53 protein-coding genes, 1 pseudogene and 1 riboswitch (1 of these 55 running past the window's edge) are annotated in these 57,671 nt (G+C 38.1%); of the genes and pseudogenes, 47 read left to right on the top strand and 7 right to left on the bottom strand.

Annotated features, from left to right (window positions below):
• A protein-coding gene (locus KFO35_RS02190; RefSeq protein WP_002291694.1) for a pyruvate, water dikinase regulatory protein crosses the window boundary here: on the bottom strand, positions 1-461 show its 5' portion. 400 nt of this gene lie to the left of the window's left edge; 461 of the gene's 861 nt are visible here — the first part of the coding sequence; its start codon is at positions 459-461; the stop codon falls past the left edge of the window.
• Positions 462-552: 91 nt separating this feature from the next.
• Here KFO35_RS02190 and KFO35_RS02185 point away from each other — a divergent pair, with 91 nt between their 5' ends.
• The 3 genes from KFO35_RS02185 to KFO35_RS02175 all read left to right on the top strand — a co-directional run bounded on the left by KFO35_RS02185 (position 553) and on the right by KFO35_RS02175 (position 1,792).
• A complete protein-coding gene (locus KFO35_RS02185) occupies positions 553-981 on the top strand; it encodes a Fur family transcriptional regulator (RefSeq protein ID WP_002287322.1) in 429 nt (142 codons plus the stop codon).
• 161 nt (positions 982-1,142) lie between these two features.
• On the top strand, positions 1,143-1,319 hold the full coding sequence (rpsU, locus tag KFO35_RS02180) for a 30S ribosomal protein S21 (RefSeq protein ID WP_002287321.1): 177 nt from the start codon (positions 1,143-1,145) through the stop codon (positions 1,317-1,319).
• A gap of 26 nt (positions 1,320-1,345) precedes the next feature.
• Complete coding sequence (locus KFO35_RS02175) at positions 1,346-1,792, top strand: GatB/YqeY domain-containing protein (protein WP_002291695.1); 447 nt, start codon at positions 1,346-1,348, stop codon at positions 1,790-1,792.
• Positions 1,793-1,947: 155 nt separating this feature from the next.
• Here KFO35_RS02175 and brnQ read toward each other — a convergent pair whose 3' ends face one another.
• Complete coding sequence (gene brnQ, locus KFO35_RS02170) at positions 1,948-3,327, bottom strand: branched-chain amino acid transport system II carrier protein (RefSeq protein WP_002291696.1); 1,380 nt, start codon at positions 3,325-3,327, stop codon at positions 1,948-1,950.
• Positions 3,328-4,034: 707 nt separating this feature from the next.
• On the opposite strand from brnQ, the gene KFO35_RS02165 reads away from it, so the two are divergent.
• From KFO35_RS02165 to KFO35_RS02060, 22 genes are all read left to right on the top strand, one after another.
• Positions 4,035-5,006 carry a PhoH family protein gene (locus tag KFO35_RS02165; protein ID WP_002291698.1) on the top strand — a complete coding sequence of 324 codons (972 nt, stop codon included), beginning with the start codon at positions 4,035-4,037 and terminating at the stop codon, positions 5,004-5,006.
• A 23-nt stretch (positions 5,007-5,029) separates the two neighbouring features.
• On the top strand, positions 5,030-7,222 hold the full coding sequence (locus KFO35_RS02160) for an HD family phosphohydrolase (RefSeq protein ID WP_002291699.1): 2,193 nt from the start codon (positions 5,030-5,032) through the stop codon (positions 7,220-7,222).
• A 28-nt stretch (positions 7,223-7,250) separates the two neighbouring features.
• Positions 7,251-7,727 (top strand): rRNA maturation RNase YbeY, encoded by a 477-nt coding sequence (gene ybeY, locus KFO35_RS02155; RefSeq protein ID WP_002291700.1) that lies wholly within the window; start codon positions 7,251-7,253, stop codon positions 7,725-7,727.
• Entirely contained in the window at positions 7,711-8,106 is a 396-nt protein-coding gene (locus KFO35_RS02150) for a diacylglycerol kinase family protein (RefSeq protein WP_002316408.1), read from the top strand. The genes ybeY and KFO35_RS02150 overlap by 17 nt, the downstream gene beginning before the upstream one ends.
• Before the next feature lie 14 nt (positions 8,107-8,120).
• Positions 8,121-9,020 carry a GTPase Era gene (gene era, locus KFO35_RS02145; RefSeq protein ID WP_156272077.1) on the top strand — a complete coding sequence of 300 codons (900 nt, stop codon included), beginning with the start codon at positions 8,121-8,123 and terminating at the stop codon, positions 9,018-9,020.
• Between the two features lie 142 nt (positions 9,021-9,162).
• Positions 9,163-9,975 (top strand): DNA repair protein RecO, encoded by an 813-nt coding sequence (gene recO, locus KFO35_RS02140; RefSeq protein WP_002314698.1) that lies wholly within the window; start codon positions 9,163-9,165, stop codon positions 9,973-9,975.
• Between the two features lie 385 nt (positions 9,976-10,360).
• A complete protein-coding gene (glyQ, locus tag KFO35_RS02135) occupies positions 10,361-11,278 on the top strand; it encodes a glycine--tRNA ligase subunit alpha (RefSeq protein ID WP_002305598.1) in 918 nt (305 codons plus the stop codon).
• 1 nt (position 11,279) lies between these two features.
• Positions 11,280-13,355, top strand: coding sequence for a glycine--tRNA ligase subunit beta (glyS, locus tag KFO35_RS02130; RefSeq protein ID WP_070873105.1), 2,076 nt, complete (start codon positions 11,280-11,282; stop codon positions 13,353-13,355).
• A gap of 384 nt (positions 13,356-13,739) precedes the next feature.
• Positions 13,740-14,519, top strand: a complete 780-nt coding sequence (locus KFO35_RS02125) for a hypothetical protein (RefSeq protein ID WP_002377416.1) — start codon at positions 13,740-13,742, stop codon at positions 14,517-14,519.
• 45 nt (positions 14,520-14,564) lie between these two features.
• Complete coding sequence (locus KFO35_RS02120; protein ID WP_070873102.1) at positions 14,565-15,509, top strand: LCP family glycopolymer transferase; 945 nt, start codon at positions 14,565-14,567, stop codon at positions 15,507-15,509.
• Positions 15,510-15,524: 15 nt separating this feature from the next.
• Positions 15,525-16,304, top strand: coding sequence for a YveK family protein (locus KFO35_RS02115; protein ID WP_002308654.1), 780 nt, complete (start codon positions 15,525-15,527; stop codon positions 16,302-16,304).
• 12 nt (positions 16,305-16,316) lie between these two features.
• Positions 16,317-17,015, top strand: coding sequence for a CpsD/CapB family tyrosine-protein kinase (locus KFO35_RS02110; protein WP_002337316.1), 699 nt, complete (start codon positions 16,317-16,319; stop codon positions 17,013-17,015).
• 27 nt (positions 17,016-17,042) lie between these two features.
• The gene (locus tag KFO35_RS02105; RefSeq protein ID WP_002337445.1) at positions 17,043-17,807 is read left to right on the top strand and encodes a tyrosine-protein phosphatase; all 765 of its coding nucleotides are present in this window, start codon (positions 17,043-17,045) and stop codon (positions 17,805-17,807) included.
• A gap of 13 nt (positions 17,808-17,820) precedes the next feature.
• Complete coding sequence (locus KFO35_RS02100; protein ID WP_002337446.1) at positions 17,821-19,638, top strand: polysaccharide biosynthesis protein; 1,818 nt, start codon at positions 17,821-17,823, stop codon at positions 19,636-19,638.
• Between the two features lie 10 nt (positions 19,639-19,648).
• Positions 19,649-20,281 (top strand): acetyltransferase, encoded by a 633-nt coding sequence (locus KFO35_RS02095; RefSeq protein ID WP_002334847.1) that lies wholly within the window; start codon positions 19,649-19,651, stop codon positions 20,279-20,281.
• A 1-nt stretch (position 20,282) separates the two neighbouring features.
• On the top strand, positions 20,283-21,401 hold the full coding sequence (locus KFO35_RS02090) for a DegT/DnrJ/EryC1/StrS family aminotransferase (protein ID WP_002334148.1): 1,119 nt from the start codon (positions 20,283-20,285) through the stop codon (positions 21,399-21,401).
• Complete coding sequence (locus KFO35_RS02085; RefSeq protein WP_002334845.1) at positions 21,391-22,017, top strand: sugar transferase; 627 nt, start codon at positions 21,391-21,393, stop codon at positions 22,015-22,017. Before KFO35_RS02090 ends, KFO35_RS02085 begins: the two co-directional genes overlap by 11 nt.
• A gap of 12 nt (positions 22,018-22,029) precedes the next feature.
• Positions 22,030-23,181 (top strand): glycosyltransferase, encoded by a 1,152-nt coding sequence (locus tag KFO35_RS02080; protein ID WP_002337447.1) that lies wholly within the window; start codon positions 22,030-22,032, stop codon positions 23,179-23,181.
• 4 nt (positions 23,182-23,185) lie between these two features.
• On the top strand, positions 23,186-24,385 hold the full coding sequence (locus KFO35_RS02075) for an O-antigen ligase family protein (RefSeq protein ID WP_002334841.1): 1,200 nt from the start codon (positions 23,186-23,188) through the stop codon (positions 24,383-24,385).
• Positions 24,382-25,542, top strand: a complete 1,161-nt coding sequence (locus tag KFO35_RS02070; protein ID WP_002334840.1) for a lipopolysaccharide biosynthesis protein — start codon at positions 24,382-24,384, stop codon at positions 25,540-25,542. The genes KFO35_RS02075 and KFO35_RS02070 overlap by 4 nt, the downstream gene beginning before the upstream one ends.
• 24 nt (positions 25,543-25,566) lie before the next feature.
• Complete coding sequence (locus KFO35_RS02065; protein WP_002334839.1) at positions 25,567-26,727, top strand: glycosyltransferase family 4 protein; 1,161 nt, start codon at positions 25,567-25,569, stop codon at positions 26,725-26,727.
• 45 nt (positions 26,728-26,772) lie between these two features.
• A complete protein-coding gene (locus KFO35_RS02060) occupies positions 26,773-27,939 on the top strand; it encodes a nucleotide sugar dehydrogenase (protein ID WP_156272080.1) in 1,167 nt (388 codons plus the stop codon).
• 66 nt (positions 27,940-28,005) lie between these two features.
• On the opposite strand, the gene yidC is transcribed toward KFO35_RS02060, so the two are convergent.
• Positions 28,006-28,956 carry a membrane protein insertase YidC gene (yidC, locus tag KFO35_RS02055; protein WP_002291748.1) on the bottom strand — a complete coding sequence of 317 codons (951 nt, stop codon included), beginning with the start codon at positions 28,954-28,956 and terminating at the stop codon, positions 28,006-28,008.
• A 543-nt stretch (positions 28,957-29,499) separates the two neighbouring features.
• Entirely contained in the window at positions 29,500-29,775 is a 276-nt protein-coding gene (locus KFO35_RS02050) for an acylphosphatase (protein WP_002289551.1), read from the bottom strand.
• Between the two features lie 107 nt (positions 29,776-29,882).
• On the opposite strand from KFO35_RS02050, the gene KFO35_RS02045 reads away from it, so the two are divergent.
• The 4 genes from KFO35_RS02045 (at position 29,883) to KFO35_RS02030 (ending at position 33,761) form a co-directional block, all read left to right on the top strand.
• Positions 29,883-30,647, top strand: coding sequence for a TrmH family RNA methyltransferase (locus KFO35_RS02045; RefSeq protein ID WP_002294889.1), 765 nt, complete (start codon positions 29,883-29,885; stop codon positions 30,645-30,647).
• A 122-nt stretch (positions 30,648-30,769) separates the two neighbouring features.
• On the top strand, positions 30,770-31,273 hold the full coding sequence (locus tag KFO35_RS02040; RefSeq protein ID WP_002296302.1) for an HD domain-containing protein: 504 nt from the start codon (positions 30,770-30,772) through the stop codon (positions 31,271-31,273).
• Positions 31,274-31,681: 408 nt separating this feature from the next.
• Positions 31,682-32,329, top strand: coding sequence for a FusB/FusC family EF-G-binding protein (locus KFO35_RS02035; protein ID WP_002336521.1), 648 nt, complete (start codon positions 31,682-31,684; stop codon positions 32,327-32,329).
• A 41-nt stretch (positions 32,330-32,370) separates the two neighbouring features.
• Positions 32,371-32,437, top strand: a riboswitch (Fluoride riboswitch).
• A gap of 55 nt (positions 32,438-32,492) precedes the next feature.
• Entirely contained in the window at positions 32,493-33,761 is a 1,269-nt protein-coding gene (locus tag KFO35_RS02030) for a voltage-gated chloride channel family protein (protein WP_025478139.1), read from the top strand.
• Positions 33,762-33,787: 26 nt separating this feature from the next.
• Here KFO35_RS02030 and KFO35_RS02025 read toward each other — a convergent pair whose 3' ends face one another.
• From KFO35_RS02025 to KFO35_RS14330, 3 genes are all read right to left on the bottom strand, one after another.
• Positions 33,788-34,987: a YdcF family protein gene (locus KFO35_RS02025; protein WP_002336519.1), complete on the bottom strand. Its 1,200-nt coding sequence runs from the start codon at positions 34,985-34,987 to the stop codon at positions 33,788-33,790.
• Between the two features lie 120 nt (positions 34,988-35,107).
• Positions 35,108-36,415: a serine hydrolase gene (locus KFO35_RS02020; RefSeq protein ID WP_156272084.1), complete on the bottom strand. Its 1,308-nt coding sequence runs from the start codon at positions 36,413-36,415 to the stop codon at positions 35,108-35,110.
• A 117-nt stretch (positions 36,416-36,532) separates the two neighbouring features.
• Complete coding sequence (locus KFO35_RS14330; RefSeq protein WP_002294875.1) at positions 36,533-36,655, bottom strand: hypothetical protein; 123 nt, start codon at positions 36,653-36,655, stop codon at positions 36,533-36,535.
• Between the two features lie 232 nt (positions 36,656-36,887).
• Here KFO35_RS14330 and KFO35_RS02015 point away from each other — a divergent pair, with 232 nt between their 5' ends.
• The 18 genes and pseudogenes from KFO35_RS02015 (at position 36,888) to copB (ending at position 57,518) form a co-directional block, all read left to right on the top strand.
• Positions 36,888-38,006 carry a baeRF6 domain-containing protein gene (locus KFO35_RS02015; protein WP_070873094.1) on the top strand — a complete coding sequence of 373 codons (1,119 nt, stop codon included), beginning with the start codon at positions 36,888-36,890 and terminating at the stop codon, positions 38,004-38,006.
• 289 nt (positions 38,007-38,295) lie between these two features.
• Positions 38,296-38,616 (top strand): hypothetical protein, encoded by a 321-nt coding sequence (locus KFO35_RS02010; RefSeq protein ID WP_002291761.1) that lies wholly within the window; start codon positions 38,296-38,298, stop codon positions 38,614-38,616.
• Between the two features lie 451 nt (positions 38,617-39,067).
• Positions 39,068-39,268 carry a cold-shock protein gene (locus tag KFO35_RS02005; RefSeq protein WP_002294871.1) on the top strand — a complete coding sequence of 67 codons (201 nt, stop codon included), beginning with the start codon at positions 39,068-39,070 and terminating at the stop codon, positions 39,266-39,268.
• A gap of 146 nt (positions 39,269-39,414) precedes the next feature.
• Positions 39,415-42,204 carry a helicase C-terminal domain-containing protein gene (locus KFO35_RS02000; protein ID WP_070873092.1) on the top strand — a complete coding sequence of 930 codons (2,790 nt, stop codon included), beginning with the start codon at positions 39,415-39,417 and terminating at the stop codon, positions 42,202-42,204.
• 46 nt (positions 42,205-42,250) lie between these two features.
• Positions 42,251-42,778, top strand: coding sequence for a cell wall elongation regulator TseB-like domain-containing protein (locus tag KFO35_RS01995; RefSeq protein WP_002316397.1), 528 nt, complete (start codon positions 42,251-42,253; stop codon positions 42,776-42,778).
• Between the two features lie 20 nt (positions 42,779-42,798).
• On the top strand, positions 42,799-43,989 hold the full coding sequence (locus tag KFO35_RS01990) for a pyridoxal phosphate-dependent aminotransferase (RefSeq protein ID WP_070873090.1): 1,191 nt from the start codon (positions 42,799-42,801) through the stop codon (positions 43,987-43,989).
• Positions 43,990-44,028: 39 nt separating this feature from the next.
• Positions 44,029-45,327 (top strand): asparagine--tRNA ligase, encoded by a 1,299-nt coding sequence (asnS, locus tag KFO35_RS01985; RefSeq protein WP_070873088.1) that lies wholly within the window; start codon positions 44,029-44,031, stop codon positions 45,325-45,327.
• 404 nt (positions 45,328-45,731) lie between these two features.
• Positions 45,732-46,118, top strand: a pseudogene (locus KFO35_RS01980) (iron-sulfur cluster biosynthesis family protein).
• A 168-nt stretch (positions 46,119-46,286) separates the two neighbouring features.
• Positions 46,287-46,961 (top strand): SGNH/GDSL hydrolase family protein, encoded by a 675-nt coding sequence (locus tag KFO35_RS01975; RefSeq protein WP_070873086.1) that lies wholly within the window; start codon positions 46,287-46,289, stop codon positions 46,959-46,961.
• Positions 46,958-47,299, top strand: a complete 342-nt coding sequence (locus tag KFO35_RS01970; protein WP_070873084.1) for a GNAT family N-acetyltransferase — start codon at positions 46,958-46,960, stop codon at positions 47,297-47,299. Before KFO35_RS01975 ends, KFO35_RS01970 begins: the two co-directional genes overlap by 4 nt.
• Positions 47,300-47,334: 35 nt before the next feature.
• Complete coding sequence (locus tag KFO35_RS01965) at positions 47,335-47,694, top strand: YccF domain-containing protein (RefSeq protein WP_002291778.1); 360 nt, start codon at positions 47,335-47,337, stop codon at positions 47,692-47,694.
• Positions 47,695-47,897: 203 nt separating this feature from the next.
• The gene (locus tag KFO35_RS01960) at positions 47,898-49,979 is read left to right on the top strand and encodes a heavy metal translocating P-type ATPase (protein ID WP_070873082.1); all 2,082 of its coding nucleotides are present in this window, start codon (positions 47,898-47,900) and stop codon (positions 49,977-49,979) included.
• A gap of 310 nt (positions 49,980-50,289) precedes the next feature.
• Positions 50,290-51,756: an APC family permease gene (locus tag KFO35_RS01955; protein ID WP_002291780.1), complete on the top strand. Its 1,467-nt coding sequence runs from the start codon at positions 50,290-50,292 to the stop codon at positions 51,754-51,756.
• Between the two features lie 109 nt (positions 51,757-51,865).
• Positions 51,866-52,405, top strand: coding sequence for a P-loop NTPase family protein (locus KFO35_RS01950; protein WP_002340851.1), 540 nt, complete (start codon positions 51,866-51,868; stop codon positions 52,403-52,405).
• A 73-nt stretch (positions 52,406-52,478) separates the two neighbouring features.
• Positions 52,479-52,919 carry a CopY/TcrY family copper transport repressor gene (locus tag KFO35_RS01945; protein ID WP_070873080.1) on the top strand — a complete coding sequence of 147 codons (441 nt, stop codon included), beginning with the start codon at positions 52,479-52,481 and terminating at the stop codon, positions 52,917-52,919.
• A 12-nt stretch (positions 52,920-52,931) separates the two neighbouring features.
• Positions 52,932-53,141, top strand: a complete 210-nt coding sequence (gene copZ / locus KFO35_RS01940) for a copper chaperone CopZ (protein ID WP_002291786.1) — start codon at positions 52,932-52,934, stop codon at positions 53,139-53,141.
• Entirely contained in the window at positions 53,141-55,327 is a 2,187-nt protein-coding gene (locus KFO35_RS01935) for a heavy metal translocating P-type ATPase (protein WP_070873078.1), read from the top strand. Before copZ ends, KFO35_RS01935 begins: the two co-directional genes overlap by 1 nt.
• A gap of 19 nt (positions 55,328-55,346) precedes the next feature.
• Positions 55,347-57,518 (top strand): copper/silver-translocating P-type ATPase CopB, encoded by a 2,172-nt coding sequence (copB, locus tag KFO35_RS01930; protein ID WP_070873076.1) that lies wholly within the window; start codon positions 55,347-55,349, stop codon positions 57,516-57,518.
• The last annotated feature ends 153 nt before the right edge of the window (positions 57,519-57,671 follow it).

Below are 57,671 nucleotides of genomic sequence, written 5' to 3'. Positions count from 1 at the left end.
CCTAGCAAAACGACATCTGCTTCTAGAAACCCACGAGGATCTTTCCCGTCATCGTATTTTACAGCAAATTCCATTGCTTTGATCCGTTTGAAATAGTTCTCATTCAATAAATGAAGGGCGCCAGGTTGCCGAATGGGCTTGATACCAGTTAAGCGCTCGATTTCTGATATCGGCGGAGTCATCACATCAAAACTAAATAATTGATGTTCTTCACAAAAAGAACGCGTCATCTCGATCAATTCTTGATTGATCAATGTGTGCAGGACAAGAGCTTTTTCTTCTAGTGCATCTTGCAGTGCCTGCATCAATGTTTTCTCATCTGTCACAAATGTTCTGCGGAATAAATTGAACTCAACGCTAGGATATTGGGCCATAGTGGCTTGCGCTAATTTTGTCGCAGTTTCTCCAGCAGAGTCGGAGATGACAAAAAAAGTAACGATTTCTGTAGAATCGGAAGACATGGATAAAACCTCACTTGCATTTTTTTTATGTTTATTATACCATACTCTAGAATGTGTACTTCGTAATCATTTTGATTTGGAGGAATAAGTCATGAAAAAACAGACATTGATCGAACAATCACTAGAAACATTGAAAAATAACGGTTTTAAATATACTAAAAAAAGAGAAGCATTGTTAACTTATTTAGTGAAGCGCAATCGCTACGTATCAGCTAAAGAAGTTTTTGACTATATGAATCAGGAATTCAAAGGAGTAAGTTACGATACGATTTATCGAAATCTCCATGATTTTGCAGAAATCGATTTACTGGAAGAAACCGATTTAAATGGAGAGATGAAGTTTCGTTTTCATTGCTGTCAAGGGGAAATCGGCCATCACCATCACTTTATCTGTACGGTGTGCGGAACAACGAAAGAAATCCATATGTGTCCAATGAATTATTTCGAAGAACAGCTCGGTGGATGTACGATCGAAGGGCATAGATTCGAGATTTTCGGAAGATGTGAAAATTGTCAATAAGGATTTAAATAAAATAACATTTGATAATTTTAAAAAAAAGCAAGATTTCCTTGACGGTCAAAACAGCATTAGATATAATATTTACAGGACAGTCTTGTTTTTTGAGATATATTTCAATAACAATTACGGTTACTTTTTAAGCTCGGAGGGAGGGAATTAACATGTCAAAAACAGTCGTTCGCAAAAACGAATCACTTGACGATGCTCTTCGTCGCTTCAAACGTTCCGTGTCAAAAGCGGGTACTTTACAAGAATCTCGTAAACGTGAATTCTACGAAAAACCAAGTGTAAGACGCAAGAAAAAATCTGAAGCAGCTAGAAAACGCAAAAAATTCTAGTTCTGTGATGAATTGGAGTTGGTAGTGTGTCACTACTAAGTAGATTAAACGATGACATGAAAACAGCGATGAAAGCGAAAGATAAGGAATCTTTACAAGTCATCCGAATGATCAAGTCATCTATACAAAACGAGCAGATTAAAGAAGGTCACGACTTGACAGAAGAAGAAGAATTAACGGTGTTGTCTCGCGAAATGAAACAGCGACGTGATTCTTTGCATGAGTTTGAAGAAGCAGGACGTGACGATTTAGCTGAAAAAGTAAAAAGTGAAATTGTGATAGTCGAAAAATACATGCCGGAACAACTTTCCGACGAAGAAATTCGACAACTTGTTCAAGAAGCAATCACACAAACTGGTGCTTCATCAATGAAAGAATTTGGCAAAGTCATGGGTGCGATCATGCCTAAAGTCAAAGGAAAAGCAGATGGAAACCAAGTAAATGCCATTGTGAAAGAACTATTACAATCTTAATTTTATCATTTAAACTGCGGACAATCATTGTCCGCAGTTTTTTTGTGCTCGTAAAAAAGAAATCTAAAAAATAGCTAGACGAAAGAATAGGATTCTTTCATCTAGCTGGTTTTTTCCTGTTTAATATTTCTTATGTTAAATTGTGTTTGATCTGGTTATTCTTCTGGTAGTTCATTTGCTTCTTGTTTGTACCCTGATAGGCGATAGGCGTAATAGAAGAGTAAGCTGCCAGCGTAACCAAGTAACGTTGGGACCATCCAGCCAAGTCCTAATGCAGCAAAAGGAACGTGATGATGATAAAATTCGAGCATGCTTGCTACAACTCTTTGTTGACTCACTAAAGCAGGCGAATTTGCCAGCATATCCAATACGGCGGGAACAGCAGCAAACAACATCGTTACTTGATAGACAAATGGTGTCTTTTGGAAAAATTTTGCTGTTAAGGAAAGCAAGATCAACGCAAGCGACAATGGATACAAAAGCATCAATACTGGTAAAGACCATTGGATGATATTGTCCAAACCAGCATTTGCAACGACAAAAGAGACGAAAGTCGTTAACCGCAGCCATGTCATATAACTGACTTTAGGGAACAGTTTATGGAAATCTTGTGCAAAAGAAACAACGAGTCCCATAGCGGTAGTGAAGACACCTAATGTGACCATCACTCCTAAGAAGCTAGCGCCGAAGTTACCTAAATAAAAATTAGTGATCTGAGAAAGTGCAGTTCCGCCATTTTCTGATAAAGACATCTTATTCAAACTCATCGCACCGAGAAGAACAAGACCAAAATAGATCATGACTTCTAGCGCAACGCTCAGGCTACCAGCTTTTGCTGTTAATTCTGTGACTTTTTTATCTTTGAAACCAAGGTCACGGACTGCATGGACAAAAGTGACACTTAAGGCAAGCAAGGCTACTGCATCAACCGTGTTATAACCTTCTAGGACACCATTTGTTAAAGCGTTTGTTTGGTAAGTATCTGCAGCAGATTGATTTAGATTTCCCATTGGGTGGAATAAAGAAACGACAAAAATGATTGCTAATAATGCAAGAAACAAGGAGTTTAGATACTTTCCGACGTATTTGACCAACCGTGTGGGATGGACAGTAAGGAAATAAGCAAGTAAAAAGAAAAGAGCAGAGAATAAAAACATACCTAATGAATTATATTTTTCAGGCAAAAATGGTTTAGCAGCCATTTCAAAAGCAGTAGCAGCTGTCCGTGGTGTACCGAAAAATGGTCCGATCGTCAAATGAACAAGGATTAAGAACAAGGCAGCATACCATTTTCCGACAGGTTTAGCTAAGTCATACAGACCATCACTTTTTGTCACTACTACAGCTAAGATAGCTAGTAATGGGAAAAGAGCGCCTGAGATGGCAAATCCTACGCCAGCACTGACCCAGTTTGCGCCAGCCATTTGACCTAAGTGGACAGGAAAGATTAGATTACCTGACCCGAAGAACATCCCGAAGATAAGTGAACTGACCATCAATAGTTGTTTCCATGAATAAGTTTTTGTTTCTTCCATAAATTTTTCCTCCAATAATTATCATTTTGATTGACGATATAGACGTTGCAGCAATTAGTAATGCCACTAATATCAGATTCCATGAAAACCACCACCTTAAAATATAAAAAAAAGCCCTTTTCCACTTGGGAAAAGGGCTCTAGATTCTAGAACGGTACCACCTTTTTTCGCTTAAAAAAGCTTCTTCATTCACGGACGCTTTTTGATAAAGTTATCCGCTAGCCTGATAATGGAGGCAGCCACAATGATCTACGTTTTCGACATTGACTCGGAAATGATGTTCGTCTATTCGATTTATTGTCATTTCTCACTTACATGACTCACTGGGAATAAATCGTTGAATAGCCTACTGTTTTCCTCGACGCTTTGCTGTATGTTTATTTGTTGACGTAATAATACACCTGTTTTTTTTGAAATGCAAGAATATTTTAACTATTTTGTTTTCTTTTTTTGAAACAAGAAAAATACCTAGAGAATACCTGCTGAATGAAACGGAATATTTTGTTCTCCACTTTCATATAACTTACATTCTCAGATTCTTTTTATCAAAACGAGACCTTTAGCGAATGAAAAACGGCTATTTTTTAACGTTTCTTGGTACGTATGGTTAAGCGACTCTTTTACAACCTTTTCTTATTTGCTATATAGTTTCTTCTGAGTATGGTAAAATAGGAAAGAATGAATCGAAAAAAAGGGGATGTCTATTTTTGACGGAAGAGTCTAGTTCTTTAGAGATTAGATTGACAGCTGCTGATGATGTCAGCATGCTTTTAGGTGCACACGACAAGCATATAAAACTGATCGAGGAAACAACGGAAACAACCATCCATACACGTGGAGAAATCATTCAGATCATTGGTGAACAATCCCAGATTTCCTTGGCTGCCTCAGTCATTCGGACATTACAGGAATTGATCAAACGAGGAATCCACGTAAGTACACCAGATGTTGTGACGGCACTGAAAATGGGGCAAAAAGGTACATTAGATTATTTTGTTGAGATGTATGAGGAAGAGATCGTCAAAGACCGTAATGGAAAACCTATACGGGTAAAAAACAGCGGTCAAAAGAAATACGTTGAATCGGTAGCCAAACATGACATCGTATTTGGTGTAGGGCCAGCCGGAACAGGGAAAACGTTTCTTGCCGTAGTATTAGCAATTGCTGCCTTAAAAAAAGGCGAAGTGCAAAAAATCATTTTGACACGGCCCGCTGTGGAGGCAGGGGAAAACCTAGGCTTTCTACCCGGGGATCTGAAAGAAAAAGTGGATCCTTATCTGCGGCCTGTTTATGATGCTTTATACCAAATTTTTGGATTGGATCATACGAACCGATTGATGGAACGAGGCGTGATCGAAATCGCACCTTTAGCTTACATGCGGGGGCGGACATTGGATGATGCATTCGTTATCTTGGACGAAGCACAAAACACGACAGTCGCTCAGATGAAAATGTTCTTGACCCGTCTCGGTTATCAATCAAAAATGATTGTCAATGGGGATACAAGTCAGATAGACTTGCCTCGAGGGACGACAAGTGGTCTTGTTCATGCAGAACGAACACTAAAGCAAATCAAAAAAATCGATTTTGTTAATTTTGAAGCAAGTGACGTTGTTCGGCACCCTGTAGTTGCCGAAATCATCAAAGCTTATGAAAAGGCGGATCTTCATCAAGAATAAGCTTTGCTTAGGAGGATAAGCACATGTTGAATAAAACACTGCAGAAACTACAAGAAAAACTCGGAAAGGCAGCATTGCCTTTCCTTCTGTTCTTGTTTTTTATCATTGTCTGCGGCGTTACATTTAGTAGTGTCAAACAAAAGGCCAATGATTTTAGAGAAGGCCAAGTAGCAGAAGAGAGTATCCGTGCGAATAAAACGATCGAGAACACGGAAGAAACCGAACAAAGAAGAAAACTGGCAGCAGAAGCAGTGACTCCAGAATATACTTATCAAAAAGATCTGGCAGATGACCAGAACAATCGGATCAAGCAATTATTCGAATTGATCGATAAGACGAATGATACCATCAACAAATCTTATAATGACAAGGTAGATAAGGCGAAGGAAGATGAAAATATCCCGAAACCTACTACAGAAGAGCGGATTGCTACACTGAAGAAAAATTTTGAAAACGTGAATGCAGAAAACGTTGCGTTTTACCAAAAACTGCCGAACAATTTTTATTCGACGATATTTGAAATGACTGAAACGGAAATTCACACGGTTAGGGATGAAAGTTTGAAGCTCATTGACGAACAGATGAGTAAACAAGTTCGTGAAAGCGAATTGGAAGCTTTTAAACAAGAAGCAGAAGATCAGATTCAATATTTGAATGTCACAACAGAGCAGCAACAAATGATTCGCTACTTAGTGGATCAAGGCATTGTAGTCAATGATGTATTGAATGAGAAAAAGACAGAAGAATTAAAACAATCTGCACGAGAAGCTGTACAACCAGTGATGATCTTCCAAGGAGAAATCATTGTTCGCGAAGGAAATCAAATTGATGCTTCAGCGATGAAAAAATTGGAATTACTAGGATTGACGAATCAAACGACTTCGATTTTCCCACTCATTGCCATGGTTTTAGCTGTTTTGCTTCAAATCGGTGTACTGATTTATAATTCACTCCAATTTCAAAATGCAGGAGAAAGAACAAAATACGTACTTTTCTACGTGACAGCAATGTCAGTCAGCGTCGTACTAATGAAATTTTTCCAACTCTTCCAAACAGAACAAGCTGCTTATATTCCGCTGTTTTACCCCGCGGCTTTTGCTCCACTTGTTTTAAGCTTTTTCTTGAATCGAAGAGCAGGGATCATGGCTGGTATTTTCCAAGCAGTATCCGCACTTTTCATTTTTTATGATTCGATTGGCACGAACTTTCTGACAGTTATTTTGATGTCCTATGTATTTTCTGGTCTCATGGCAACGATCGTCAGACGCAAACGGATCTCAGAACAAGGGTTATCCGCTGCTATGTGGGTCATTATTTTTCCTGTGATGATGGATGTCATTTTGATTATCTACCAAGGAATGAGCTTTGGGGATGCAACGACTTGGTTAACGCTAGTCTGCGGATTCACAGGTGCATTGTTCTCATTCTTGCTGACGATAGGTCTGCACCCCTATATTGAATTGATGGTCAATGATGATAGTGTGATCGTATTAAATGAACTCAGCAATCCTAATCATCCTTTATTGAAACAGTTGCTGGAAGAAGCACCAGGTACGTATCACCATAGCATGATGGTAGCCAATCTAAGTGCTAATGCTGTAGCAGAAATCGGTGGACGTTCTTTACTAACTCGAGTAGCTTGCTATTATCATGATATCGGCAAGATCAAACACGCCAGCTTTTTCGTTGAGAACTTGCCTTCAGGAGCGGAAAATCCGCACAATTTCTTATTGCCAGAAGACAGTAAACATATTATCTTTGGACATGTGACAGATGGTGCCAAAATATTGGAAGATTATAATATGCCGCAAATGGTGATCGATATTTGCAGACAGCATCATGGAACCACGCTGATGCGTTATTTCTACGTTAAGGCAAAGGAACGCAACCCGGAAGTCACGGAAGAGCAATTCCGTTATCCTGGACCAAAACCTCAAAGCCGTGAAGCAGGAATCGTCAATATAGCTGACAGTTGTGAAGCGGCAGTACGGGCAATGGACCATCCAACGAGCGAAAAAATCGAAAGTTTTGTCCATAATCTTATAGAAGAGCGTATTTCCGATGGACAATTGGACGACAGTGGATTGACGTTAAAAGAAATCCGTAAAGTAGAAAAATCATTGATCAGCGGTTTAAGCAGTACCTTCCATTCTCGGATCAAATATCCTAAAATGAAATCGGAAGTTGAGAAGATAAAAGAAGAACAAGAAGAATAGCAAGAAGAATAGAAAGAAGCGATGTATAATGGATATTACTTTCATGGATGAAACAAACCAAGTATCAGAAGAGAAAATGAAAGAAATCGACGACTTGTTGCAATTTGCAGCATCATATTTAGAGTTGCCAGAAGAAACAGAAATGTCTGTTACTTTCATGGACAACGCAGCAATCCAAGTAATCAATCGTGATTACCGTGGAAAAGATGCACCGACAGACGTCATCAGTTTTGCCTTGGAAGAAGAGGGCGAAGACGAAATCCCAGTGATTTTTGAAGATGGAGAGAATCCATTACCTCGTGTACTGGGAGACATCATGATCTCTACTGAACGTGCTGCAGAGCAAGCAGAAGCTTACGGCCATTCGTATGATCGGGAACTTGGCTTTTTAGCGGTTCATGGATTCTTGCATATCAACGGGTATGACCATATGACACCAGAGGATGAGAAAGAAATGTTTGGTTTACAGAAAGAGATCTTAGATGCCTATGGACTTAAAAGATAAAAACGTAGAGAAAAACAAACATTTCCTGATGTCCGTGGAATTTGCCGTCCAAGGAGTCAAAACCGTTTTTGAGGAAGAACGCAACATGAGGAAACATGTTGCGTTCGGAATCCTCGCTTTGTTTATGGGCGTGATTTTCCAACTTGATCGGATAGAATGGTTATGGCTGCTTTTAGCTGTTTTTCTCGTATGGATAGTAGAGATCATCAATACTGTTTTTGAAAATGTCGTGGACATGTTTACGGATTTTCATTTTCATCCGATTGGGAAAAAAATCAAAGATATGGCAGCTGGAGCAGTTTTAGTGACCGCTTGTTTTGCCGTTATCGTTGGGTTGATTTTATTTGTCCCTAAAATATATCATTTGTTGTTTAATTAAAAAGGAGAACGTATATGCCAGAACATAAATCAGGGTTTGTCGCAATCGTCGGCCGCCCGAATGTAGGAAAATCCACTTTATTGAATCGAATCGTGGGTCAAAAAATTGCCATCATGAGTGATAAGGCACAGACAACTAGAAATAAAATCCAAGGAGTATATACTACACCAGAAGCTCAGTTGATTTTTATTGACACACCAGGAATCCATAAACCAAAGCATCGTTTAGGAGATTTTATGGTAGAAGCAGCTTACAGTGCGTTGAAAGAAGTGGACGCGGTCTTATTTATGATCAGCGCTGATCAAAAACGCGGTCGGGGAGACGATTTTATTATTGAACGTCTAAAAAACGTGCATTCTCCTGTTTATCTGATTATCAATAAAATCGATAAAATCCATCCAGACGAGTTGTTGGGAATCATTGAAGATTATTCAACGCAGATGCCCTTTGCACAAGTGATTCCAATCTCTGCTGCAGAAGGAAACAACGTCGAACGTTTGATGGATGTATTAGTCAGTGAAATGCCAGAGGGCCCACAATATTTTCCAGATGATCAAGTGACTGATCATCCTGAATACTTCATCGTTTCTGAATTGATCCGTGAGAAAGTCTTGTTTTTAACACGAGACGAAGTGCCTCATTCTGTCGCAGTCGTTGTTGATTCGATGAAGCGAAACGAGAATGATAAAATCCATATCCAGGCTACGATTATTGTCGAAAGAGATAGCCAAAAAGGAATCATTATCGGCAAAGGCGGAAAAATGCTGAAGCAAGTAGGAACGAAAGCAAGAAAGGATATCGAAAATCTTTTAGGAGACAAAGTCTTTCTAGAACTTTGGGTCAAAGTTCAAAAAGACTGGCGAGACAAAAAAGTCTATCTGCAAGACTTCGGCTACCGAAAAGACGAATACTGATATTCTGAGCTTCTTGTAAGTTAGGTATAGAAATAAACTGGATAAAAATCCGCGTGTTGAGAAAAGCTGCGGAAGATCGCAACATAAATGATCTGGATCGGCAGAATCTGCTTTTCCAGATTTATTTTTTAGGAGGGAGAATATGAGCCAGCTTGCAGAATCAAAAGGCTTGATTTTATCTAGCCGTAATTACAAAGAAAAAGATAAATTAGTCAAAATCTTTACAGAATCTTCTGGCAAAATGATGTTTTATATCAAAGGGATCCATCGGCAAAATCAGCCCTTAGCTCCGGCTTTGCTCCCTTTTACTGAAGCAGTTTATATCGGGAATTTTCGAAGTGAAGGTCTGTCATTTTTAAGCAGTGTCAAAGATGTCCATGCGTTTCGACACATCCAAGAAGACATCTTTTTGAGCGGCTATGGCACATATTTATTGAATCTAGTAGATGCGGCAATCGAAGATCATCAGTACGACCCGCATTTGTTCCAGTTTACGCAACAAGCACTGCAACGGATGGACCAAGGAGATGATGCAGAAATCATCACGAATATTTTTGAAGTCCAAATACTGCAACGCTTCGGAATTGCACCAATCTGGACACACTGCGTCGTATGTGGGGAAACAAAAGGAAAATTTGACTATTCTTCCAAATATGGTGGTGTGATATGCGAAAGACACTGGTCGATGGATGATCACCGTTATCATGCAGATCCTCGAGCTGTTTATTTCGTTCGGATGTTTTCAGCTATTTCTTATGATAAAATCAGTGGAATCCATCTGAAAGAAGAAACCAAACAAGCAATCCGTGAACTCATCGACCAGCTGTATGATGAATATGTCGGTATCCATTTGAAAAGCAAAAAGTTCATTGATCAAATGAAGTCTTGGGCACACGTATTAAAGACGCCAGAGAAAGACATGTCTGAAAAAGATCTACCTAAAAAAGAAGAATAGTAAATGAAACATACAACAAAAAATCAAAACCATTTGACAAACACAGGGAGTTCCGTCTATTATTAACCGTAGATCAAATAGATCGTTCACTGAGAGGATCTATTATAGAAACAAGAAAACTGCAAAATGAATACGTACATTGACCAAGATCAGTAAAAAACACGTGGTTTAGCGAGTTCGGGAGAGTGGGAGCCGGACCCAAACGATTTTTGAAGAGGCACTTGCGAGTACGATAAATGAAGCTGCCGAATCTTTATTCGGAAGTAGGGTGGAACCGCGAATTATTCGTCCCTATGTCTGTAATCAGACATAGGGATTTTTTGTCGTTTTCTTTCCTGTATTCTTATTTGACAGCAACTCTTTAAAATTGAAAGGGGCAAAACAGATGAGTAAAAAATTGACCGTCCAAGATATGATTTTAACATTACAAAAATTTTGGTCATCAAACGGCTGCATGCTGATGCAAGCGTATGACACAGAAAAAGGAGCAGGTACGATGAGCCCATATACCTTTTTACGGGCAATCGGACCAGAACCATGGAATGCTGCTTACGTAGAGCCATCTCGCCGACCAGCTGATGGACGTTATGGCGAAAACCCAAACCGTTTGTATCAGCATCATCAATTCCAAGTCGTGATGAAACCTTCACCTGAGAATATCCAAGAACTTTATTTAGAAAGCTTGCGACTTTTAGGAATCGATCCATTAGAACATGACATCCGTTTTGTTGAAGACAACTGGGAGAACCCATCCATGGGCTGTGCCGGTGTGGGTTGGGAAGTATGGCTTGACGGAATGGAAATCACACAATTCACGTACTTCCAACAAGTTGGTGGACTGCCTTGTAAACCAGTAACTTCTGAGATCACTTATGGACTAGAACGTCTTGCTTCTTATATCCAAGAAGTTGAAAGTGTCTATGATTTAGAATGGGCTGATGGCGTGAAATATGGCGAGATCTTCAAACAACCAGAATATGAACATTCCAAATATTCTTTTGAAGTAAGTGACCAAGACTTGTTACTAAGCAACTTTGATCGTTTTGAAAAAGAAGCTAAACGCTGTATCGATGAAAATCTTGTTCATCCAGCGTATGATTATATCTTGAAATGCAGCCATACATTCAATTTATTAGATGCTCGCGGTGCAGTATCCGTAACAGAGCGTGCCGGTTATCTTTCTCGCATCCGCAACATGGCTCGTGCTGTAGCCAAAATCTTTGTGGCAGAACGCGAAAAATTAGGATTCCCTTTGTTGAATAAAAACACAGCAAATCCAGAAACCGTGAAGGAGGCTGAATAAGATGGCAAAAGACTTATTACTTGAAATCGGGCTGGAAGAAATGCCTGCCCATGTTGTCACACCAAGCATGAAACAATTAGAAGAAAAAACAGCAAAATTTTTAGATGAAAACCAATTGACTTATGGTACGATCGAAACATTTTCCACACCGCGCCGTTTAGCAATCAAAGTAACAAACATTCCAGAACGTCAAGCGGACAGTGAAGAAGAAGTCAAAGGACCAGCCAAAAAAATTGCTTTGGATGCAGATGGAAACTGGACGAAAGCTGCGGAAGGATTTGTCCGCGGACAAGGTCTGACGACAGATGCTATTACTTTTAGAGAATTAAAAGGTGTAGAATATGTCTATGTAACGAAATACACTCATGGTAAGGAAGCAAAAGAAGTATTGACAGGTTTAGCAGATGTCATTAAAAGCCTGACTTTCCCTGTAACGATGCATTGGGCAGAATACGATTTTGAATATATCCGCCCTATTCACTGGATCGTGGCATTGTTAGATGACGAAGTAATCCCGTTTGAGATCTTAGATGTCAAAACAGGCAGAGCCTCTCGAGGTCATCGTTTCTTAGGCGAAGATGTGACATTTGCGCATGCAAAAGAATATGAAGAAAAATTGAATGAACAATTCGTTATTGCTTCACCGCAAAAAAGACAAGAAATGATCGTTACACAAGCCAATGAATTAGCCGAAAAAAATCATTGGGTTATTGATCTAGACGAAGATTTACTAGAAGAAGTCAACAATTTAGTCGAATATCCAACTGTCTTTTCTGGCGACTTCGAAGAAAAATATCTTTCTGTTCCTGAAGAAGTACTAGTCACTTCTATGAAAGAACATCAACGTTATTTCGAAGTACGGAACGATCAAGGTATGCTGCTTCCTCATTTTATTTCTGCTCGTAATGGCGATCGGGTAAAATTGGAAAATGTGGTTCGAGGCAATCAAAAAGTATTGACGGCTCGTTTAGAAGATGCGGAATTCTTTTATAATGAAGACAAGAAAGCTTCAATCGACCAATACGTTGAAAAACTAAAAACTGTTACTTTCCATGAAAAAATCGGTAGTATCTATGAGAAAATGCAGCGGGTACAAGTCATTGCCCATATCATTGGCGAACAAGTAGGACTATCTGAGGAAGAATTGATGGATCTGCAACGAGCTGCTGAAATCTATAAATTTGATCTAGTAACCAACATGGTAGGGGAATTTCCTGAACTACAAGGGATTATGGGCGAAAAATATGCTCTGCTGAAAGGCGAGAAACCTGCTGTAGCGACAGCGATTCGTGAGCATTACATGCCTATATCCAGTGAAGGAGAGCTACCTCAGTCTACAGTAGGTTCTGTTTTAGCGATTGCAGATAAATTAGATAGCATCTTTTCTTTCTTTGCAGTTGGGATGATTCCAAGCGGGTCAAACGATCCGTATGCCTTACGTCGCCAAGCATACGGTGTCGTTCGGATCATCGAGTCGAAAAAATGGGCCTTTCCTTTGTCTGTTCTGCAAGAAACGATTAGTGATGTTATCAGTAAAGATACGGATCGTTTCGGCATTGGTCTATCAGAAGGGCAACAACAAGTGATCGACTTTATCAAAGGGCGTCTACGCCAATTATTGACCACGAAGAACATCCGTCATGATGTCATTGATGCTGTTTTGAATGCGGAACAAAAAGATCTGACAAAAGTATTTGCAGCAGCACAACTGTTCAAACAACATCTTGCAGATGAAGACTTCAAACCGTCAATGGAAGCTTTGACACGTGTCGTGAATTTAGCGAAAAAAGCTCAACTTGAAAAACAATCAGAAGTAGACCCTAAGCTGTTCGAAAACGACGCAGAGAAAGAATTACACAAAGCAGTAGAAGCAATGAAAGCAAGTTTTGCTGACCAAACGATCCACGAAAACTACGACCAGCTTGTCGCTCTTCGTCCACTGATCGAAAATTATTTTGATCAAACGATGGTCATGGCTGATGAACCAGCAGTACGTAAGAACCGACTAACACAACTTAGTCAAATAGCTGCCATGGCTTTGTCATTAGCAAGTTTGGATCAAATCATCACAAAATAATCTTTTGTTTGAAAAACAGAGAGCATGCACGAAACGTGCTGTGTCTCTGTTTTTTTGTTATAAATATAAATAGCTGTTATTAATTCTATTTTAATAATTTTTGTTATTTTATTCTTTGTTCAAATTTTCAAAATGCTCATGAAAAGAGAGGAAATAAAAATAAAAACGATTAATCATAATCTTGTTACTGTTTTATTTACTTTTAAATTAGGAATTTCCCTAGTCAAGAAAACTGTTTGTGGTATGATTATATAGGGAAAACCTGTTTATAAATATTTCTATGAATATATTAGTTTAATTATGCTTTTAAAATAAAAAGCGGTCATTCTGATGTGAATGAATCACATCTTTATTTATCTATCATCAATATTTAGGAGTGAATCTATGGAAAAGCCGTTCGTCAAGTTATTGGCTACTGTGGCGGTAGGCACAGGCGCTATTGTGATTTGCTTGTTTGGATACCATTTCAATAATCAGCGGCAACATCATCAACGGATCAATTACGCAGAATCTGCCATCACCAATCAAAAAGACACCGTGACCTCTTTATCAAAAGAAGTAGATAAGCTGTACAGTACAAAAGAAAAAATTTTCCTAAATCCTGAAATAACAGAAGAAACAGTTTCAAATTTGTCACATAAACTATCTTCTATCAAACTTTCGGCAGATGATTATGACATCAAGGAATCAGAATTACCTAAAGAAGCTGCTGCGATCCAAGAAGAAAAGAAAGCAGTCTTAACACAGTTAGAGGATGCAGAATCAAAACTGAAGATCCAGACGGCTGTCAATAAATTATTTACTAAAAACGTATCAAACTGGCAGCAAGCTGTGGATGATGTCATCATCAAAGAAAAGTTGGCAAGTGCAGATGTCGCCCATGTACGTGAAAATATGAGCTTTTTTAAGGATAGTGCTTGGAAAACAGTCGTTATGCAATATCTAGGATTCGCTGATACCCAAATTGCACAAGTCACGCAACTAGATCAGCTATTCGATACGATGCTGAAAGATGGTCAAGTAACAGCTACTGCTACTTACGATCAATATTTGACCGCACTCAGTCTCATCGAACAGATCCGGAATGAAAAAATAAGAGCCGCATACGCGTCAAAAGCAGAAACAGTCGCTCAGCAAATGGGCTATAGCAATACGAGCTATTAATAGTAAAAGCGAGGATTCAAGCAAAGCTAGCAAACGGAGGAAACTATGGCAAAACGAAGAAGAAAATCAAGAGGGAAAAAGATATTTCTAATTATTTTAGCAATTCTTGTCGTATTAGTATTAGCAATCGTAGGAGTAGGAGCAAAATTATATCTAGATCTCTCACATTCTATTGAAAAAACTTACGAATCAGTGGAACGAACCCAAGGAGAACGAACAAAACCAGTTGATCTGGACAAACAAGAATCCTTCTCTGTCCTATTGATGGGGATCGATACGGGAGATTTAGGACGGGTCGATCAAGGACGATCAGATACGATGATGGTTGCCACAGTCAGTCCTGAAGATAAACAGACAACGATTGTCAGCATTCCTCGGGATACGTATGTCGACATCGTTGGACATGATACAAAAGACAAGATCAACCACGCTTACGCATTCGGTGGAGCTGCTATGGCAATGGATACCGTACAAAAATATGTGGACATCCCAATCGACCACTATGTTTCAATCAATATGAAAGGTCTAAAAGAACTCGTTGATGCAGTTGGTGGTATCGAAGTCAATAATGACCTCACCTTCTCACAAGATGGCTATGATTTTACGATCGGTAAAATCACATTGAACGGGGATCAGGCATTGTCTTATTCTCGTATGCGTTATGAAGATCCAAACGGTGACTACGGCAGACAAGAACGTCAAAGAAAGATCGTAGAAGGTGTAGTGAAAAAAGTATTGAGTCTGAACGGTGTAAGCAACTATCAATCTGTTTTGAATGCTCTAGAGTCGAATATGAAAACAGACATGAGCTTTGATGAAATGAAAAAGATTGCTTTAGATTATCGGGATGCATTTGGTACGATCAAGCAAGATCAGCTGCAAGGAGAGGGCTTCATGCAAGACAATATCTCATACCAAAAAGTCAGCGATCAAGAACTTGACCGTGTGAAAAAAGAATTAAAAGATCAAATGAATCTAGAGAATAAATAGGAAAGTGGAGAAAAAATGGAAGAGACAATCAGCTTGAAAGAAATTTTTGAAACATTACGCAAACACGTGATAACAATCCTCATCTCAATGTTTGCTGGCTTGGCCATCTCAGGCATCGTGACGTTTTTCATCTTGACGCCAAAATACAGCTCACAAGCCCAATTGATTGTGACACTGCCGCAATCAGATACTGCAAATGTCAATGATGTCAATACGAACCTGCAAATGATCAATACGTATAAGGATATGATTGTCAGTGATCTAGTACTAAATGAAGTCAAAGATCGTTTAGAAACAGAAGACAATGTGAAAATGACTGCTGGACAAATTAAAGATGCTATCTCCGTCAATCAGTCACAAAATTCACAAATGTTCTCGATCCAAGCAACAAGCACGAATGCAGTGACGGCTCAACAGATTGCTAATACAACGTCACAAGTATTCCAAGAGAACGCCAAAGATGTGATGAATGTCGATAAAATCTCGATCATCTCAGGTGCAGTTGCCAATACGACACCTGTTTCGCCAAATAATAAATTGAATCTAGTGATTGGCTTAGTGTTAGGAATGATGGTAGGCGTAGGTCTAGCTTTCTTATTTGAATTACTCGATCGGACAGTGAAAGATGAAAAATATGTGACGGATACATTAGGCTTCCCAATCTTAGGGACTGTACCAGAAATGTCAGCGAAAGAATTGAATGCTGGTATCCGTAAAAAAGGACCAGCTCCGACACAACCAAAAGCTACAAACGATAAAACAGCGCCATCACGCAGAAGCCGCTCAAGAGTCTAGGAGGAAAGAAAAATGGCACGAACACAGAAACAAAAAGCAACCCAAACTCATGCAGTCAGTTTGGTCACACTCACAAATCCCTCTTCACCAATCGCTGAACAATATCGTACGATTCGGACGAATATCCAGTTTGCCTCCGCAGCTGGTCAGCAAATCAAAACGATTGTTGTGACTTCATCAGGACCTGGAGAAGGGAAATCGACCACTGCAGCAAACATTGCCGTTGTTTTTGCCAAATCTGGTCAACGGGTGCTGCTAGTCGATGCAGACTTACGTAAGCCCGTCATCTATAAAACGTTCAAGTTGAACAACGCAAGCGGATTAAGTACTGTCCTTAGTTCATCAGGAAGTGTAGCAGATGAGATCCAACGAACACCAGTCGACAATTTGTCGATTCTGCCAAGTGGACCTAAACCACCAAATCCATCAGAGTTACTAAGCTCGCCAAGAATGGATCAAATTTTAGCAGAAGCAAGACAACTATTTGATGTAGTGATCTTCGACATGCCGCCAGTCGTTGCCGTAACAGATGCACAGATCATGTCTTCAAAAACGGATGGCACCTTATTGGTCGTACGTGAAAATACGTCACGAAAAGAATCATTGACTAAAGCAAAAGAACTGTTAGATATGGTACAAGCGCGAGTCCTTGGTGTTGTATACAATGGGGCAGAACACAGCAAAGATGCCGGCTATTACTACGGGAATTAAGAAATAAAAAGAGAGGAGACAAGAGAAATGATCGATCTACATTGCCATATCCTGCCAGGAATCGATGACGGAGCAGAAAACTTAGATGCCAGTATCGCCATGGCTGAAAAAGCGATTCAACAAGGGATCACACATATTTTATGCACACCCCATCACAATAATGGAAAATACAGCAATGAAAAATCACAAGTCATTTCTCTAGTCGCTTCGTTACAAGCAGAATTAGAGAAAAGACAATTGCCTTTGACGTTATTGGAAGGACAAGAAGTACGTATTACCGGAACACTGATTGAAGACATCCACCGAGATGAAATTTTATTTACAGATTTAGATGATACATATCTTCTAATCGAATTTCCGACACTGGAAGTGCCATTATATGCAGAACGGCTCTTTTTTGAGTTGTTACAACTAGGAAAGACACCAGTGATCGTCCATCCAGAACGCAACGCGCATTTTCGTAAAGACCCGAATCATTTGCTGCCATTCCTAGATATGGGATGCTTGGCCCAACTCACCGCACCAAGTTATGTCGGTGTATTTGGCAAAGAAATCCAGAAAACAGCCAAAACGATGGTCAAACATAACCTCGTGCAAATGGCTGCTTCCGATGCCCATGGTGTCTCTAAACGTACCTTTTACTTAAAAGAATGTTATGAGCAAATCGCCAAGGACTTTGGTAAGGAAAAAGTAGTACAGATGAAACAAGTCGCAAAGGACCTGATCAACGGGGATGAGATCAGTTATCCAGTCTATGAAGAGGTAAAAAAGAAGAAGTTTGGTTTATTTTAGGGGGAGTTAAAAAGTGTTTATATTAACAAGAAGAAGAAAAATTGCCACATTGGTTGTTGTGGACAGCTTGTTATTAATCGCTGCAAATATTGCAGCAGCTAAATTCATGAAGCCGTTTGTATCTATATCAATGGACCTTATTTTAATCTCTATCGGTTTGTCGATTGGTTTTTATTTATTTTATGGTAGTTTATTCAAAGTTTTCACTCGGATCAATCGCTATACAAATTTAAGAGAGATCATTGCAATTTTTAGTTCACTATCTGCAAGTGCTGCCTCAAGTATCCTCATACTGCTGTTCATTAATCGGCGATACAGTTTACGGTTAGTTATCTTTGCTTATCTGCTTTCGCTCTTATTGATCATCGGTAGCCGATTGATCTGGCGTATCTACATCGAAACAAAAAATATGAGATATGTATCAGCAGATTCTGCTAAAAATACCTTGATCGTTGGTGCTGGCGAAGGCGGGCGTATTTTATACAACAGCTTTCTTGGATCCAAAACAGCTCAAGATATCCACGTTGTCGGGTTTGTAGATGATGATCCGAATAAAAGAAATACGTATCTTTCAGGAAAAAAAGTATTAGGTGCATTAAAAGATATTCCGGAATTGATTGAAAAATATGACATTCAAATGGTAACGATCGCTATCCCTTCCTTATCAAGAAAAAAATTACGAAGAATCTTCGAGTTAGTCGAATCCGCTCATGTGAAAGTCAATACGATGCCTTCTATAGAAGAACTTGCTTCAGGGAAAATTAGCGTATCAAAATTAAAAACAATTGACGTAGTGGATTTACTGGGAAGAGATGAGGTAGAGTTGGATATTGAATCCATCAAAGATCAGATCACAGACAAAGTCATTCTTGTCACCGGCGCAGGAGGATCGATCGGTTCAGAAATCTGTCGGCAAATCATTCAATTCAATCCTGCAAAGCTATTGCTTTTAGGACATGGGGAGAACTCGATCTACTTGATTGACCGTGAGTTACGCACACATCATCAAAATTGTCCTACAGAAATTGTACCGATCATCGCAGATATCCAAGATCGCGAGAAAATCAATGAAATCATGGAACAATATCATCCAGATATCGTCTACCATGCAGCTGCTCATAAACATGTACCACTGATGGAATATAATCCAAAAGAAGCAGTCAAAAACAATATTTTCGGTACAAAAAATGTAGCAGAAGCAGCCAAAGCAGCAAAAGTGAAAAACTTCGTCATGGTATCGACAGATAAAGCTAACAATCCTCCAAATGTCATGGGTTCAACAAAACGAATCGCTGAAATGATTGTGACTGGATTGAATGAAGAAGGCTGTACGAAATTCTCAGCTGTCAGATTTGGGAATGTCCTTGGTTCTCGCGGTAGTGTGATTCCAGTATTCAGAGAACAAATTGCTCAAGGTGGTCCAATCACTGTAACAGACTTTCGTATGACCCGATACTTCATGACGATTCCTGAAGCGAGTCGTTTAGTTATTCAATCTGGCGCATTAGCAAAAGGTGGCGAAATTTTTATTCTAGATATGAGTGAACCAGTGAAGATTGTAGACCTAGCGAAAAACATGATCCGATTGAGCGGGTATAGCGAAGACGAAATCGAAATCATTGAAACAGGTATCCGTCCAGGGGAAAAACTATATGAAGAACTATTGTTGGATAAGGAAAGAAATGATGAAGCAGTTTATGAGAAAATCTTTGTGGGAAACATCAAAGGCTACTCAATACAAAAAGTGATGGATTTTGTTAAGAGCCTGCCGCAAGACGATGAACAATTGGCTAAAGACATTGTCACTTTTGCAAATGCTTCGAATAAATAGGGGGAGTAAAGTGAAAGCAATTATTGTAGGAGCTGGTGGATTTGGCAAAGAGATTGCTTTTCTATTACAAAGTGTCTCTAGATATGAATTGGCTGGTTTTGTCGATGATTCGTTAAAAATGCAAAATCAAGAATTATTGGAAAAACCTATATTAGGAACAATAGACTCGTTAATAGAATTAGATGAAGAAACTGCTATTTTTCTGGGAATTGCTTCGCCAGATATCAAAGAAAAAATATATCAAAAGATAAATAAAAATAATAAATTGATTTTCCCTAATTTAGTTGCACCAAGTGCACTAGTGGGCATAAATGTTCAGTTAGGAATTGGCAATATTTTGATGCCCTATACGACTTACACTGCTGACGTAGTTTTAGGAAATTTCAATATGATCAATATCGGCTCTACTATCGGACATGATACTCAAATCGGTAATTATAATTCAATTTTTCCAAGTGTAAATATTTCGGGACATGTTATATTAGGAGATAAAAATGAAATTGGAGTAGGTACTAAAATAATACAAAATCTAAGAATTGGAAATACGAACATCATAGGTGCAGGAAGTGTAGTAATAAAAAATATTAATAATAATACTAAAAATGTTGGCGTACCTACCAAAGTAATAGAAAGATGGGATTAAGTTGGAAAATAAACGAATATTATTAGCATCTCCTCATATGAGTGAGAAAGGATATGAACAAGAGTATGTAAAAGAAGCATTTGATACAAATTGGGTGGCTCCTTTAGGTGCGAATGTGAATGGATTTGAGAAAGAATTAGCAGAATACGTGGGAGCTAGTCATGCTGCCGCATTATCTTCTGGAACAGCAGCTATACATTTAGCTTTGAAAGCGGCTGGGGTCGGTAAAGATGACATAGTGATTTGTCAGTCCTTGACGTTCTCAGCTACTGCTAATCCAATTCTCTATCAAGGAGCTATACCTGTATTTGTTGATAGTGATTACGAAACTTGGAATATGAAACCTGAACATTTGCGAACAGCACTAGAAAAATATCCTAACACAAAGGCTGTATTAGTAGTACATTTGTACGGTTTATCAGCTAATTTAGACGAAATTACTAAAATATGCAAAGAATACGATGTTACTCTAATTGAAGATGCTGCAGAATCATTAGGAACAACATATAAAGGAAAATATACTGGTACATTTGGCGACTATGGAATTTATTCTTTTAATGGAAATAAGATAATCACAACTTCAGGTGGCGGAATGCTTGTATCCAATGACAAAGAAAAGGTGGAAAAAGTGAGATTTTGGGCTACGCAATCTCGTGAGAAGGCACGCCATTATCAACACAATGAAATTGGCTATAATTATCGAATGAGCAATATCGTTGCAGGTATCGGTCGAGGACAATTGAAAGTTTTAAATGAAAGAATTGAGAAAAAACGATATATTCATAGTTTTTATAAAGAAGAATTGTCTAAATTGTCAAATATACAATTCATGCCAGAAAATAATTGGAATGAACCGAATTATTGGTTAAGTGTCATAATAATAAAGGGAATAAATGCGAATCATCTTATTGATGAATTAGACAAAAATAATATAGAAGCCCGCCCAGTATGGAAACCTATGCATTTACAACCTGTTTTCAAAAATTATGATTATATTGGCGATGATGTAGCAGAAACTTTATTTGACTTAGGAGTATGTTTACCATCAGATACAAAGATGACAGATGAAGATTTAAAATATGTAGTATCTACGATTAAAAGAGTGATCAATGATGCGTAAAAAAACTTTCTATCAGCTTTTTGGGAAAAGAATTTTAGATATCCTATTGTCAGGCATTGCTCTCATCGTTTTATCGCCGATAATCTTAATTGTAGGTTTTTTAGTAAGAATTAAACTTGGTTCTCCAATTATCTTCAAACAAGAACGACCAGGAAAAAGTGAAAAAATTTTTTCCATGTATAAATTTCGTACAATGACTGACGAAAGAGACCACAATGGAGAATATTTACCTGATGAAATTCGACTAACTAAATTTGGGAAAATACTTAGAGCAACAAGTCTAGATGAGCTACCAGAACTTTGGAATATTTTGAAGGGTGATATGTCGATCGTAGGACCTCGTCCATTATTAGTGGAATATTTGCCACTATATAGTGAGAGGCAACGGAAAAGACACAACGTAAGACCAGGATTAACTGGACTAGCTCAGGTCAATGGAAGAAATGCGATTAGTTGGGAAGCGAAGTTTGAATACGATTATTTATATATAGAAGATTATTCTTTTACAAAAGACATCAACATAATTTGGCATACTATAAAAAAGGTGTTGAAGCACGATGGAATAACATCTAATTCCAGTGTAACAAATGAAAAGTTTACTGGTAATGAAGAATAAAGTGAGGGAACTATGAGAGTTTTATTTTATCTATTTTTAATATTAATTATTTATACAATGGTGGGCTATCCTATATTACTTGAGCTCTTGAATAAATTTATTCATAAAAAGCAAATCAAATTTGATAAGAGTTACCGTCCAAGTGTGTCTGTAATAGTTCCAGCACATAACGAAGATTCTATTATTGAAAAAAAAATATTGAATTTAATGAGTTTAGACTATGAGAAGGATAAATTAGAAATTATTATCGCTTCTGATAATAGCACAGATGAAACGAATGAAATAGTCAAACGATATGTAGCTGAATTCCCGAAAATAGTTAAACTACATGTTGTTAAAGAACGAAAAGGAAAAACAAATGCACAGGACGAAGCAGTAGAAGTAGCCTGTGGTGAGATCATAGTTTTTACCGATGCTAATTCTATGTTAGAAAAAAAATCAGTAAAAGAACTTGTTTTATCATTATCAAACTTAGAAATAGGTTATGTAGCAGGAAAATTAGTTTATACTAATAACAAAATAAATTCAACAAGTGAGTCAGAGTCCACCTATTGGGATCTTGATCTTAGAATGCGTAAAATAGAATCAGATTTAGCTTCTATAACAGCTGGTAATGGGAGTATATATGCTGTTAGAAAAAATGATTATATAAAAATTAATCCAATTTATAGTCATGACAGTATATATCCACCAAAATTTGTTAATTTAGGGAAAAAAGCTATTTACAATGAAAAAGCAATAGCATTTGAAAAAGCAGGAGAAACGGATAATGATGAATTTAAGAGAAAAATTCGAATGTCTCGTAAAATAATAATGATTAATTTTGTTGATTTTAGTAAATATAATTTTTTTAAGCATGGGTTATTTACTCTTTTTTATTTCTCACATAGAACACTTAGAAATAATCTATATCTAATGCATATAATTGTCTTTATAACAAACTTGATTTTAGCGTTTACCGATTCTAACTCAATATATGTCTTTTTGTTTATTGTACAGTTAATGATATATCTACTAGCATTAGTTGCTCGAAATTTAAATAATAAATATTTAAAATTTATTTCTTACTATGTAATGACAATATTAGCTCAACTAATTGGTGCTTACAGAGAGAGTACAGGAAAATCTAAACCATTTTGGGAAAAAGCAGAAAGTACGAGGTAATAACGTGAATGAATATAAAATGAGTAAAGTTAACACGAATAAATCAATGTTTAATTCAAAAATATGGTGTTTAATTATTTATATTCAGTATATGACGCTACCTCTAAAGCAAGTGAGTAGCCGCTTTGTTATTTTAGATTTTTTAGTTGTAGGAGCAGGGATTATTCTCTCACTACTAGTAAATGGAGTTTCAAAGAAATTTTTAAAATACTTATTGATAATCTTGATTGTTTATCTAATTGATTTTTTATTATTTAGAAATACTACTTCAATTTCATTTTTCTTAATTCCTATGATAAAGAGTAGTTTGCTCATGTTGTACTGTACATTATCTCTAGATAAACTTGATGATTTTGAAAGTGTATATTATAAGTACAGCTTAATGACGTTATGCTCAGTTTTAGTTTATCTTGCTATTTATATAACTACTGGAATTTCTGCGACTTCACATATGGGAATTGGTAACGTACTAACTTTTATATTTATAGCAATTTTGATAAATCAATATCGCTTCAATAAAAGACTAGATTTTGTTCTTTTGTTAGTTATAATTGCTCTAACTTTATTCTTTGCTAATAGGATGGCGATAATATCAGAATTATCTTGTTTTTTATTTGTAGTAAATTATAAAAAAAGTTTGAACTTAATTGTCAAGAGAGTATTTATCCTCATTGTGGCTGTTCCTTGCTTTGCCCTACTTATTACTAATCTCGATAAATTTTTTATGTTGATTTCTCCTCTAATAGATACAAATGGAGAAATGTACTATAGCTTAATGAAATTTCAAAGGATGTTTACTAATAGTGATGGGATATTCGCAGGATTGATACAATCATCATCAGGGAGAAATTTATTATATGACCAAGCTTTATTGCTTTTTAAGGAAAGTTCTTTTTTTCCAAGAGGGATAGCAGGATTTTATTATCAAGATGTATCGGGATATATTTTTAGATATCCCCACAATATATTTCTAGAGATGTTAACTACTTTTGGTTTTTTGGCACCACTTGTATTCGTAATGTTTATTGCATATAGCAGTATTAGAATATCAAAAATGAAAAACCAGCAAAAAATTTTAACTATAGTTTTCTTTATTTTCTCCATTACAAAATTACTTGCTAGTTCCTCGTTTTGGTTAGCTCCATCCTTTGGAATTTTAATTGGTCTCCTAGGATCAAATTTGAGAGAAAGTGATAAAGTATGAAAAAAAAATTCTTTATAGATTTGGTTGCGAACACAGCCTCGCATCTAGTATTACTATTTTTTGTACAATTGATTTTATTTCCAATTCTTAATTCTAGTATTGGTACCACAAATTTTGGATTATTGACAGCTATTTATGGTATCAGTATAGTTTTTATTTCTACATTTGGAGACTCATTAACTGATATGAGAATTATTCTCCAAGAATCAAAATCGAGCAAACTATTTGGTAATTTTTATCTCAATATTGGTTTATCAATTATTGGTAGTTTTGTAGTTAGCTTAATGTTCATAACTCAATTAGGTGTTGCTAATGTTGTGCTTTTTTCATTATCAGTTGGTTTAGGAGTTGTGAGGAGATTTTATAGTGCTCATTTCCGTGTGCTTTTAAGGTTTTATAAATTGTTAGTTTTAAATTTGATTATTTTAGTTGGATATGGTGTAGGACTTTTCATTTTTTATTTTACAGAGAACTGGGGCATAGTCTTTTTTATGGGGGAATTATTTGGTTGTATTTTTTTAATTCAATCAACAATTGTTTTAAAAGAAAAATCATTGGATAATTCAATTAAGGGAGAATACAGCTCTCTTCAATTTACTTATTTTTTCAATAGTACAAGTAGTTACTTAGATAGGTTCCTAATAGTTCCAATTCTTGGAGCAAAACAAATGGCATACTATTATGCTGCAAGCTCTGTATCGAAAATTTTTTCTCTATTAGTTTCTCAAGTAAATACAGTATTATTATCGTATATTATGAAAGTGAATAGATCCATCACTAAAAAAAATATTATATTTCTTTTTGTTCTTTCATGTATTGGTGTTCTCTGTTTATTTCCAATCTTATTAATTTTTACAAATATTGCTGTTCGATTTTTATATAGCTCATTGTATGATGAATCAAGTAAATTGATTATTTTTACAATTGGAGGAACATTAATAAGTTCACAATTAAATATTTTTAAATCACTATATCTAAAATATAATACAGCAAAAAAGATGTTGGTTATTCAAGTTGCAGGAACAATTTTCTATTTAATTATTGCATTGTTGTTAAGTTTTAAATTTGGAATTATGGGATTTGCTATGTCGGTCATTATAGCTAATTTATTTATGTTATTAGCGTATTTAATCTCAATGATAAAAAATATTAAATAGTACTTGTATAAAAAGGTGGATTTTATGAGGAAAATAGTTTTTGTATCGAAAGTTAGAGGCTTCTTGAAGCAATTAAATAGTATAAATTCAAATGAAATTAGTTTTGAATTTATTGATCAAGGGTATGAAATACCTTCTAAAAAGAAGCAAAGATTAAGTAAAATTTTGAGATCGAATCTTGTTAGTCATTTGGGATTAATTCAAGTGTTGAAATTTAATTTGCTTGATAATGATGAAAAAATAGTGGCTGCTAGTTTCAATCGCTTTATCAAAACCAATGTTCCCTATCTGGTCTATTTAGAAAATCCTACGGCTCTCTATCATTATACTTTGAATAGGAACAAGACCTTTCTTGGTAGAAAAAATTTTAAGGAGAATTTAAATGATAAGCACTTACAGACAATAATTTGTATGTCTAATGCTTGTAAAAATACCCTGGATACGTTATTTAATCCTAGTCAATATACTGGAACTGTTAGAACAATCTACCCTTTAGTTCGAAAAAATAAGTATATATCTGTAGAAAAAATAAGAGAAAAAGTGTTATCAAAAGAACTAAAATTGCTTTTTGTATGTCAAGGGGCAAGATTTATTTCTAAAGGTGGATTAGAATTAGTATATACTATGGAAAGGTTAGATAATTCAGATATTAAACTTACAATCATTAGTAACATTAATAATATTCCTCAATTTTTAAAAGAAAAGATAAAGAATAATGAAAATATAACCTTTTTAGAATTTGCTATGAGTTATGATGAAGTAGAAAAAACTTATTCAGAACATCATGTTTTAATTCACCCAACTAGTGATGAGAGTTTTGGATTGACTGTTTTAGAGTCAATAAAAGCAGGGTTACCTGTTATTTCAACAAAATTATATGCAATTCCTGAGCTAGTCGAGGATGGTGTGAATGGATATTTGACAGATCCAAAATGGTGGTTCTTTGATAAAAAAAACTTACCGAATCCATCTGTTTGGAATAATAGAAAAAAGACTCTTTTTTCGCTTGAAAATTCAATTGAAATGGAAAATTTTCTCATAGAAAAAATTCAGTTATACTTTAATAATAGAAGTTTGTTGTTTGAACATTCAAAGGCGTCCTTTATTAGGGGAAATAGTGAGCCGTTTAATGAAGAATTTATTGTAAAACAGTGGATTAGTGCCTATGATAGTATTGAAAAATAGATAAAATATTTTTAAAATATCATTTATCAGAAAGAGGTTTGTAAAATGAAAGTTTCAGTTTTCGGCTTAGGATATGTTGGTCTAGCCAACGCTTTATTACTTAGTCAGCACGAAAATGTTAAAGCATATGATATCGTTCAGGAAAAGATCGATATGCTAAGAAACAGACAATCACCTTTAGAGGATAAAGAAGTTCACGAGTTTCTCGAACGGGATGATTTAAATGTGAAATTTACTAAAGATTTCGAGGAAGCTGTACTTTTTGGTGATTACTTGATCATCGCTACACCGACAGATTACGACGAAAAGAAAAATTACTTTAATACTTCCACAGTTGAAGATGTTATTGAAAAAGCCCTGATCATTCGACCAGATGCAACCTTTATTATTAAGTCAACTATTCCTGTGGGATATACATTAGAATTAAAAGCAAAATTTAAAACAGAGAACATTATTTTCTCTCCAGAGTTTTTAAGAGAAGGGAAGGCATTGTATGATAACTTGCATCCTTCTCGAATTGTTGTAGGAGAGTGTTCTGATAGAGGGCAAGAAATAGCGGATATGTTTGAACGGAACGCTTTAGATAAAGATGTGCCAGTTCTTTTGACACATCCTACTGAAGCTGAAGCAATCAAATTGTTTTCAAACACTTATCTTGCTTTACGCGTAGCATATTTTAATGAGTTAGATACTTATGCCGAGTCTCGAGGATTGAACACAAAACAAATCATTGAGGGTGTAGGGTTAGATCCTCGAATTGGCTCTCACTACAATAATCCCTCATTTGGTTACGGAGGATATTGTTTACCTAAAGATACAAAGCAGCTAAGAGCAAACTATGAAAATGTTCCAAGCAATATCATCAGTGCAATTGTAGATGCAAATAGGACAAGAAAAGATTTTATTGCAGACCAAATTTTAGCGAAAAAACCTAAAACTGTAGGAATCTATCGGTTAACAATGAAGGCAAATTCTGACAACTTTCGGTATTCATCTATCCAAGGCGTAATGAAACGTATCAAAGCAAAAGGGATCGAAGTCGTAGTTTATGAACCAACACTAGATGAAGAAGCATTTTATCATTCACGAGTAATCAAAGATTTCGAAGAATTCAAGAATATGTCAGATGTGATTGTATCAAATCGTATGGAGCCAGGTTTAGCTGAAGTAAAAGAAAAAGTTTATACGAGAGACATATTTAGTAGGGACTGAGAAAGAAACCTCGCACCACTATCAATTGATAGTGGTGCGAGGTTTCTTTCTCCATTTGCTTCCCGCCTACTTCCGCTTCTGCTGCTTTCCTGCGTTGCGGCCTTTGTTGTTTGTACTGTTTTTGGGTTGCTTGATTTGTTTGGTTGCTTGTTTGCTGTCAGCTGGTTTAGCTGATTCTGTCACATCTTTTCTTGGAGTGACGACTTGTTTTGGTGGGTTTTGTTTCAACTCTTCTGCCACTTGTGCTTTCAAACGTGGTTTCATCATAACGTTTGTGATGAATGTTTGCAGACAGCTGAACACACCACCGACTACCCAGTAAAGTGTAACACCGGCTGGCGCACTGATCGACATGAAGACGATCATAGCAGGAGAGACGATCAGCATCGTACGCATCGTCTTTTTCTGTTCTTCAGGAATACCGATCGTTGAGATATATCCTTGAAGCAGATAAGCGACCCCTGCGATGGCCACAAGCACCATACTTGGTGAGCCTAAATCGATGCCGTAGAAAGATGATTCCCGGATCCCTTCTGTATAACGTGCCGTAAAGTACAAGGCAGAGAAAATCGGCATTTGGATCAATAGAGGCAGACAGCCGATTCCGCCGGTCATACTCAATCCGTTTTCGCGGTATACTTGCTGCATTTCTGCTTGTGCTGCCATTTGTTCTTCACGTGTTGTTGCAGCTTTCAATTTTTGTTGGGCTGCTTCAACTTGTGGTTTTAACGCTTGCATTTTTTCAGATTGGATCATTGTTTTTTTCGATTGACTAATACCTAGTGGCAAGATGATGATACGGACGATCACAGTCATTGCGATAACTGCCCAGCCATAAGACCAATTGAAATTCTCAACTAGATATGTAATCGCTTGGCCCATAGGATGGACGAGTACTCGATAAACGATTCCCGAAGTGTCAGGGTTTCCGTTTGAATCCATCCGCACACAGCCAGATAAAAAGAGCAGGATACTGACAAGTCCGGATCCCAATAACCAGTTTTTCCATTTATTCATAGAATACTTCCTCTTCTATAATTTTTACACAAACTTAACTATACTAAAAAAGCGCATGGAATTCAATCAACTTCATAGAAATTTCATATAAATATTCGTTCTTTTACGTAGCGAAAAATTTTGAAAAAAAGACAAAAAATCAAGAAAGAAATACTAGGAAAAAGTAGAATGATCCAAGTGTTTCTTTCTTACTTTAATAAACTAAAAACTTTTTTTCTGCCCGAAAAAGCGGAGTCAAATGAACTCACTGCAAGTGATAGATCAGCTTTTTCACTGCTGTCCTTAATTTTTGAGGCAAAGCGCCTCAAGAATAACCTTATCGACGGTGTTCAAAAGTCAGTTTCTCGGTATTAACAAAATATGAGAAGCTATTTTGAAAATGTTTCTCCTTAATACTCGAGGCAAAGCGCCTCAAAAACAACCTTATCGACGGTGTTCAAAAGCTTGCATCTACGGCATTAAGTCCAGCCTGTTGAAAAATATGGAGAGCTATTTTTCACAACCTGTCCTTAATGCTTGATGCAGACCAGCTTTTTCACAACCTTATCCCACCACATCAAATTTCTTTCGTTCCTCAATCATCGGGTCTTCTTGGACATCCACATACTGCACTCGTCCACTTGGGCTCGGTGATTTCTTGACTTCTTCAATAAATTTCTGGATGATGTCGTCATTGCCGATTGCTTCGATTGTGACTGAGCCGTCGTCTTCGTTTTTTACCGTTCCAGTCACGCCTAGTTGATCAGCGACCATCTTGGTCATGTAGCGAAATCCTACGCCTTGGACGCGTCCTTGGACGTTCATTTTAACTTTGCGCATGTTCGTCACCTTTCTTTCCTATTTTATAAATTAATGATACCGATTTTTTTAGGATGAAACAAGCTCAAGCACCTATTCCATGATATAATCATGGGGAGGTGAGGAATGTGAAAGAGATCCAATCAGCAAAAAATCCAAGAATCAAAGAATTAAAAAAACTACATAAAAAGAAATATCGGGAAGAAAAGGAAGAATATCTTTTGGAAGGGTTCCATCTGATCGAAGAAGCTGCGTCGTCTGATGCAGAAATAAAAGAACTTTTTGTGACACAGCGAGGCATGAAAGAATGGGGAGACTGGCTGGCCGCAAACAAAGAGATTTCTACTTTTCTAGTTTCGGATGAGGTCATGGATGCTGTATCGGATCTACCTACACCACAAGGAATCTTAGCAGTGATGGCGTTAACGGCTGAAGGCACGCCAGATTTTTCAGGAGGTTGGCTGTTATTAGATAATGTACAAGATCCTGGAAATGTAGGGACGATGATCCGTACGGCAGATGCATTTGATATGGCTGGTGTTTTATTAGGCAAAGGAACGGCAGATATTTATAGTACAAAGGTGCTGCGCAGCATGCAGGGAAGCAATTATCATTTGCCTGTGTTGCAAAAAGATTTGACAGAAGTGATTCCTTTAATGAAAGACAAAGGGTTTACAGTGTATGGCACAGAATTAAATGAAGAAGCACACGCATTAGACAAAGTAGAAAAATCAGATAACTTCGCAATAATCATGGGGAACGAAGGTCAGGGGGTAAGTCAGGAAATCTTGTCTTTGACTGATCAGAACGTATATATCCCGATGAAAGGAAATGCGGAATCGTTGAATGTTGGGGTTGCGGCAGGGATTGTTCTTTATCATTTTTCTTTATGATTAAGGAACTATTAAGCTTTGGCTATTTTATCCAAGGCGACTAGAATAATCCGAACACTGGTGGTATACTTAGATCAATTTCAGAAGAAAATGAAATTCAAAAAGGTGGCAGATCGATAATTATGACAGAAAAATGGCGTGAAGACGAAGAATATATGTCTTATGTAGAAGATCTTTTAGAAACAGAAGCAGTGAAAAAATTAGCGAATTACACACAGCATGTTCATTCCACTCGTTTGGAGCATTCCATCAGTGTTTCTTACTATAGTTATCTGCTCGCAAAAAAATGGGGTGGCAATGCTAAAGCAACAGCGCGTGCTGGACTTTTGCATGATCTGTTCTACTATGATTGGCGTACGACGAAATTTGATGAAGGCACACATGCGTATATCCATCCAAGAATCGCTGTAAAGAATGCAGAAAAAATCACCGATTTGTCGGATCTTGAGCGAGATATCATTTTGAAGCACATGTGGGGCGCAACGATTGCACCGCCTAAGTACAAAGAAGGATATATCGTAACATTCGTAGACAAATACTGCGCAGTCAAAGAAGCCGCTCAGCCTATGTCAGCAAGTATGCGTAAGAGATGGCAACGTTACTTCGGAAAAGAATCCTCGATTTAACAGGTAAAACCAATAATAGACCATATTGAGGTTGTGACAGAAGTGGGTCAGCTTCAAGAAATAAGAAGGAATTTACGAAAATTGCTTCTCAAATTTTTGTGAAATTCCGGCTTATTTTTCGAAGAAGCTACTTCTGGAACACCGTTTGTTTGTAGAAAGGGACTTTGACACGACTTTTGTCACAGTCCTTTTTCTGTTTGCAGTTGACTATCTGCTCAAGATACGGTTTACTTTTATTTATCGAATGAATCATGTACATAGAAGAATGAACATTAAAGGGGGTGATGATAAGATGCAAAACGTATCTTATTTAAAAGAGTCCGGGATCTTCAGGTAACACATACTTTGCAGAAGATCACTTTTTTCTACAAAGTATGCACTTTGGTTAGAAGAAAGGACTTTAAAATCATGGAACAAACAATGAAACCATATCAATATTTTTTTATAAAAAGAGAAGTAGAGCAGTTATTAAATGCGTACTCATCTGTCAATGACTCAAAAACGGTACAAACGGTTCAGGCTCTAGCAGCTGAAAAGATTCGCGATGTATTAGGTTACGAACCACCAGAAATCGATACGTTTTTAACGACAGTTTTAGATGTAAAACTGACAAAAACGCAAGCAGAACGAGCATTGGAGGAGCTGAAGCAAATCGTCCAGCCGTTTATGCAGCCGAGCAAACCACAAATCGAGAAATTATTCCGAAAAGTGAAAAAACTCAAACAACCCGCTTGGAATGAAATCGACTTGCAAGCACATACGTACATCGGTTGGAATGATCCAGGGACGCAAAAAAAATTCATGGTTTATTACGAAGATGGAAAATTAAAAGGGATCAGCGGTACTTTATCACCAACGATTAATAAGGGAATCTGTGCGATCTGTCAGAAAACATCGAATGTCTCGCTCTTTCTTTCTACAACGAAAGCCGGTTCTGATGGCACGTATACGAAAAAGGGGAATTATATTTGTCATGATAGTGATCAATGTAATCAACAGTTAACGAAATTGGCTCCTTTCTATGAATTTGCTGAACGTGTAAAGAAAGAACGATAATTTTATTGTTTTTTACAGAAAAATATGCTATCTTTTAATGGAAGTGAATAGGTGAGGGTGTTCGCCTTTAAATGCTAACGTAAGATAGCTAATGACGCCTACTAAAGTCTGGGGCCAGCCCCTTTCTTTAGTAGGCGTTTTTTTATTTGAGGAGGAAGTTTTTATGGAAAAACAATTACCGAGTCCAGTGCGTATTTTGATGTACATGTTGAAGTGGCTGGTGGTCACAGCGATTCTCGGAGTATTCATGGGGAGCTTGTCTGCTTTTTTCTTAAATAGCCTGACGTTCGTGACAGATATCCGACTAGCACATCCTTGGCTACTTTATCTATTGCCAGTCAGCGGCGCGCTTTTTGCTTATCTTTATGCGTATCATGGCGGTCTTTCTAGTCGTGGGAATAACTTAGTGATCGATCAAGGGAATGGAGGAGAAGAGAAGATCCCTTTGCGGCTCATTCCATTGACCTTGTTTGGGACCATCACTACCCATTTATTTGGGGGATCTGTTGGTCGTGAAGGAACAGCAGTTCAAATGGGGGGAGCATTAGCTGATAATATAGCGCATTTATTCCGATTGGATAAAGCAGAACGGGAGATTTTGGTTATCAGTGGAATCAGTGCGGGTTTTAGTTCTGTATTTGGCACACCTTTAGCTGGAACATTATTTGGATTAGAAGTGTTGGCAATCGGTAAAGTCCGAACAGAAGCAATATTTCCTAGCTTCTTTGCTGCGCTTTTTGCAAATTTCATGACAGAAAGCTATGGTGTTTCTCATCTACATTACCAAATGGGTGTGATTCCTGAATGGAGTATGTTGCTGTTCTTCAAAGTTTTTGTTGCTGGGATTGCTTTTGGTTTGATTGGTTGGGTATTCAGCCGTTCGATCGTCTTTTTAAAAGCGCGGTATGCGCAATGGATTCCTCATCCTGTTTGGCGAAATACGATAGGTGGAGCAGTAGTTGTAGCCGCAGCGTTGATTTTGCAAACACAACGTTACCTTGGGTTGAGTCTTCCGTTACTGCAGGAATCATTTAATGGACAGGCACATGCTTATGATTTTATTGGGAAATTATTCTTCACGGTCTTGTCTTTAGGTGCGGGGTACCAAGGGGGAGAAGTGACACCACTATTTGAGATTGGTGCAACGCTTGGCGCAGTACTAGCGCCTTTGCTCCATGTTTCTGTTCCTTTTCTTGCTGGATTAGGTTTTATCGGGGTATTTTCTGGTGCGACAAATACACCGATTGCCTGTTTTGTGATGGGAATCGAATTATTTGGTTCACAAGCTGCTGTTTACTTCTTTATGATCTGCTTGATCAGCTTTATGTGTTCAGGAAACAGCGGTATTTATTCTGCACAGCAAGTAGCCGTCAAAAAAGGAATACTATTCTTGCCAATCGTCAAGAGAATAAAAGAAAAAACCAAGGTGTGACATATGTTTTGTCACACCTTGGTTTTTTAGAAAAGTAAAGTGATCAGTGATAAGAATGCGGAACCTGCGAAAAGCAATCCGCAAATGATCATATGTCTTTTTTTGTTCATCATCAAGATGGCGATGTATTCTCTTAAAAACGCGTTAGGCAAGTAATAGAAAGCTGTTTTTGCCCCAATGCCATTTGCCTTCAGTTTCGCTTGTCGTGCATAGAGACCAGCTCTGAAAATGTGGTAATTGTTGGAACTGAAGATCGCGCGATAGGGACCTTTCATTTGCTGATCCATGATTTCCTTTGAATAGCGCATATTCTCCAAAGTGGTTGTCGAATTGGTTTCGACAAGAATATCTCTTTCAGGAATTCCTTGTTCCATAGCATATTGTTTCATCGCAATTGCTTCTGGTACTTTTTCGTCTGCTCCCTGTCCACCCGACATTAATAGGATAGGCGGATTTAATGTCGCACGGCTTTGTGCCCCATAAAAAGCAATCGCCTTATTGATTCGCTTGGCAAGAAGAGGAGAAACTGTTTCTCCATTGATCAACCCGGCGCCTAACACAACGATGAAGTCTTGGTTGTATCGAGGGCGGTTGAACTGATACAAGAATGAGACAGTCAAAAAGTTGTAGAATACGATAAATAGATAGATTAAGATTAATGGGATGCAGAAAAACAAAGCATTTATCCATTGTGGTAAATATTTTAACAAGAAAAAGTCAAAAACAAGAAACAATGTAAGAAAAATGGCTAGTATCAAGGTTAAAAGATTAGCTAATGAATGCGATTCTCTACGTAAAACTGTGACACCGTTCCAAAAAAGAAAAACGATCAATCCATAAATGCCGAATAGAAAGACAAGCAGTAACGGGATCGTGATCAAGGCAATCAGTCCGCCAAGAAAAATATTTTGTGTTTCGTATAGCAAGACAAACAAGTAGATACCAAAACTAATGAGGAAAACATTGAATAAAAGACCATTCAACAGCCTTCGCTTTTCTGAAAAATAGGAAAAGGCAAAGATACTGAAAAACACTAAGGGAATCAAAAAATAAAAGGTCGAATAAAAAATTTCCAACACGACAAAATAAGTCAAGATTACCGCAAACGTCCATGTACTGCTGTAAAAGAACAAGGAAGGATCCTTTTTCTGTTTTCGCCAATAAACGATGGAGAATACCCCAATAAGATAGAGAACCAAAAAAATCAGATCTCTAGTTAGATTCATAAATTCAACTCCTTTTTCTTATACAGTATAACGAAAATAGATGAAAAAAGCTGTTATTTAAACTAGAAAAAGCAAAAAAACATCTTCCACATGGAAAGATGCTTTTTTCTTTTTGTTCAATTAAAACAAGTTACCGAAAAATTCTGCGACGCGTCGCCAGCCAATAACGAAAATATTTGCTTTTTCTACGGTTTTATCCGTGATGATTTCTGTGGATGGCGCGTTGTTGTCTTCTAGATAACCTAATTTATCTTCTGCCAAGGTGATCGTTGCGGTACCGATTTTTGTTCCTTTATCCATAGGTGCTTGGATCTCATTGTCAGTGACTTGTTTTTTGTCAAGAGTTGGTGTGATTGTTAATTTTCCAGTATCCATATCGTTCCGTACCCATACTTTTACAGGACTTTTAAGCACAACGGGCACTGTTGATTCTTTCCCGTCTTTTACATCAATGGTTTTTAGACTAGGGATACTTGCATTGGCTTTTCCAAGCTCTTTTTCTGACCAATTGTCGTAGCAATAATCCATTAAGCGAGCTGTTTCATTGAAACGGGCACTTGGGTTTTCCGCATGGCCGTCTGCATTCAATACGACAGTGATGATTCGTTGATCGTTTTTAGTGATCGTACCGACGAAACAGGCTCCTGCAAGTTCAGTCGTACCAGTTTTTAATCCGTCCACGCCTTCTTTATAATTCACGAATCCTGGGAGCATCCAGTTCCAGTTGACCATTTCTACTGGTGATTGCGTGTTTTCGCCAAACATTTGTGTCGTAGTGCTAGATACATCCAGTATTTCTGGAAAATCCAAGATCAAATGACGGGCAACGATAGCCACATCTTGAGCAGACATTTGATTTTCGTCGTTTTCTCTAGTACCTTCTGGTCGGTTTTCGCCAAGATAAGAGTTATTCAGTCCTGATGCATTAACGATCGTTGCATCTTTGATACCCCAATCTTTCAATTGTTCTTTCATTCGTTCAGTGAATTTTGCTTCGCTGCCAGAGATTTTTTCTGCCAAGGCAACCATTGAAGCGTTGGCTGACTGGATGATTGCAGAGTCGAATAATTCTTTAACGGTGTAGGTGTTTTCTTTATGCAAAGGAACATTTGATAAATCTGGGGTGACACTCAAATTTTCTGCATAATCTGAAATTGAAACTTTATCATCCCATGATAGTTTCCCTTCTTTTACTTGATCAAGGACGATGTAAAGACCGATGATTTTTGTGATTGAAGCGATCCCCATGGTTTTTTCTCCATCTTGATCATAAAGAATCTTACCGCTTTGCGCATCTACAGCAAAGGCTGCTTTTGCATTTACTTTGAAAGTATCTTCAGCTTGCACAGCAACAGATGGTAGAAAAGAAGCAAGGCAAAGAATGAGACTAGCCAATAATAGGACTAGACGTGTTTTTTTTATGGACATATCCGATCTCCTTGTATTTAATTTGTTTCGCTACAAATTAAAATTTTATCAGAGAGGGAAGAGAGTTTCAATGTTTCTGAAAAAAACTTTAGGATAAGAACGCGCGTTATGAAAAGGTTAGCGGTCATTTTTTCGTACTTTTATAGGAACAGGCTGTGTTTCCGCCTCTAATAAGCGGGAAGCGCTGAAAGCAAACAAGCTGATGATACTTAATAAACTAAAAATCATAATCAAATGCATAAGGTCCACCTCTTTTATTCTTTTTCTTAGTCTAACAGCCTTTCATGAAGAATAGTTGAAGACTATACCCAAATAATTGAGGAAATTATGAAGATAACTTAAAAAAATTGCAAAATACCCAACTAAAGAAACCGTTTTATTTTTTTAGATACGTTTTATTGTATGGAAAAATAGTGTTGTGGTAGACTTTAGATAGACACAAAGGAATGATTTTTTTAGGAGGGGTACGTTTATGGCAAAAAAGGATAAAGAACTACTGTCACAATTGACTTCAGAAGGCGCTAAAGGACCGTTCGTCACGATCATGCTGAATACGCATGTCGCACATCAAGATGTGGAAAAAGATCAAATCAAATTCAAAAATTTTGCAAAAGAAGCAAAGAAACGTTTTGAAAAAAAATATTCCGAGCATGACTGGTCCCCGTTCCAAGAAAAAATTGAACATTTGTTAGGAGATCCTTCGTTTTGGCGTAGTGCAACTACGAGTGTAGCGGTCATTATAACTGCTGATCAAACCTATATCCATCGTTTGAGTATCCCGGTAGACGATCAATATTATGTAAGTGATCTTCCTTATTTACTGGCCATTATCAAAAATGGACAGTTCAACTATTCCTATTATCTGTTGGGATTGAACCGCGACTCCATGAAATTGTATGAAGTCAGCAACAAACAAGTAAAAGAAGTGTCTCTACCAGAAGGGGCACCGGTCGATGTTGTTACTGCATTGGGATCTGAACTGACAGGTGGCGGTTTGAACTTCTCTTCTAATGGAGGGGGCGGTGCCCGAGATGGCGTTACTTTCCATGGCGTGAATCCAAAAGATGAAGAAGTAGAGATCGATTGGGTCAACTATTACCAAGCAGTTGATACGTACTTGAAGGATTCTTTCGAAAATCCTGAACAATGGCCGATTTATTTATTCGCTCTACCAGAAAATCAGACGATGTTCAAAAAAATCGCCAAAAATCCTTACTATTGTGCAGACGTTGCGATTTCTGCTTCTCCAGCACAACTATCCTTTAGAGATATCGAAGAAGGAGCGAAGAAGCTGTCAAGTGAACTAGCAGCCCAAGAATCAAAAGAGTACAATAAACTTTTAGATAAGAAATTCATCGATCAGTTAGTTGATATCGTTCCAGCTGCGAAAGAAGGAAAAGTATCCCATTTGTTTATCGCTACGTCAAACTTAGCTGATGGTTTCGGAGAAGATCCTGAAACAGAATATGATCGGCGTCAAGTGCTGAATGCTTTGGCAGACGATGTGATTATTAATGGTGGGAAAGTGTTTATTTTGGATCAAAAAGATGCACCAGATGAAAAGAGTCTGACAGCGATTCTTCGTTATTAAAGAGGTTGTGAAATCAGTGTTTTGACCTGAGTATTAGAGAGAAAAAGCTGTTCTGCATCAAGAATAAGAAGAGATTTACGAAAATTATTTCTCAAATTTTTGTGAAATTTCGGCTTATTTCCGAAGAAGTTACTTCTGGAACATCGTTTATCAAGAGGTCGTGACATCGTCACGACCTCTTTTTTGACGATTATGATACAAAAAACACCATTTATGAATGAAATGCAAATAACGGTCGTTCTTGAGATATGATTTTAATTGGGAAAAACTTATCGATAAGGAGGTCTTTATGAAAAAAAGACTGTTATGGTGTTTGCTGTCTCTATCCCTAAGTTTAACAAGTCAACCAGTTTTTGCAGAAGAAACACAGCGTTCTCTAAGCACAGGCGCACGTATGTACAAAAATATTTATGCGCAGACATCAGCGTTTGATTCTGCGTTCCCTGAAACAGAAGAACGGGCTTTGCAGCCAAGGTTTGGTTATTTTTGGTATTGTCCGTCATGTGATTACGAAAGTTGCTGGCATTTCTTCCATTCAACAGCTGCAGCTTTTGCTGTTACCCATGCTCAGAAATATGATGGGCATCATCCTGTCATTTATGAGGTATAGGTATGAACAAAAAAGAAAAATTAATCTCGTTGATCGTATTGGTTTGTCTTGTTCTTCTGATCACTGTCATAGGCTATCAGAAATACCATGAGAACATCAGAACTACTAAAGAGTCTTCCCCATCCTCAACCGTTGAAACAGAAACAATAAATAGTCAGATAGAATAATTTTTTAGTTTAAAGGGGTGCAATGGATCGAAAGAGGGGTATCTGAACAATAGAACGTTTGTCATTAAGAAAGTTCGGTTTTTCACTTGATGTAATCGCTGAGAAAACATTTTTTTATAAAAAAATATCGAAAAACTCTAGCGTTTTTGTAAACGGTATGATATACTGTAGAAGTAGTTTTTGTTCGGTAATCTGTGGTAGCTTGTTTCAAATAAACATCTTCCAGATATACACCATTCAAGTAATTGCAAAATATGTGTTGAAACACAAGGAGGATTTTTATTATGGAAACAGGTACAGTAAAATGGTTTAACTCAGAAAAAGGATTTGGATTCATCACTGCAGAAAACGGAAACGATGTATTCGTTCATTTCTCAGCTATCCAAGGCGACGGATTCAAAACTTTAGAAGAAGGCCAAACAGTAACTTTCGACGTTGAAGAAGGTCAACGCGGACCTCAAGCAACAAACGTTACTAAAGCTTAATTTACCTATACTAAAAATAAAAGTCCAGACATTTACGTGTCTGGGCTTTTTTGTCTTTTTTTCCTTAAAAAGCGATGAGAGTATTTTTCTGCACTTTGTAGTATAATTTCAAAAGAACATTAGAGGCAGGAGAAGAGGAAGATATTTTGAAACCAAGAACTTATGCAGTCGTTGATATCGAGACGACTGGGACGAATCCAAAAGAAGATCGGATCATCCAATTTGGCTGCGTCATGATTGAAGCTGGTCGGATCACTTCACGTTTTTCGATCGATATTCATCCAGGGCGGAAGATTTCAAAACAAATCCAGCATTTAACAGGGATCACGAATCAACGCGTCCAAAAAGCGCCTTATTTTGAAGATGTCGCCCAAACGATTTACAATCTTTTGGCAGACACCATATTTGTCGCGCATAATATTTATTTTGATTATAATTTTTTGAACCATGAACTCATGCGATGCGGACTTCCTAGTTTGAAGATACCGGGCATCGATACCGTAGAACTTGCACAAATTTTCTTGCCGACGGAACCAAGTTTTCGCTTAGCTGATTTGTCAGAAAGCCTTGGCTTTATTCATGAGAATCCTCATCAGGCGGATAGTGATGCCGAAGTGACAGGTCAGCTTCTTTTACTGATCGAAGAACGAATGAGGAAATTGCCGATCATCACATTAGAGCAGATTGCACGATTAAGTAGCCATACAGGAATGGATACGAGTCGTTTCATTTACCACGTGCTTGAAGAAATGAAAGAAAACCCGGAGCCCCTTGATCTCTCATTAGAAATCATCGATGGGCTAGCTTTGCAGAAAAAAGAAGTGGAACTATTCACATCCGTCCATTATGGCGAGCGGACATATCCAAGAAAAAAACAAGCAAAAGAAAAAATGTTTGGTAAAACACTGATGTATCGAAAAGAACAGAACAGGCTGATGAATGCTGTCTACGACCATTTCACAAAAGATGAATCAAAAGATTTGATGATCGAAGCAGCTACAGGAATGGGCAAAACGATTGGTTATCTGTTGCCTTTGAGTTATTTGGCTACACCTGAAAAACCAGCTGTCATCAGCACCGTTTCGCTTGTTTTGCAGCAGCAGATCATGGAAAAAGACATTCCATTACTGAATCAATTACTAGAACAGCCGATACAACCTGTGATTATCAAAAGCTATCGCCACTATATTGATTTACAGCGTTTTAAAGGTACACTTGTGGAACCGCCGGGACAAAAACAATATGCTTTGTACCAAATGGCTGTCTTAGTATGGCTAACACAAACGAAGACCGGTGATTTGGATGAATTACATTTAACTAATCTGAACCATGCATTCTTTGCAGATGTCGCGCACAGAGGCACCGGGTTTTTAGCAAGGAATCAGTCGTTTTACAAACAAGACTTTGTGCGTTTCTTGCAAAAGAAAATCAAACAAAGCAATTTTTTGATTGTCAACCATGCATTTTTAGTACAAGAAACACAGCGAAAAGAACCATTGCTTCCAGCTAGTCCTTATTTGTTGATTGATGAAGTGCATCATTTGCCGGAAATTGCTGAAAAAGTAAATGACAAACGACTAAGTATTAACTACTTCCATAAACAAATCCAGCAGTTGGAAGAGCCGAATCAGTTATTTGACCGCATACAAAGTTATTTGCCGAAGGAACATGAAGCCTTACGCTGGTTGTCGATTTATCGAGAAGAACTCTTTGCGCTATGCGAAGCGCAGATTTGCGTGGCAGAGGGATTAATGAACTTAGTAAGCAGCAAGCAACCTAACGGACAATATCCAGAAGAAGTCATGATGACAAAAGAAATGTTGGATCAGCTGCCACTGGAATCTGGGACAGCAATGGATCACCTGCAACTTTTTTATCAAGAGATCCAACAACTACAATCACAAATGCGCTTGACTTTTGAGATTATCCAAGAAAGTTGGACTAACCAGATGCGGATCGATTTAGCAAGTTTATATAGCTTATTTGATCAATTAGACAAGCAATACTTGCTGATGGACCAATGGCTAGAAGATTGGCGAGATCATTTGATCCATTGGTTCGTTCCTGGGAATACAGCACAGCAGATGATTTTTCATCTCCATGATTTTCAAGCAGCTATGTTGCCGTCCACTGTGTGGTATCCACGATATGACCATATTCTTTATATTGGAGGAACGCTGAAGATCGGACCTAATCGACAGTATCTCTCTAAACGACTGGGCATTGAAGCAGCACCTCTTAAAGTGATTGCTTCTCCTTATGATTACGAGAAACAGGCAAGAATCTATGTGCCGAAAGAAGCACCTGCAGTCCATCAAGTCAGCAATCAAGCATATATCGATTATTTAGAAGCAGCACTCACAGGATTGATTGAACAAGAAGATCGGCCGATCCTTGTTTTATTCACTTCTCATGATGTTTTGCAAAAGGTATATCAGAAAATGCATTTGTCTATGCTAGAAAAAGGACGTGAAATTCTTGCTCAAGGATTTGGCGGAAGTCGGGAAAAACTTTTGAAACGCTTCATTTTGTCAGAAAAAAGCGTCTTATTTGGTGCTGACAGCTTTTGGGAAGGTGTAGATTTACCTGGAGATGCTTTACAGATTGTTGTAGTCACACGTTTACCCTTCGACAACCCGTTACGTCCCATGGTCAAAGCTAGGAATGCTTATCTGGAATCAGAGGGGATCAATCCTTTTTATCAGGAATCCGTACCTAAAGCAGCTTTGAAGTTACGCCAAGCATTAGGTCGTTTGATAAGGACGGAGACAGATCGTGGCGTATTACTTATTTTGGATCGGAGATTAGTCACTGCAAAATATGGTGCACGAATCATCCATGCATTACCGAAAAAAGTACCGATAAAAGAGCTAGCTATGGATGAAATCTATCAGGATCTCCATGAATTCTTAAAGAAAAATAAAGAAGGAAGTTAAAGGTGCCGTCTTTTTTCATCATTAAAATCTGCTATAATGAAAAGGAATGAAGATAAAGGAGCGACGACCCTTGAAGAAAAAACAGACAAAGGAAAAAACGATTAATCGCGTGTTGCTTGGCTTGATCGTGTTTTTATTAGCGGTCATCGTGATCAGCTCGATTTTTTACTTGCGTTCTAGTCGTCCGGCGGTCCAGGCGAAAAAAGAAGCAGTAGAAATCGCAAAGAAATATGCAAATCTCGAGGAAGCTGATCATTTTTACTGGTTTACTCGAAAGAAAACGTACTTTTCATTGACGGGTACGAATGATAAAGGAAAAGAAATCGCCGTTATCATTCCTAAATCTGGTGAAAAAGTAAAAGTATTGGATCAAACGAAGGGGTTGACTGAAAACGAAGCGAAACAAACAATTGCTACAGCTCATCCTGAAATCCAAATCGAAAAAGCAGCATTAGGAATGTACGATGATCAGCCTGTATGGGAAGTAGTAGGAAAAGAAACAAATGGAAAATTGAATTATTACCTGATTGGTTTTGAATCAGGAGATGAAGTCAAGACAATCAAAGGAATTTAATAGATAAAGGAATGAATGGGATGGAGTTATCAAAAAGAACGAAACGATTAGAACCATCTGTTACTTTGGCAGCTGCGGCAAAAGCCAAGGCGTTAAAAGCAAAAGGAAGAGATGTGCTGAGTTTGACTGTGGGAGAACCGGATTTTGCGACACCAGAAAACATCCAAGAAGCAGCAATCGAAGCAATCCGCAACGGAAAAGCTAGCTATTATACACCAACAGCAGGAATCCCAGAACTTCGGCGGGCGATCGTTGATTATCTGAAGAAAAATGATGGACTTGTCTATGAATCTTCACAAACGGTCGTAACAGATGGCGCGAAATTTGCTTTGTATACACTTTTTCAAACAATCTTGGACCCGCAAGATGAAGTCATCATTCCTGTGCCTTATTGGGTCAGTTACGGCGAGCAAGTGAAACTGGCAGAAGGCCTGCCTGTCTTTGTGAAAGGGAAAGAATCTAATAACTGGAAAGTTACTGTTGAACAGTTAGAACAAGCACGTTCAGGAAAAACAAAAGCCGTGATCATCAATTCGCCATCGAATCCGACTGGAATGATTTATAGCAAGAATGAACTGCAGGCAATTGGTGAATGGGCAGTAAAAAATGATATTTTGATAGTTGCTGATGATATTTATGGTCGTTTAGTTTATAATGGCAATGAGTTTACTCCAATTGCAACGATTTCAGAAGCAATCAAAAATCAGACCATCATCATCAATGGCGTGTCTAAGACCTATGCGATGACAGGCTGGCGCATCGGTTATGCGGTTGGGAATCCTGAAATTATCAATGGAATGATCGCTGTTGCTTCCCAATCAACTAGCAATCCGACCGCAGTCAGTCAATATGCAGCTGTTGAAGCATTGAAAGGCGAGCAAGATACAGTGGAAGAAATGCGGAACGCCTTTGAAGAACGCCTGAATACGTTATATCCGCTTGTGGCAGAACTGCCAGGTGTTTCTCTTGAAAAGCCGCAAGGAGCTTTTTATCTTTTTCCTAATGTAAAAGAAACGCTACGCATGTGTAAGTATGAGAATGTCACAAAATGGGTAGAAGATCTTTTAGAAGAAACAGGGGTAGCACTTGTGACTGGCGAAGGCTTTGGGGCACCAGAAAATGTCCGCATGAGTTATGCGACTGATCGTGCTACGTTAGAAGAAGCGGTACGCAGAATCAAGCAATTTATTGAGAGTAAAAGTCAAAATTAATCCTGAAGAAATTCAAGGAATATAAAAGGAGAGTCATACGTGGAACAAATTCAAATCATCGATTCGAAAAACCATGTGGGAGAAACAGTAACAATCGGCGCTTGGGTCGCAAATAAACGATCAAGCGGAAAAATTGCCTTTTTACAATTAAGGGACGGAACAGCCTTCTTCCAAGGGGTAGTGGTAAAAAGCGAAGTGCCAGAAGAAGTTTTCCAAACAGCTAAAAATCTGCACCAAGAAACATCTGTGCTAGTAACTGGAGAAATCCGTGAAGACAGCCGTTCAAAATTCGGTTATGAAATCGGGATTACAAATGTGGAAGTAGTAAGCGAGAGCCACGATTATCCGATCACACCAAAAGAACACGGAACAGATTTCTTGATGGATCATCGTCATTTATGGCTACGTTCTTCAAGACAACATGCGATCATGCAAATCAGAAATGAAATCATTCGTGCAACGTATGAATTCTTTAATCAACATCATTTTGTCAAAATCGATCCGCCAATCTTGACTGGTTCAGCACCAGAAGGCACAACGGATCTATTCGAAACAAACTACTTTGATCAAAAAGCCTATTTATCTCAAAGTGGCCAATTATATATGGAAGCTGCTGCTATGGCTTTCGGAAAAGTCTTTTCATTCGGTCCGACTTTCCGTGCTGAAAAATCAAAGACACGCCGTCACTTGATTGAATTCTGGATGATCGAACCAGAAATGGCCTTCACTCACCAAGAAGAAAGTTTAGAAGTACAGGAGCAATATGTAGCCTTCTTAGTACAAAATGTTTTAGATCATTGCGAATATGCATTGGATGTACTAGGACGAGACAAAGAAGTCTTAAAAACTTATACAAAATTGCCATTCCCTCGTATTACTTACGATGATGCAATCGAATTACTGAAGAAAAATGGATTTGATGACATCGAATGGGGCGAAGATTTTGGTTCACCTCATGAAACGTTCATTGCAAATTCATTCAAACAACCTGTCTTTATTCTAAACTATCCAAAAGCCATCAAGCCATTCTACATGAAACCACATCCAACAAGAGAAGACGTGGTGATCTGTGCAGATATGATCGCACCAGAAGGCTACGGTGAAATCATTGGCGGAAGCGAACGGGCAACGGACTATGATTTCTTGTTAGAACAAATCCGTAATCACGGTTTGGATGAAAAAGAATATTCATGGTACCTTGATTTACGTAAATACGGTTCTGTTCCGCACTCTGGTTTTGGTCTAGGTCTTGAACGAACAGTCACTTGGATTGCTGGTATCGACCATGTGCGTGAAGCTATTCCATTCCCACGTTTGTTGAACCGAATTTATCCATAAGAAGTGAAGAAAAAGCTGTTTAGTTTCGAGTATTAAGAAAAATTTTGTGAAAATGGCTTTCCACATTTTTGCATAAATTTGGCTTAATACCGAGAAACTGGCTTTTGAACACCGTTTAAGGAAGAGGTTGTGAAATCAGTGCCTTGACCTGAGTATTAGAGAAACAAAACGGAAAAATAGCTTCTCATATTTTACCGTTTTTTGAGCTAATATCGAGGGTCAGCCGATTGAACACCGTTTATTCTAAAAAAGAACTGCGAACTCTCGCAGTTCTTTTTTTAAAATATGGCATAAAGGAAGTTTCCAACAGACAAGAGAAGAAAGCAAAAGAAATTGCTATTTGATTCACAAGGTTCTATAATGAAATCGCAATCAATCAAACATATACAAAGAAGGCGATTCAAATGGAAATTCGATTTGATGATGCTTCTGCTGCTGAAATAAAGCAGCATCTAGCACCTGAAAACAAACTAATATTAACATTCGAAGATGGAGTAGGTCCGTATTCTCAGCATGCAATGATCCACATGCAAGTTCAATTCACCCTTGGAATCATCGGATCAGATATGTCGACAGAAAGTTATGACCAATCTATCCCAAGCAATCTAGGAGAGATATTAGTAAAGGGATATTCGTTGGCAGACTTAGATGAGCATATGAATATACGTTTTGATGCTTCTCGTCATATTTAGAGTTTGACGGGCGACAGTGGGCTGATTGACGGAAACTTAGGTCTGATCGATTTCACTGAATCAAACAACGAAGGAATCAAGAAAAATCCGGCACGTTAAGAAAAAAGCATAAAAAACTAGGCACTTGCTGAGTATTCATCCAATCGTTTGAGGAAACTAGGCGGGTGTCTTTTTTTATACATCTATTTTCTCTTTCGTCTTGGTAGAGCTTATGGGATAATATAAAGAAGAAAATCGTCGTTTTATTCAAAAAGGAGTTTTTGACAAATGAAAACACGCGTGTTATTTATTGGTGACAGCATTACAGACGCAGGAAGAGACCGTTCAGAAGCAACGGATCTAGGTAAAGGGTATCCGCTTTTGATTGCCGGGAAACTAATCTCACAATATCCAACGATGGAATTTGAATGTATAAACCGTGGGATAGGAGGAGACAAAATTGCAGATCTGCAAGCACGCTGGCAAGAAGATTGTTTAGCTCTGCAACCTGATTATGTATCGATTTTGATTGGAATCAATGATACGTGGCATAATACTGGAGATCAAGCTATATTCGGCACTGAGAAATCTGTGCAGCAATTTGAATCCGTTTATCGAGAGTTACTAAATGAACTTCAAGCAGCTGGAATCTGCAATATCGTCTTAATGGAGCCTTTTGTACTTCCTGTGACAAATGATCGTTATGGGTGGCGCAAAGACTTAGACCCTAAGATCCAAACCGTTCGTAAACTCGCAAAAGAATATGGCACATTGCTGATTCCTTTAGATGGGATATTCAATGCTTTAGGAATCGCTTATGGTTTTTCGAAATATACAAAAGAAGATGGCGTGCATCCAACGATTGGCGGACACGAGATTATTGCACAAAGTTGGATAGATGCGATTTCCGCAGTTGATTTTTTTAGTGGAAATAAAAATGAACGAAAGAAAAGGGAGAAATGATGGAAATACGAAGGGCAGTAAAAGAAGATCTCCCTCAAATCAATCAGCTGATTACTGATCATCCAGAATCATTCGTAAAAGTAAAAACGGCAGCTGAACTACATGATAGGAATAAACTATTGATCGTTGCTGTAACAAAAGAAAACCGGATCATCGGTTTTGCGCAAGCAGATGAACAGCAATCAGAAGAACGGGTGGATCAGCGAGCAGCAGGAAAACTAATCCAACACACATTAGTAACAAAAGAAAAAACGGAAGAAATCCAAAAAAGATTTGCGGAATACTTGATGCTGGAAGCTAAAAAACGAAAAATCAAATCGTTTTTTGTCCAGTTCTAGTTCTAATTAAAAACAGTAATAAAAGGAGAAATACAATGAGTTGTTTAGGAAATGTCATCTGGTTCATATTTGGCGGACTAATTGGGGGTCTTAGCTGGTTAGCAGCAGGGGTACTTTGGTGTATCACGATCATTGGTATCCCTATCGGTATGCAGTGTTTTAAAATCGCCTCCCTTTCTTTTGCGCCTTTTGGCAAAGAAGTAATTTACCACCAGTCCGGCATGTCATTGATTGTCAACATCATCTGGCTGATCGTTTCAGGTCTCCCAATTGCTCTTGGACATGTCGTCAGCGGCATCCTTCTATGTATCACGATTATAGGGATACCATTTGCAAAGCAATCTTTCAAACTTGCTCGATTGGCGTTGATGCCATTTGGTGCAGAGATTATATAAGTCAGGATGTTCTAAAAGAGTGTCCTAAACATGTTTTATGAACGAGAGAACTGGATGAAACACAACTATCACGTGTTTGATCTGGTTCTTTTTATGTTTTGAAAACTCATTTTTTCTTTCGGATACCTTGACATATGAATTTACATTCATTTATAATTAGTTATGAAGAGATATTCATATGTTGAGGCGAGGAGGTCATTAAAATGAAAAGTTACAGATTAGAAGGTTTAGACTGTGCGAACTGTGCGATGAAAATCGAAAAAGGAGTCCAGCAAATCGATGGAGTCAAGGAAGCAACGGTAAATTTCACTTCTGGAAAACTAACGATTGACGTAGAGGAAGATCGATTAGCTGAGGTTGAACAGGAAACGAAAAAAGTAGTGAGGGAATTAGAACCAGATGTCAAGGTAACAGAAATAGACAAGGAAAAAGTATCTGAACATGGAAATGAAAAAGAGAGAAACACGCTGATCCGGATTTTATTTTCACTTGCAGGTATCGCTGTCTTGCTATTATTTGATTTTAATGAACCAGTTCGTTTGATAGGGTATTTATTGATTTATCTGCTGATAGGATATGATGTAGTGAAAAAAGCGGTGATGAATATCGTCAAAGGACAAATCTTTGATGAAAATTTCCTCATGTCTGTTGCTACAATCGGCGCTATGTTGATCGGTGAATATCCAGAAGCCGTAGCAGTGATGCTATTTTATCAAATCGGCGAATATTTCCAAGGATTGGCAGTCAATCATTCAAGAAAATCGATTCGTGAACTGATGGCTATCCGTCCAGAAACAGCGCACATACAGACAGCAGAAGGATTGATGACCGTGAATCCTGAAGACGTACGGATTGGTCAGTATGTACTTGTTAAGCCTGGTGAACGTGTACCGTTAGATGGAACGATCATCGAAGGAGAATCATTAGTCGATACATCCGCACTTACAGGTGAATCCGTTCCTAAATCTGTATATGTTGGCGAAACAGTATTAAGTGGATTTATCAATAAAAATAAACCATTTTTAATTCAAGTAGAAAAATCCTATGAAAATTCTACCATCAGTAAATTATTAGAATTAGTAGAAAATGCCAGCAGCAAAAAAGCACCTGCTGAAAATTTCATTACCAAATTCGCGCGATATTATACACCAGTCGTTGTAGGGCTGGCCGTCTTATTGGCTGTTTTACCTCCAATAGTTTCTGGAGCGGCGTTTTCTGAATGGATCTACCGGGCGTTGACGTTTTTAGTGATCTCATGTCCATGTGCATTAGTGATTTCCGTACCCCTTAGTTTCTTTGGTGGGATCGGCGGAGCAAGTAAAATTGGTGTATTAATAAAAGGTTCAAATTATTTGGAATTGCTTGCACAAACTGAGACAGTGGTATTCGATAAAACTGGCACATTAACGAAAGGCGACTTTTCGATCCAGACGATCGATTCAACAGGAATTGATCCAAAGAAATTTATGCAATATGTTGCAAGTGCAGAACAGTTTTCTACACATCCGATTGCGCAATCCGTTTTAGAAGGCTACGAAGGTCCGCTTTTACCGGCAACAAATATCCAAGAATTTGCAGGTGAAGGGATCTTAGCTGAAGTTGACAGCAAACAAATATTAGTAGGTAATCACAAATTGATGGAAAGGTTTGAAATCTCTTTTCCTTCAAGTCAAGAAATCGGTACATTGCTTTATATAGCAATCGACCAAAGTTATAGTGGTTATCTTGTCATTGCGGATACCTTGAAAGAAGATGCCGTAGACGCATTGGTTCAACTAAAACAGGCTGGTGTCAAGCACACAGTCATGTTGACAGGTGATTCGAAAAAAATCGCTGATCATATCGGGAAGCAAGTTGGCGTGGACAAGATATACAGTGAATTACTCCCAGAAGATAAAGTACAGCGGTTAGAGGAAATCTTACAAAGAAGCAATAAAAAGACCGCCTTTGTCGGAGATGGAATCAACGATGCACCAGTGCTAGCAAGAGCAGATGTAGGGATTGCAATGGGTGGGTTAGGAAGCGATGCTGCAATTGAAGCAGCAGATGTAGTCATCATGAACGATCAACCATCGAAGATTGCAGATGCGATCCGGTTAGCAAAGAAAACATTGAAGATCGTCAAGCAGAACATTGTTTTTGCTATTGGGATAAAAATATTGGTACTTGCCTTAGGTGCTTTTGGTTTTGCAACAATGGGAGATGCAGTATTTGCAGATGTCGGGGTAACAGTCCTAGCTGTTTTGAATGCCATGCGAAGCTTACATGTAAAAAATAAATATTGACCAGTAGAGAGGACGAATGAACGTCCTCTTTTTTTATACCTTTTTCTTAATAAAAGAATACAAAGAAAATGGCTAAGATTATAAAATAACTGATGTTTTTAATTTTGCAGAAAATTCAAAATTGCTTTAAATACAATAAAATCAATGAAATCAAAGAAAACAACTCCTTTTTTTGATGGAAAAAATATGAAAAAATGATGTGTATTAAATAAAAGAATACACACATAAAATAACGCTGTCTTGTAAGTTTGTTAAAAATTGAATATGATTACATTTGGTTAACAAATTTTTATTATAAAGGAGAGAACGAATGAACAATAAACAATTACGCTGGTTCACTGTTGCGTTAATTGCATTCAACATGGTTTGGGGCATGGGGAATGTAGTTAATAACTATGCCCAGCAAGGAGTATCAGTTGTCACCTCTTGGCTATTGATTCTAGCCATTTATTTCATTCCATACGCATTGATCGTTGGACAATTAGGCTCAGCCTTCAAGGATAGTAAAGGAGGCGTCAGTTCATGGGTCGAAAATACGACATCCAATAAACGGCTGGCATATTATGCTGCTTGGACTTACTGGGTCGTGCATATTCCTTATTTGGCACAAAAACCTCAAGCCATCCTGATTGCAGGGGGTTGGGCGGTCCAAGGAAACGGAAATATCGTAAATACGATGTCAGTCCAAATGGTAGCAGTTATTTCACTTATTATATTTCTTGCCTTTTTATATTTATCAACAAAAGGACTTTCTACGTTGAAAGTGATCGGCGGATTAGCCGGAACAGCGATGTTCGTCATGTCGATCTTATTTATTCTTTTAGCAGTAACGGCGCCGTTCATCAACCCAACGATGGAATTTGCCACACCGCATATGAATCAAGTGAAAACATATATTCCAACCTTTGACTTCAGTTATTTCACAACCGTCTCTATGTTAGTATTTGCAGTTGGAGGAGCGGAAAAAATATCCCCTTATGTCAACTCTACAAGAAACCCTGCAAAAGAATTTCCTAAAGGGATGATTTTCTTAGCAGCAATGGTAGGGATTTGTGCTGTATTAGGTTCAGTCGCAATGGGCATGCTGTTTGCTAGCGATAATATTCCTAAAGACTTGATGGCAAATGGGGCATACAGTGCTTTTCAAATTTTAGGTAATTACTATGGTATCGGTAACTCATTGATGATTATTTACGCATTGACAAATATGATCGGACAAATCTCCGCATTAGCCTTTTCAATCGATGCACCGTTAAAAATCTTGTTAGCAGATGCAGATCCAGAATTCGTACCAAACTGGCTACGTAAACGTAGTCATAAAGGTACATTAGTAAACGGCTATCTTTTGACAGGTATCCTAGTAGGAATCATTATTTTGCTGCCAATCTTCGGTATCAAAGATATGAATGAATTAGTTAAATGGTTGACGAACTTGAACTCAGTTGTTATGCCAATGCGTTACCTATGGGTATTCTTGGCGTATATGATGTTGAATAAAGCTTATAAGAAATTCAATTCTGAATATAAATTTGTCAAAAATCCAAAAATCGGGTTTATCTTCGGTGCTTGGTGCTTTGCCTTCACTGCGTTCGCCTGTATCTTAGGAATGGTGCCAAAAGTAGATTACACTGCGGATCCTAAAGCATGGTGGTTCCAGCTATTCACGAATATCATCACACCAATCGTCTTGATCTTATTAGGCATGATCTTGCCGGCCATCGCTCGTCGAGACAAAAATAAAGAAATCACTGAGCCAGAAACTGTGGTTCAGCCTTAAAATAAAATTACTTCTTGCAAGAGTTGGCGTGTAGAGCCAACTCTTGTTTTTTTGTGGCGTTATAAATGGTATGATCGAACCAAATTGCAAAGAAAAGTGAGGGAGGAAAATGAAGATCATCGTGATTGGACAAAGTGGGTCGGGAAAATCGACCCTCGCAAGGAAGATCAAAGAAATCACGGGCTTTCCGCTACTGCCGCTAGACCTTTTATGGCATACAACAGATTACAGTATTCAGGCAAAACAGTGGTTTTTGCAAGAACAACAAACGTTTATGGTATCTAATCCGTCATGGATCGTTGAAGGAAATTATACTTCTACGTTAGAAGAGAGAATCAAAGAAGCAGATAAAATCATTTGGCTTAAAGTGCCGCGTTATGTCGCCATCTACCGAGTAGTTTGGCGTTCTCTAAAAAGAAAGATAAACAAAAAATCACGGCCAGATATGCCTGAAGCATTTACAGAGAAACTAAATAGGGAATACGTAGAATTTTTGTCTTTTATCTGGCATTTTGAAGAAAACAATGAACCGAAAATACAGCAGCTGATCCAAGAAAACCATGCACGAAACAAACTGATCATCCTTAAAACAAGAGGGGAAAAACAAGAATTTTTAACTAAATTGAAAATAGAGAGCAAAAATAATTGACAGTTTTTGTTTACAAGTGTAATCTGTATTCATAAGTTATTGATTACATTTGTAAACGAAAGGTGTGAAATAAGTGGAGAAAGTCAAAACGCCGGTAAAAATCAGCGATTCAGAATGGGAGATCATGCGGGTTATTTGGACACTTGGACAGACGACTGCTCAAGAAATCACGCAGATCTTAGCTGATTCGATGGATTGGAAATCAGCAACGATCAAAACTTTGTTGGGACGTTTGGTAAAAAAAGAAGTGATCTGGACAGAACAAGAAGGAAAAAAATTCATTTATCATCCAGCTGTCTCAGAGATGGAAACAGTTCGTAGTGCGACGGAAAATCTTTTTTCCCATATCTGTGCAAAAAGGATTGGAGAGACGATTGCGGATCTAGTAGAAGAAGCTACTTTGACTCAAGAAGATATCAATGAAATCTTGAAACAATTAGAACAAAAGCAACCAGTCGAAACAATCGAATGCAACTGTATCCCAGGTCAATGTGAATGTAAACAACATCAATAGGAGGAAGAAAAAATGAAACAACAATTTTCAATCGAAGGTATGAGCTGCAATCATTGTGTTGCAAGAGTCGAAGAAGCGGTAAGCGCACTTGACGGCGTACAGAAAGTAAAAGTGAACTTGAAAAAAGCAAACGGTACAGTCAAGTTTGATGAAACAAAAGTCCAATCCGAAAAGATCTGTCAAGCAATCAATGGATTGGGATATAAAGCAGAGGTGATTTGATGGCAGCAGCAGAAACCAAAATGGACACATTCGTCATTACAGGTATGACTTGTGCAAATTGTTCTGCTAGGATCGAAAAAGAGCTGAACGGACAACCTGGTGTTGTCAATGCCACAGTCAACTTGGCCACTGAAAAAGCAAGTGTCAAATATGAAGGGACGACCACTGAAAAATTAATCCGAAGCGTAGAGAATATCGGCTATGGTGCGATTTTGTACGATGAAGCCCATAAACAAAAAATTGCGGAAGAAAAGCAAGCATATTTGAAAAAAATGCTATTCGATCTTGTATTGAGTACGATTTTGACTTTGCCATTGATGCTGTCAATGATTGCCATGATGTTGGGGAGCCATGCGGCAATTGTTCACTTTTTTCATCTGCCAATCGTTCAGTTAGTTCTGTCTACACCTGTCCAATTTTATGTTGGTGCTCGTTTTTATAAAGGGGCGTATCATGCAATCAAGACGAAAGCACCAAATATGGATGTACTGGTAGCAATCGGAACATCAGCTGCTTTTGCATTGAGCATTTACAACGGATTTTTCCGTGGACATCCCCAAGATCTTTATTTTGAAAGCAGCAGTATGATCATCACGTTGATTTTGCTCGGCAAATATTTGGAACATACAGCAAAAACGAAAACAGGTAATGCAATCAAACAATTGATGTCTCTTCAAACAAAAACAGCTCAAGTAATAAGAAACGGTAAAGAAGAAACGTTAGCGATTGAAGAAGTCGTCGTTGGCGATCAGCTAGTCATCCGTCCTGGTGAGCAGATCCCAGCAGATGGTCGAATCATTTCAGGAAGTAGTGCGATCGATGAAAGTATGCTTACTGGCGAAAGTCTTCCTGTAGAAAAGAATCCAGATGACACACTCTTTGGCGGAACAATCAATACGAATGGTCTGCTTCATATGGCAGTCACACAAGTTGGTAAGCAGACAGTTTTAGCTCAAATCATCCAAATGGTGGAAGACGCTCAAGGAAGCAAAGCACCAATTCAAAAAATCGCGGATCGAATCTCAGGGATTTTTGTTCCGATCGTTTTAGTCATTGCATTCATCACGCTAGTGGCGACAGGATTGATCACCGGTGATTGGCAACTTGCATTGATCCATAGTGTCTCTGTATTAGTCATTGCGTGTCCATGTGCATTAGGTTTAGCAACTCCAACAGCTATCATGGTAGGAACGGGTGTTGGCGCACGAAACGGAATCTTAATTAAAGGCGGAGAAGCATTAGAAGCAGCTGCTCACTTAGACAGCATTGTTTTGGATAAAACTGGAACGATTACAGAAGGAAAGCCCAAAGTTACAGATCTAGTCGGTTCTAAAGAAGTCCTATCTATTTTTTATACTTTAGAACAAGCTTCTGAACATCCACTAGGTAAAGCAATCGTGGAATACGGAAAACTGCAAGAAGCAGCAACATACGATATGATCGATTTTACAGCTCATCCAGGTGCTGGAATCAGCGGTACGATTAACGGAGTACGCTATTTTGCGGGTACACGTAAACGATTAATTGAATTGAGCCTATCATTTGATGAATACCAAGAACACGCGTTAGAATTAGAACAGCAGGGAAAAACAGTCATGTTTTTAGCTGATGAAAAGCAAGTAATCGGGCTGATTGCCGTGGCAGATCAAATCAAACAAGAAGCCAAACAAGCAATCAAGCAGTTACAGGATAAAGGATTAGATGTCTTTATGCTGACAGGAGACAACAAACTGGCAGCCGAAACGATCGGTAAACAAATGGGTATTGATCCAATGCACATCTTTGCCGAAGTACTTCCAGAGGATAAAGCAGCCTATGTGGAAAAACTGCAGAAAGATGGCAAAAAAGTCGGTATGGCAGGCGATGGAATCAATGATGCGCCAGCTCTCGCATTAGCTGATGTTGGTATGGCAATGGGAAGTGGAACGGACATCGCGATGGAAACAGCAGATGTAACGCTGATGAATAGTAGTTTGGCATCCATTGCTCAAACAATCGAGTTGTCTAGAATGACATTGAGAAAAATCAAACAAAATCTTTTCTGGGCTTTTGTCTATAATACGATTGGCATTCCTTTTGCTGCATTAGGCTTTTTGAATCCAATCATTGCAGGAGGAGCGATGGCGTTTAGTTCCGTCAGTGTATTGTTGAACTCCCTGAGCTTAAATCGGCACATGAAAAAGTAAGAGAAGGGATGGAGTAAAAATGAACGGGAACGATATGGAGAAAAAACAGGAGCATAAAAAAGAAGCAGGAAACAAAGAAAGTGCTCATTCAAACGAAAAACAGATGGAGATGAAGCATGACCATAGCCAGATGGACCATTCAATGCATATGGAACATAACCATGGAGATATAGCGGACAGCAAAGAAATGGACCATTCGATGCACATGGATCACGATCATGGCGGTATGGATCATTCCATGCACATGGGGAATTTCAAACAAAAATTTTGGCTATCGCTTATCCTAGCTATCCCAATCATTCTTTTTTCACCGATGATGGGAATGGAATTTCCCTTCCAAATAACATTTCCTGGTTCAGATTGGCTCGTACTGATCTTAGCAACTATACTGTTTATCTATGGCGGACAGCCATTTTTAAGCGGAGCAAAAATGGAATTGAAACAAAAAAGTCCTGCTATGATGACGCTGATCGCGATGGGGATTACAGTTGCATATATTTATAGTGTCTATTCGTTTATCGCGAATCTGATCAATCCTCATACGCACGTCATGGATTTCTTCTGGGAATTAGCTACATTGATCGTCATTATGTTGCTAGGTCACTGGATCGAAATGAACGCTGTTTCGAATGCCAGCAATGCTTTACAAAAACTAGCAGAATTACTGCCAGAATCAGTGAAACGCTTGACGAAAGAAGGAAAAGAAGAGACAGTCTCACTAAAAGAAGTAAAGGAAGGCGATCATTTGATCGTCCGTTCCGGTGACAAAATGCCAACAGATGGTGTTATCTTGAAAGGTGAAACAATCGTTGATGAATCAGCTGTGACTGGCGAATCAAAAGGAATCAAAAAACGAGCCAATGACAAAGTGATCGGCGGTTCTATCAATGGGGATGGAACGATCGAAATCGAAGTAACTGGAACTGGTGAAAATGGGTATCTAGCGAAGGTTATGGAAATGGTGCGAAAAGCACAAGGAGAAAAATCTAAGCTAGAGTCATTATCAGACAAAGTGGCAAAATGGCTGTTTTATGTTGCCTTAACTGTCGGTATCTTGGCATTTATCGCATGGTTGTTCTTGACAGATCTTCCTAATGCATTGGAACGCATGGTGACTGTCTTTATCATCGCCTGTCCTCATGCTCTAGGTTTAGCTATCCCATTAGTTGTTGCTCGTTCCACATCGATCGCCGCTAAAAACGGATTGCTATTGAAAAACCGCAATGCACTGGAGCAAGCCAATGATTTAGATGTGATCATGTTGGACAAAACCGGGACACTGACAGAAGGAAAATTTACGGTAACGGGTGTCGAAGTTCTTGATGATGCGTTCAATAAAAATGAAATCCTTCAATATTTAGGAGCATTGGAAGCGAATGCCAATCATCCATTGGCTGTTGGCATTATGAATTATTTGAAAGAACATGAAATCAAGCCTTATCAAGCCGAAAATCTAAAAAATCTTTCAGGAGTTGGGCTAGAGGCAACAGTCAAAAACCAACAAGTGAAAATAGTTAATGAAAAAGAAGTTGAGCGTCTCGGATTAAACGTAGAACAAGCATTATTGAAACCTTACCAAGAACAAGGAAATACCATCAGCTTCCTGATTTTAGAAAATCATCTAGCTGCAATCGTTGCTTTAGGTGACGTAGTAAAAACAGAAGCAAAAGAGTTTATCCGAACATTGAAGGAAAGGAAAATCACTCCAGTCATGCTTACTGGCGACAATAAAAATGCTGCTCAAGCAGTAGCAGATTATTTAGGAATCGAAGAATATTACGGCGGTTTATTACCAGATGATAAAGAAGCTGTTGTCCAGAAATATCTTGACCAAGGGAAAAAAGTAATCATGGTGGGTGATGGGATCAATGATGCGCCAAGTTTAGCCCGTGCTTCTATTGGGATGGCAATAGGTGCAGGAACAGATATCGCGATCGATTCTGCGGATGTCGTCTTGACAAACAGCGATCCAAAAGATATTTTGCATTTCCTTGATTTAGCTAAGCAAACGCGAAAGAAAATGATCCAGAACCTCTGGTGGGGAGCAGGGTACAATATTCTCGCAATCCCACTAGCAGCCGGAATACTTGCACCAATTGGTATCCTATTAAGTCCAGCAGTTGGTGCTGTCTTGATGTCGTTAAGTACGGTAGTCGTAGCGCTGAATGCTTTGACATTGAAAATCAAATAATAATGAAAAACATACTAAGATTAGAGGGGAACATCATTGACGAATGATGTTCTCCTCTATTTTCTATTTTTAGATTATAGTGAAGAGTGAAAGAAAGTTCGAACAAAGCCTTGAGGACTACGAGTCCCTATCAAAAACCGAACTTCTTTACTG

The sequence above is a fragment of the Enterococcus lactis genome, assembly GCF_015751045.1.
Lineage (GTDB): Bacteria > Bacillota > Bacilli > Lactobacillales > Enterococcaceae > Enterococcus_B > Enterococcus_B lactis.
The sequence above is the reverse complement of the archived record's forward strand: the minus strand, read 5'-3'. Positions and strand labels throughout refer to the sequence as shown.

Coding starts and splice junctions, on each gene's coding strand:
- brnQ (WP_002291696.1), bottom strand. CDS start 3,327: ATGGAAGAAACAAAAACTTATTCATGGAAACAACTATTGATGGTCAGT.
- KFO35_RS01955 (WP_002291780.1), top strand. CDS start 50,290: ATGAACAATAAACAATTACGCTGGTTCACTGTTGCGTTAATTGCATTC.
- KFO35_RS02060 (WP_156272080.1), top strand. CDS start 26,773: ATGAAAGTTTCAGTTTTCGGCTTAGGATATGTTGGTCTAGCCAACGCT.
- KFO35_RS02035 (WP_002336521.1), top strand. CDS start 31,682: ATGGAACAAACAATGAAACCATATCAATATTTTTTTATAAAAAGAGAA.
- glyS (WP_070873105.1), top strand. CDS start 11,280: ATGGCAAAAGACTTATTACTTGAAATCGGGCTGGAAGAAATGCCTGCC.
- KFO35_RS02025 (WP_002336519.1), bottom strand. CDS start 34,987: ATGAATCTAACTAGAGATCTGATTTTTTTGGTTCTCTATCTTATTGGG.
- KFO35_RS02105 (WP_002337445.1), top strand. CDS start 17,043: ATGATCGATCTACATTGCCATATCCTGCCAGGAATCGATGACGGAGCA.
- KFO35_RS02050 (WP_002289551.1), bottom strand. CDS start 29,775: ATGCGCAAAGTTAAAATGAACGTCCAAGGACGCGTCCAAGGCGTAGGA.
- copZ (WP_002291786.1), top strand. CDS start 52,932: ATGAAACAACAATTTTCAATCGAAGGTATGAGCTGCAATCATTGTGTT.
- KFO35_RS02160 (WP_002291699.1), top strand. CDS start 5,030: ATGTTGAATAAAACACTGCAGAAACTACAAGAAAAACTCGGAAAGGCA.
- KFO35_RS01970 (WP_070873084.1), top strand. CDS start 46,958: ATGATGGAAATACGAAGGGCAGTAAAAGAAGATCTCCCTCAAATCAAT.
- glyQ (WP_002305598.1), top strand. CDS start 10,361: ATGAGTAAAAAATTGACCGTCCAAGATATGATTTTAACATTACAAAAA.
- ybeY (WP_002291700.1), top strand. CDS start 7,251: ATGGATATTACTTTCATGGATGAAACAAACCAAGTATCAGAAGAGAAA.
- KFO35_RS02065 (WP_002334839.1), top strand. CDS start 25,567: ATGAGGAAAATAGTTTTTGTATCGAAAGTTAGAGGCTTCTTGAAGCAA.
- KFO35_RS01965 (WP_002291778.1), top strand. CDS start 47,335: ATGAGTTGTTTAGGAAATGTCATCTGGTTCATATTTGGCGGACTAATT.
- KFO35_RS02040 (WP_002296302.1), top strand. CDS start 30,770: ATGACAGAAAAATGGCGTGAAGACGAAGAATATATGTCTTATGTAGAA.
- KFO35_RS02115 (WP_002308654.1), top strand. CDS start 15,525: ATGGAAGAGACAATCAGCTTGAAAGAAATTTTTGAAACATTACGCAAA.
- KFO35_RS01990 (WP_070873090.1), top strand. CDS start 42,799: ATGGAGTTATCAAAAAGAACGAAACGATTAGAACCATCTGTTACTTTG.
- KFO35_RS01935 (WP_070873078.1), top strand. CDS start 53,141: ATGGCAGCAGCAGAAACCAAAATGGACACATTCGTCATTACAGGTATG.
- KFO35_RS02015 (WP_070873094.1), top strand. CDS start 36,888: ATGGCAAAAAAGGATAAAGAACTACTGTCACAATTGACTTCAGAAGGC.
- KFO35_RS02120 (WP_070873102.1), top strand. CDS start 14,565: ATGGCAAAACGAAGAAGAAAATCAAGAGGGAAAAAGATATTTCTAATT.
- copB (WP_070873076.1), top strand. CDS start 55,347: ATGAACGGGAACGATATGGAGAAAAAACAGGAGCATAAAAAAGAAGCA.
- KFO35_RS02020 (WP_156272084.1), bottom strand. CDS start 36,415: ATGTCCATAAAAAAAACACGTCTAGTCCTATTATTGGCTAGTCTCATT.
- KFO35_RS02080 (WP_002337447.1), top strand. CDS start 22,030: ATGAGAGTTTTATTTTATCTATTTTTAATATTAATTATTTATACAATG.
- KFO35_RS02110 (WP_002337316.1), top strand. CDS start 16,317: ATGGCACGAACACAGAAACAAAAAGCAACCCAAACTCATGCAGTCAGT.
- KFO35_RS02070 (WP_002334840.1), top strand. CDS start 24,382: ATGAAAAAAAAATTCTTTATAGATTTGGTTGCGAACACAGCCTCGCAT.
- KFO35_RS02085 (WP_002334845.1), top strand. CDS start 21,391: ATGATGCGTAAAAAAACTTTCTATCAGCTTTTTGGGAAAAGAATTTTA.
- KFO35_RS14330 (WP_002294875.1), bottom strand. CDS start 36,655: ATGCATTTGATTATGATTTTTAGTTTATTAAGTATCATCAGCTTGTTT.
- KFO35_RS01960 (WP_070873082.1), top strand. CDS start 47,898: ATGAAAAGTTACAGATTAGAAGGTTTAGACTGTGCGAACTGTGCGATG.
- KFO35_RS02010 (WP_002291761.1), top strand. CDS start 38,296: ATGAAAAAAAGACTGTTATGGTGTTTGCTGTCTCTATCCCTAAGTTTA.
- rpsU (WP_002287321.1), top strand. CDS start 1,143: ATGTCAAAAACAGTCGTTCGCAAAAACGAATCACTTGACGATGCTCTT.
- KFO35_RS02125 (WP_002377416.1), top strand. CDS start 13,740: ATGGAAAAGCCGTTCGTCAAGTTATTGGCTACTGTGGCGGTAGGCACA.
- KFO35_RS02185 (WP_002287322.1), top strand. CDS start 553: ATGAAAAAACAGACATTGATCGAACAATCACTAGAAACATTGAAAAAT.
- KFO35_RS02150 (WP_002316408.1), top strand. CDS start 7,711: ATGGACTTAAAAGATAAAAACGTAGAGAAAAACAAACATTTCCTGATG.
- era (WP_156272077.1), top strand. CDS start 8,121: ATGCCAGAACATAAATCAGGGTTTGTCGCAATCGTCGGCCGCCCGAAT.
- KFO35_RS02005 (WP_002294871.1), top strand. CDS start 39,068: ATGGAAACAGGTACAGTAAAATGGTTTAACTCAGAAAAAGGATTTGGA.
- yidC (WP_002291748.1), bottom strand. CDS start 28,956: ATGAATAAATGGAAAAACTGGTTATTGGGATCCGGACTTGTCAGTATC.
- recO (WP_002314698.1), top strand. CDS start 9,163: ATGAGCCAGCTTGCAGAATCAAAAGGCTTGATTTTATCTAGCCGTAAT.
- KFO35_RS01975 (WP_070873086.1), top strand. CDS start 46,287: ATGAAAACACGCGTGTTATTTATTGGTGACAGCATTACAGACGCAGGA.
- KFO35_RS02030 (WP_025478139.1), top strand. CDS start 32,493: ATGGAAAAACAATTACCGAGTCCAGTGCGTATTTTGATGTACATGTTG.
- KFO35_RS01950 (WP_002340851.1), top strand. CDS start 51,866: ATGAAGATCATCGTGATTGGACAAAGTGGGTCGGGAAAATCGACCCTC.
- KFO35_RS01995 (WP_002316397.1), top strand. CDS start 42,251: ATGAAGATAAAGGAGCGACGACCCTTGAAGAAAAAACAGACAAAGGAA.